Source organism: Streptococcus sp. VTCC 12886, from assembly GCF_049893425.1.
GTDB lineage: Bacteria > Bacillota > Bacilli > Lactobacillales > Streptococcaceae > Streptococcus > Streptococcus suis_AA.
In genome coordinates, this window is record NZ_JBMVJB010000015.1 from 1 (window position 1) to 52,129 (window position 52,129).

General features: G+C 39.8%; 51 protein-coding genes, 1 tRNA gene and 6 pseudogenes. 51 read left to right on the top strand and 7 right to left on the bottom strand.

The features are described from left to right. A pseudogene (locus tag ACPC57_RS05925) lies at positions 1 to 135 on the top strand (IS6 family transposase); the annotation flags it as partial. Positions 136 to 247: 112 nt separating this feature from the next. Here ACPC57_RS05925 and ACPC57_RS05930 read toward each other — a convergent pair. Further along, a complete protein-coding gene (locus ACPC57_RS05930; RefSeq protein ID WP_434066503.1) occupies positions 248 to 685 on the bottom strand; it encodes a universal stress protein in 438 nt (145 codons plus the stop codon). Between the two features lie 8 nt (positions 686 to 693). Continuing rightward, on the bottom strand, positions 694 to 2,301 hold the full coding sequence (locus ACPC57_RS05935; RefSeq protein ID WP_434066519.1) for an Nramp family divalent metal transporter: 1,608 nt from the start codon (positions 2,299 to 2,301) through the stop codon (positions 694 to 696). 430 nt (positions 2,302 to 2,731) lie between these two features. Between ACPC57_RS05935 and ACPC57_RS05940 the strand changes: the two are divergent. The 19 genes and pseudogenes from ACPC57_RS05940 (at position 2,732) to ACPC57_RS06030 (ending at position 15,848) form a co-directional block, all read left to right on the top strand. Further along, positions 2,732 to 3,417: pseudogene (locus ACPC57_RS05940) on the top strand (IS6 family transposase). Positions 3,418 to 3,468: 51 nt separating this feature from the next. Further along, positions 3,469 to 4,602 (top strand): annotated as a pseudogene (locus ACPC57_RS05945) (ABC transporter permease); the annotation flags it as partial. 233 nt (positions 4,603 to 4,835) lie between these two features. Next, the gene (locus ACPC57_RS05950; protein ID WP_217375179.1) at positions 4,836 to 6,071 is read left to right on the top strand and encodes an ammonium transporter; all 1,236 of its coding nucleotides are present in this window, start codon (positions 4,836 to 4,838) and stop codon (positions 6,069 to 6,071) included. 14 nt (positions 6,072 to 6,085) lie between these two features. Then, positions 6,086 to 6,427, top strand: a complete 342-nt coding sequence (locus ACPC57_RS05955) for a P-II family nitrogen regulator (RefSeq protein ID WP_024391727.1) — start codon at positions 6,086 to 6,088, stop codon at positions 6,425 to 6,427. A 558-nt stretch (positions 6,428 to 6,985) separates the two neighbouring features. Further along, entirely contained in the window at positions 6,986 to 7,150 is a 165-nt protein-coding gene (locus ACPC57_RS05960) for a hypothetical protein (RefSeq protein ID WP_434066504.1), read from the top strand. Next, positions 7,147 to 7,464, top strand: coding sequence for a PadR family transcriptional regulator (locus tag ACPC57_RS05965; protein WP_002936711.1), 318 nt, complete (start codon positions 7,147 to 7,149; stop codon positions 7,462 to 7,464). Before ACPC57_RS05960 ends, ACPC57_RS05965 begins: the two co-directional genes overlap by 4 nt. 1 nt (position 7,465) lies before the next feature. After that, entirely contained in the window at positions 7,466 to 8,260 is a 795-nt protein-coding gene (locus ACPC57_RS05970; protein WP_289648370.1) for a hypothetical protein, read from the top strand. Between the two features lie 168 nt (positions 8,261 to 8,428). Beyond that, positions 8,429 to 8,572 carry a hypothetical protein gene (locus ACPC57_RS05975; protein WP_277837657.1) on the top strand — a complete coding sequence of 48 codons (144 nt, stop codon included), beginning with the start codon at positions 8,429 to 8,431 and terminating at the stop codon, positions 8,570 to 8,572. A gap of 42 nt (positions 8,573 to 8,614) precedes the next feature. Continuing rightward, positions 8,615 to 9,082, top strand: coding sequence for a hypothetical protein (locus tag ACPC57_RS05980; RefSeq protein ID WP_434065489.1), 468 nt, complete (start codon positions 8,615 to 8,617; stop codon positions 9,080 to 9,082). A gap of 79 nt (positions 9,083 to 9,161) precedes the next feature. Then, positions 9,162 to 9,398 (top strand): DUF2829 domain-containing protein, encoded by a 237-nt coding sequence (locus ACPC57_RS05985; protein WP_434065490.1) that lies wholly within the window; start codon positions 9,162 to 9,164, stop codon positions 9,396 to 9,398. Next, entirely contained in the window at positions 9,391 to 10,089 is a 699-nt protein-coding gene (locus tag ACPC57_RS05990) for a 3-oxoacyl-ACP reductase (protein WP_434065491.1), read from the top strand. Before ACPC57_RS05985 ends, ACPC57_RS05990 begins: the two co-directional genes overlap by 8 nt. 12 nt (positions 10,090 to 10,101) lie before the next feature. Continuing rightward, positions 10,102 to 10,653 (top strand): GNAT family N-acetyltransferase, encoded by a 552-nt coding sequence (locus ACPC57_RS05995; protein ID WP_434065492.1) that lies wholly within the window; start codon positions 10,102 to 10,104, stop codon positions 10,651 to 10,653. Continuing rightward, on the top strand, positions 10,650 to 11,120 hold the full coding sequence (locus ACPC57_RS06000; protein ID WP_434065493.1) for an ASCH domain-containing protein: 471 nt from the start codon (positions 10,650 to 10,652) through the stop codon (positions 11,118 to 11,120). Before ACPC57_RS05995 ends, ACPC57_RS06000 begins: the two co-directional genes overlap by 4 nt. 177 nt (positions 11,121 to 11,297) lie before the next feature. Continuing rightward, positions 11,298 to 12,680, top strand: coding sequence for a bifunctional UDP-N-acetylglucosamine diphosphorylase/glucosamine-1-phosphate N-acetyltransferase GlmU (glmU, locus tag ACPC57_RS06005; RefSeq protein WP_434066505.1), 1,383 nt, complete (start codon positions 11,298 to 11,300; stop codon positions 12,678 to 12,680). A gap of 8 nt (positions 12,681 to 12,688) precedes the next feature. After that, positions 12,689 to 13,234, top strand: a complete 546-nt coding sequence (locus tag ACPC57_RS06010; RefSeq protein ID WP_434065495.1) for an NUDIX hydrolase — start codon at positions 12,689 to 12,691, stop codon at positions 13,232 to 13,234. 8 nt (positions 13,235 to 13,242) lie between these two features. Continuing rightward, complete coding sequence (gene macP, locus ACPC57_RS06015) at positions 13,243 to 13,563, top strand: cell wall synthase accessory phosphoprotein MacP (protein WP_434065496.1); 321 nt, start codon at positions 13,243 to 13,245, stop codon at positions 13,561 to 13,563. An 8-nt stretch (positions 13,564 to 13,571) separates the two neighbouring features. Continuing rightward, entirely contained in the window at positions 13,572 to 14,261 is a 690-nt protein-coding gene (locus ACPC57_RS06020) for a 5'-methylthioadenosine/adenosylhomocysteine nucleosidase (RefSeq protein WP_274504187.1), read from the top strand. 196 nt (positions 14,262 to 14,457) lie between these two features. After that, positions 14,458 to 15,306, top strand: a complete 849-nt coding sequence (locus ACPC57_RS06025) for a pyridoxamine kinase (protein WP_434066506.1) — start codon at positions 14,458 to 14,460, stop codon at positions 15,304 to 15,306. Further along, positions 15,303 to 15,848 carry an ECF transporter S component gene (locus ACPC57_RS06030; protein WP_434066507.1) on the top strand — a complete coding sequence of 182 codons (546 nt, stop codon included), beginning with the start codon at positions 15,303 to 15,305 and terminating at the stop codon, positions 15,846 to 15,848. Before ACPC57_RS06025 ends, ACPC57_RS06030 begins: the two co-directional genes overlap by 4 nt. Before the next feature lie 53 nt (positions 15,849 to 15,901). On the opposite strand, the gene ACPC57_RS06035 is transcribed toward ACPC57_RS06030, so the two are convergent. Beyond that, positions 15,902 to 16,702: a peptidylprolyl isomerase gene (locus ACPC57_RS06035; protein WP_217374097.1), complete on the bottom strand. Its 801-nt coding sequence runs from the start codon at positions 16,700 to 16,702 to the stop codon at positions 15,902 to 15,904. A gap of 291 nt (positions 16,703 to 16,993) precedes the next feature. Between ACPC57_RS06035 and ACPC57_RS06040 the strand changes: the two genes are divergently transcribed. From ACPC57_RS06040 to ACPC57_RS06105, 14 genes and pseudogenes are all read left to right on the top strand, one after another. After that, positions 16,994 to 17,206, top strand: a complete 213-nt coding sequence (locus tag ACPC57_RS06040) for a DUF2500 domain-containing protein (protein WP_277837964.1) — start codon at positions 16,994 to 16,996, stop codon at positions 17,204 to 17,206. A gap of 74 nt (positions 17,207 to 17,280) precedes the next feature. Further along, a complete protein-coding gene (locus ACPC57_RS06045; protein WP_434066508.1) occupies positions 17,281 to 17,820 on the top strand; it encodes a hypothetical protein in 540 nt (179 codons plus the stop codon). A gap of 105 nt (positions 17,821 to 17,925) precedes the next feature. Then, on the top strand, positions 17,926 to 18,912 hold the full coding sequence (locus tag ACPC57_RS06050; RefSeq protein WP_434066509.1) for a LacI family DNA-binding transcriptional regulator: 987 nt from the start codon (positions 17,926 to 17,928) through the stop codon (positions 18,910 to 18,912). A gap of 166 nt (positions 18,913 to 19,078) precedes the next feature. After that, positions 19,079 to 19,999 (top strand): ABC transporter permease, encoded by a 921-nt coding sequence (locus ACPC57_RS06055; protein WP_434065501.1) that lies wholly within the window; start codon positions 19,079 to 19,081, stop codon positions 19,997 to 19,999. 9 nt (positions 20,000 to 20,008) lie between these two features. Further along, positions 20,009 to 20,896 (top strand): annotated as a pseudogene (locus tag ACPC57_RS06060) (carbohydrate ABC transporter permease). 92 nt (positions 20,897 to 20,988) lie between these two features. After that, positions 20,989 to 22,598 (top strand): annotated as a pseudogene (locus ACPC57_RS06065) (ABC transporter substrate-binding protein). Between the two features lie 18 nt (positions 22,599 to 22,616). Then, positions 22,617 to 23,975, top strand: coding sequence for a glycoside hydrolase family 32 protein (locus tag ACPC57_RS06070; protein WP_434066510.1), 1,359 nt, complete (start codon positions 22,617 to 22,619; stop codon positions 23,973 to 23,975). 117 nt (positions 23,976 to 24,092) lie between these two features. Then, on the top strand, positions 24,093 to 26,468 hold the full coding sequence (locus tag ACPC57_RS06075; protein ID WP_434066511.1) for a DNA translocase FtsK: 2,376 nt from the start codon (positions 24,093 to 24,095) through the stop codon (positions 26,466 to 26,468). Then, positions 26,468 to 26,854 (top strand): SMU1112c/YaeR family gloxylase I-like metalloprotein, encoded by a 387-nt coding sequence (gloA2, locus tag ACPC57_RS06080; RefSeq protein WP_217374089.1) that lies wholly within the window; start codon positions 26,468 to 26,470, stop codon positions 26,852 to 26,854. Before ACPC57_RS06075 ends, gloA2 begins: the two co-directional genes overlap by 1 nt. A gap of 425 nt (positions 26,855 to 27,279) precedes the next feature. Continuing rightward, positions 27,280 to 28,926 carry a peptide ABC transporter substrate-binding protein gene (locus ACPC57_RS06085; protein ID WP_277837646.1) on the top strand — a complete coding sequence of 549 codons (1,647 nt, stop codon included), beginning with the start codon at positions 27,280 to 27,282 and terminating at the stop codon, positions 28,924 to 28,926. Positions 28,927 to 28,996: 70 nt separating this feature from the next. After that, a complete protein-coding gene (locus ACPC57_RS06090; RefSeq protein ID WP_217374087.1) occupies positions 28,997 to 29,911 on the top strand; it encodes an ABC transporter permease in 915 nt (304 codons plus the stop codon). A gap of 10 nt (positions 29,912 to 29,921) precedes the next feature. After that, the gene (locus ACPC57_RS06095; RefSeq protein ID WP_217374086.1) at positions 29,922 to 30,953 is read left to right on the top strand and encodes an ABC transporter permease; all 1,032 of its coding nucleotides are present in this window, start codon (positions 29,922 to 29,924) and stop codon (positions 30,951 to 30,953) included. Between the two features lie 14 nt (positions 30,954 to 30,967). Beyond that, complete coding sequence (locus ACPC57_RS06100) at positions 30,968 to 32,011, top strand: ABC transporter ATP-binding protein (RefSeq protein WP_171989134.1); 1,044 nt, start codon at positions 30,968 to 30,970, stop codon at positions 32,009 to 32,011. Next, complete coding sequence (locus ACPC57_RS06105) at positions 32,008 to 32,943, top strand: ABC transporter ATP-binding protein (RefSeq protein ID WP_274504176.1); 936 nt, start codon at positions 32,008 to 32,010, stop codon at positions 32,941 to 32,943. Before ACPC57_RS06100 ends, ACPC57_RS06105 begins: the two co-directional genes overlap by 4 nt. Positions 32,944 to 32,997: 54 nt before the next feature. Here the strand turns inward: ACPC57_RS06105 and ACPC57_RS06110 are convergent, their stop codons facing one another. Then, a complete protein-coding gene (locus tag ACPC57_RS06110) occupies positions 32,998 to 33,366 on the bottom strand; it encodes a DUF3397 domain-containing protein (protein WP_239604110.1) in 369 nt (122 codons plus the stop codon). A 154-nt stretch (positions 33,367 to 33,520) separates the two neighbouring features. Here ACPC57_RS06110 and rplK point away from each other — a divergent pair, with 154 nt between their 5' ends. The 13 genes from rplK to ACPC57_RS06175 all read left to right on the top strand — a co-directional run bounded on the left by rplK (position 33,521) and on the right by ACPC57_RS06175 (position 43,410). After that, entirely contained in the window at positions 33,521 to 33,946 is a 426-nt protein-coding gene (gene rplK / locus ACPC57_RS06115; RefSeq protein ID WP_024382554.1) for a 50S ribosomal protein L11, read from the top strand. Positions 33,947 to 33,986: 40 nt separating this feature from the next. Then, positions 33,987 to 34,676, top strand: a complete 690-nt coding sequence (rplA, locus tag ACPC57_RS06120; RefSeq protein ID WP_217374084.1) for a 50S ribosomal protein L1 — start codon at positions 33,987 to 33,989, stop codon at positions 34,674 to 34,676. Positions 34,677 to 34,863: 187 nt separating this feature from the next. Further along, positions 34,864 to 35,073, top strand: a complete 210-nt coding sequence (locus ACPC57_RS06125; RefSeq protein WP_434066512.1) for a hypothetical protein — start codon at positions 34,864 to 34,866, stop codon at positions 35,071 to 35,073. An 8-nt stretch (positions 35,074 to 35,081) separates the two neighbouring features. Further along, positions 35,082 to 35,870: a glutathione-dependent disulfide-bond oxidoreductase gene (gene yghU, locus ACPC57_RS06130; protein WP_312251825.1), complete on the top strand. Its 789-nt coding sequence runs from the start codon at positions 35,082 to 35,084 to the stop codon at positions 35,868 to 35,870. Positions 35,871 to 36,029: 159 nt separating this feature from the next. Further along, positions 36,030 to 37,670, top strand: a complete 1,641-nt coding sequence (locus tag ACPC57_RS06135; protein WP_217374082.1) for a putative polysaccharide biosynthesis protein — start codon at positions 36,030 to 36,032, stop codon at positions 37,668 to 37,670. Between the two features lie 177 nt (positions 37,671 to 37,847). Continuing rightward, entirely contained in the window at positions 37,848 to 38,579 is a 732-nt protein-coding gene (gene pyrH, locus ACPC57_RS06140; RefSeq protein WP_217374081.1) for a UMP kinase, read from the top strand. A 63-nt stretch (positions 38,580 to 38,642) separates the two neighbouring features. Beyond that, positions 38,643 to 39,200: a ribosome recycling factor gene (frr, locus tag ACPC57_RS06145; RefSeq protein ID WP_217374080.1), complete on the top strand. Its 558-nt coding sequence runs from the start codon at positions 38,643 to 38,645 to the stop codon at positions 39,198 to 39,200. A 130-nt stretch (positions 39,201 to 39,330) separates the two neighbouring features. Continuing rightward, positions 39,331 to 40,185, top strand: a complete 855-nt coding sequence (gene cvfB, locus ACPC57_RS06150) for an RNA-binding virulence regulatory protein CvfB (RefSeq protein WP_434066513.1) — start codon at positions 39,331 to 39,333, stop codon at positions 40,183 to 40,185. Between the two features lie 9 nt (positions 40,186 to 40,194). Further along, complete coding sequence (locus ACPC57_RS06155; RefSeq protein ID WP_434065507.1) at positions 40,195 to 41,115, top strand: 2-dehydropantoate 2-reductase; 921 nt, start codon at positions 40,195 to 40,197, stop codon at positions 41,113 to 41,115. Between the two features lie 9 nt (positions 41,116 to 41,124). Beyond that, on the top strand, positions 41,125 to 41,403 hold the full coding sequence (locus ACPC57_RS06160) for a hypothetical protein (protein ID WP_434066514.1): 279 nt from the start codon (positions 41,125 to 41,127) through the stop codon (positions 41,401 to 41,403). A 181-nt stretch (positions 41,404 to 41,584) separates the two neighbouring features. Beyond that, the gene (locus tag ACPC57_RS06165; protein WP_130555249.1) at positions 41,585 to 41,800 is read left to right on the top strand and encodes a YozE family protein; all 216 of its coding nucleotides are present in this window, start codon (positions 41,585 to 41,587) and stop codon (positions 41,798 to 41,800) included. A gap of 78 nt (positions 41,801 to 41,878) precedes the next feature. Continuing rightward, entirely contained in the window at positions 41,879 to 42,901 is a 1,023-nt protein-coding gene (locus tag ACPC57_RS06170) for a PhoH family protein (protein WP_130555248.1), read from the top strand. A gap of 68 nt (positions 42,902 to 42,969) precedes the next feature. Then, positions 42,970 to 43,410 carry a GNAT family N-acetyltransferase gene (locus tag ACPC57_RS06175; protein ID WP_434066515.1) on the top strand — a complete coding sequence of 147 codons (441 nt, stop codon included), beginning with the start codon at positions 42,970 to 42,972 and terminating at the stop codon, positions 43,408 to 43,410. An 886-nt stretch (positions 43,411 to 44,296) separates the two neighbouring features. Here ACPC57_RS06175 and feoB read toward each other — a convergent pair. Beyond that, positions 44,297 to 46,447: a ferrous iron transport protein B gene (gene feoB / locus ACPC57_RS06180; protein WP_434066516.1), complete on the bottom strand. Its 2,151-nt coding sequence runs from the start codon at positions 46,445 to 46,447 to the stop codon at positions 44,297 to 44,299. Between the two features lie 8 nt (positions 46,448 to 46,455). Then, a complete protein-coding gene (locus ACPC57_RS06185; RefSeq protein ID WP_289648506.1) occupies positions 46,456 to 46,917 on the bottom strand; it encodes a FeoA family protein in 462 nt (153 codons plus the stop codon). Positions 46,918 to 47,126: 209 nt separating this feature from the next. Between ACPC57_RS06185 and ACPC57_RS06190 the strand changes: the two genes are divergently transcribed. Then, positions 47,127 to 47,199: transfer RNA gene (locus tag ACPC57_RS06190), tRNA-Thr, on the top strand. On the opposite strand, the pseudogene ACPC57_RS06195 reads toward ACPC57_RS06190, so the two are convergent. Next, positions 47,181 to 47,456, bottom strand: a pseudogene (locus ACPC57_RS06195) (tyrosine-type recombinase/integrase); the annotation flags it as partial. The gene ACPC57_RS06190 and the pseudogene ACPC57_RS06195 sit on opposite strands and share 19 nt — an antisense overlap. Before the next feature lie 545 nt (positions 47,457 to 48,001). Between ACPC57_RS06195 and ACPC57_RS06200 the strand changes: the two are divergent. The 3 genes from ACPC57_RS06200 to ACPC57_RS06210 form a co-directional block, all read left to right on the top strand. Beyond that, positions 48,002 to 49,729 (top strand): ABC transporter ATP-binding protein, encoded by a 1,728-nt coding sequence (locus ACPC57_RS06200; protein ID WP_434066517.1) that lies wholly within the window; start codon positions 48,002 to 48,004, stop codon positions 49,727 to 49,729. Further along, entirely contained in the window at positions 49,729 to 51,468 is a 1,740-nt protein-coding gene (locus tag ACPC57_RS06205) for an ABC transporter ATP-binding protein (RefSeq protein ID WP_434066518.1), read from the top strand. The genes ACPC57_RS06200 and ACPC57_RS06205 overlap by 1 nt, the downstream gene beginning before the upstream one ends. 536 nt (positions 51,469 to 52,004) lie before the next feature. Beyond that, the coding region (locus tag ACPC57_RS06210) for a GlsB/YeaQ/YmgE family stress response membrane protein (protein WP_434066520.1) at positions 52,005 to 52,129 on the top strand (125 nt) is incomplete at its 3' end.

Below are 52,129 nucleotides of genomic sequence, written 5' to 3' on the forward strand. Positions count from 1 at the left end.
CTCCGTACAGCCTCTTCCACGATTAAGGGCATGGAGACCATTCGAGGAATATATAAAAAGAACCGAAGAAATGGAACGCTCTTCGGCTTTTCGGTGTCTACTGAAATCAAGGTATTAATGGGAATAACAGCCTAAGATATTTGGAGTTCAGAGAGGGCGCGTTTGATTTTCAAACTTCGCATCAGAACCACAATCTCTATTAAAATTTGTCCAAGATATTGACCCAAATACATATTATTTGCAATATTTACTTAATAACTGTAATTGAGATTGGAGAATTTTTAACCATATAAGTAGCATGCGAACCAAAATATCCTTTAATTCCATGCATTGATCGCGATCCAATGATTAAGATATCTGCAGATGTTGCTGGCAAAATCGTCTTAGTAATTTCCTCGGCCGGATCACCTTCTCCACTGTACAGCTGAATGTTTTTTACACCGCTATTTTCTGCATATTGTTTGTACTTTTTCAAATTAAGTAACAATTGACTTTGTTTCTGGCTCAAGTACTCAGGGTCTAACACTTCATAAACATTCAACTCTTCAATTTCTAAAATTGAGGCAATCAGTAATGCGGCTCCAGTTTTACTCGCTTGCTTTACAGCATATTGAAAGGCTTTTTGAGCTCCTTCTGATTCATCTACCCCAACTAAAATATTTTTAAATTCATCAAATCCTTCCATAGTGCATCTTACCTTTCATTAATTAATTGATTATATTTTTTATTTCCTTTATACAGTTCAATAATTGTCCACGCTAACAGTAGTAATACTGCGACTATAATGACATAAGCAATAGAATCAGCTAGTACAAGTTGGCTTGATGTCACCTTTTCACCAAAAAAACCTTCAATTTGGCCGGGCAATCCAATCAAATTTAAATATGTCAATCCAATTACTGAACCCCATCCTAGTATCCGAATAACTGTCGAATTTTTAAACCGGCTTCCCATTTCCACCTCACTATTAGTCATCATTAATAATGGTACTATCGAAAATGGTAACGCAAAAGCTAAGAAGACTTGTGAATTATTCATTAGTGTATTTAACGCTGTGTGCTCCCGAATCGTTCCTTGCCTGCTTGTAATAATTACACAGATTAACACTGGGACAACTGAAATCAAACGCGTAATTAAACGTCTTAGCCAAATTGGCATTCTCATATGAATGAATCCCTCCATAATTACTTGTCCAGTTAAAGTTCCGGTAATCGTTGAATTTTGTCCAGAAGCTAGTAACGCGACTGCGAATAATGTAGAAAGAAGACCTGATTTTGCAACGGTGATTAAAATTCCGTTACTCAATGTATCCGAATTTGATAAAGCCTCATACAACCCAAAGAATGATGGATCTTTCACTGCTCCTGTTTTAAAAACAGCAACTCCCATTATGAGCAATAAGGAGTTAACAAAAAAAGCGAGAGTCAATTGAATGTTAGAATCCCAAGTTGAAAATCGTACAGCATTGGCGATTTCATCTTCATCCGTACGATTTATATTTCGAGTCTGAGACACAGCCGAATGTAGATATAAATTATGAGGCATAACGGTTGCACCAATAATTCCTAATGCACCAGTTAAAGGCGTTTGACCACCAATTGAATGTGTAGAGGAGAACGTTTCACCAGTCGGAACCAATCCTTTAAGTACATCCCCCCAATTAGGATCAGACAACGCTACTTGATAAACAAACACAAAAAGAATTACAAAAATCAAACAGACAACTATTGCTTCAATTTTTCTAAAACCAACTTTCGTTAACGACAATAATAATAAAACATCAAATACCGTAATAAAGACTGCGACGACAAGCGGAATATTAAAAAGTAAATAAAGAGCAATTGATGCGCCAATTACTTCCGCAATATCTGTTGCCATAATCGCTAATTCCGTTAAAATCCATAAAATGATTCCTAGTTTTTTACTCGTTCTCGCTCGAATTGCTTGAGCTAAATCCATTTGACTAACAATTCCCAATTTAGCAGCCATATATTGTAATAGCATTGCAATTAAACTAGACATTAAAATGACCGACATTAATAAATACTGGAAGTTTTGCCCACCCGTAATCGAAGTAGACCAGTTGCCTGGATCCATATATCCCACAGCAACTAATGCTCCCGGTCCAGAATAGGCGAACAGGGTTTTCCAAAAGCCTTTGCCTTTGGGTACCTCGACAGTTCCGTTAATTTCCTCTAAAGAGGGACCATTCGCATGCTGAATTAATCGAGGTTTGTGCTCTTTACCAAACTGACTTGTTGTATCTTTCAAAATATTTCCACCATCCTTTAAGAATATAATAAAAGTATACACTTATTTTTTATAAAATTAAAGCAAAATATTAGGCAAGCCTAAAAAAAAATAAATATCCGCCTAATTTAATATTATTTGCCTTCATTTCATTTGTGTCGGAATGAATCAATTGTACACGTTAAAAATATATCTATATGATAATTACCATTGTTAATATTCAAGTTTTTTGTTGAAATAGTCGATAAAAAAATAAGGTTGACCAAAATATTTTTAGAGGCGCGAATTGTAAAATTAAGTTATAAAAATAAAAAGGCATTTATGGTACACTCAAATTGTATTTCCGACGAAAGAAAACAAAGGAGATTAACCATAAATGACCTACAAACATCTTACCATAGACGAACTGGTTCTGTTGCAAAGTTTTCCAAAAAATCTATTTTAGTGTAAAATTGAGAAAAAAGACAGAGAGGACAGAGTAATGAATCATTTTAAAGGCAAACAATTCAAAAAAGACGTCATTATTGTCGCTGTTGGTTACTACCTGCGTTACAATCTAAGCTATCGTGAAGTTCAGGAATTGTTATATGATCGTGGAATAAATGTTTGTCATACTACGATTTATCGTTGGGTGCAAGAGTACAGCAAAGTTCTCTATTATATTTGGAAGAAGAAAAATAGACAATCCTTCTATTCATGTCATGGAAAATGGACGAAACCTATATCAAAATTAAGGGACGTTGGCATTATCTTTTTCGTGCAATTGATGCGGACGGCTTAACCTTAGATATCTGGTTACGAAAGAAACGGGATACGCAAGCAGCCTATGCTTTCTTAAAACGACTCCATAAACAGTTTGGTGAGCCGAAAGCAATTGTGACCGATAAAGCACCTTCTCTTGGCTCCACCTTGAGAAAGTTACAGAGTGTGGGTTTATATACTAAGACAGAGCACCGAACTATGAAGTATCTTAACAATTTAATAGAACAAGACCATCGACCTATTAAACGACGGAATAAATTTTATCAAAGTCTCCGTACAGCCTCTTCCACGATTAAGGGCATGGAGACCATTCGAGGAATATATAAAAAGAACCGAAGAAATGGAACGCTCTTCGGCTTTTCGGTGTCTACTGAAATCAAGGTATTAATGGGAATAACAGCCTAAGATATTTGGAGTTCAGAGAGGGCGCGTTTGATGTTCAAACTTCGCAACAGAACCATTTTATCCACTATGTTTTTAGTGACCATGGTTGGAGGACTTAATATTTACATCGGTGGTAAAGATTATATCGCCAACCAGAATCCAAATGATTTTTCGATTGATGTTGTCATGGAACCTACCCCTTCAAAAACACAAGTGGAGGAGTGGGCGGATGCTATCTTGGAAGAGGCGAAGATTCCTGTGGAAAGTAAGGTAGTCTATCCCTACCAACAAGCCTATTTTTCTGAAGTGACCCATCAGCAAGTAAGATTTTTTACAGTTGAAGATGCCGCTAGTATAGATTTCTCATACCTTGGTATTGGGTTTATCCTTGATCAAGCCAGCTATGAAAAAATGACTGGCCAACATCTGGGGTTTGTAGCTAATCAAGTGGCTATTTATAGCAAAGGAGTCCAGTTTCAAGCTGGTCAACCCCTGACCTCTGATGAAAAGGAGATGGAAGTTGCTCAAGTCTTATCTAAAAATGTAACCTTGGGACATCATCCAGACCAGGTGTCTTTCAATGTAAGCCAGTATTTGATCGTTGTGGTTCAAGATTTGACAATATTTGAAAATCAAGCTGAGAATCACTATTATATGGGCTTTGAAAGCAGTTTGTCAGAAGAAGAACAGGTAGATAGCTAAGAGACTTTCTTATCAGGTGTTTTTGAAAGTGAGCTTTGGGAGTCCAATATATTACCGGATGGAACGAACGCCATTAGTCTCGCCTATCGTGCCTACGCAACACGTAACTTCTTTAGTTTTGCTGGTTCACTTTTCTTCATTGGGCTCTTGCTATCGCTCACCTTCCTTATGGCGGTGGTATTGGTCATCTATTTCAAACAGATTTCAGAAGGCTATGAAGACAGAGATCGCTTTATCATCATGACCAAGGTTGGTCTGGATGAGAATCAAGCCAGACAGTCCATCCGTAAGCAGTTGTTGATGGTATTTTTCCTTCCAATCTTGTTGGCTATAGTTCATCTTGGTTTTGCCTATAAGATGTTATCCGCCATCCTTTTCTCAATTGGTGTCGTAAATATGGAATTAATGTTACATGTAACGATAGGAATTTGTTTGGTCTATTTCTTGCTCTACTTGATGGTTTTTGTAATAACAACACGGACTTATAAACAAATTGTTTCCTAAAAACTTGGGGGTTTCCCAATTTTTTTGATATTTCTAACATAACGTGGAACATTTTTAGAATTTTCTGTCAATTTAATATTTACAGATTAAGAAGATAGTGATATTGTATATAGCATAACAAAAAGTTCATTCTATAGTTGTTTAGTGTCATCGTTCTTGCCTTTTATAAAAAAAGAAGACAGTAAGATAAGTGCTAACAATTAAGGGATAGAAAAGGAGATGTGCTTATGAAAATTGAAGGATCAAGTATTGCCTTTATAGTGATTTGTACAGGTTTGGTATTTTTAATGACGCCAGCCCTTGCTTTCTTCTATGGTGGTCTCGAGAGGCGGAAAAATGTCATCTCAACGATGATGATGTCTGTTGTCTCGCTAGCCCTCGCAACGGTGGTGTGGTTCGCTGTTGGTTACTCTCTATCATTTTCAGGGGATGGAAATCTTATTGGTGATCTTGGACATGCGTTTTTCCAAGGCGTCAGTGACTCAGAGAGTACAAGGGGCTTGACGATTCCGGACTCACTTTTCGCAGTTTTTCAGATGATGTTTTCTATCATTACTGTTGGGATTTTAACAGGATCCGTAGCGGGACGGATGCGATTTAAACCTCTCTTAATCTTCATAGTTGGTTGGCTTCTTTTAGTTTACTATCCATTTGCCCATATGGTTTGGGATGGAGGGTTACTTGCTCAGTGGGGTACAATTGACTTTGCTGGTGGTGATGTTGTCCATATTACATCAGGGGTAAGTGGCTTGGTTTTGGCTTTGGTAGTTGGCAAGCGCAGGGACTTTAATCGCCTCGAATACCGTCCACATAATGTACCATTTGTCCTATTGGGGGCTGGCTTACTTTGGTTCGGTTGGTTTGGTTTTAATGCAGGTTCTGCCTTAGCAGCCGATGGTTTGGCTGTTCATGCCTTGGTAACGACACATTTGTCAGCTGCAGCGGCCATGTTCTCATGGATTTTGTTAGAATATTTAAAGAATGGAAAACCATCACTTGTCGGTGCTTCAACAGGATTAGTAGCTGGATTGGTTGCTATCACGCCCGGGGCTGGTTTTGTATCAACGTGGAGTGCAGTTATTATCGGATTATTGGTTAGTCCAGTTTGTTTCTATGCAATTGCTATTGTGAAACATAAACTTGGTTACGATGATGCCTTAGATGCTTTTGGCTGTCATGGTGTCGGTGGTATTTTTGGCGGTATCGTAACAGGACTGTTTACTACTCCTGAATTGGCTCTCGACCCTGACAATATTGGCTTGATTTATGGTAATCCACGCCTGTTCTTGGTAACCATCGCAGCGATTGTCTTTACAATTGTTTGGTCTGCAGGCATGACATTTGTTCTCATAAAGGGAATCTCATTCTTCATGCCACTCCGCGTTTCAGATAGAGAAGAAGTAGTTGGTTTGGATGATACAGAACATGGTGAGACAGCTTATCCAACATTTATGGGCTTAGATTCATAAGAGAGGTGTTTTTGATGAAAAAAATAGAAGCAATTATTCGTACAGAAAAATTAGAAGATCTTAAGGTTGCCATAACTAGTGCAGGAGTTGCTAAGGGAATGACGATTTCACAAGTTCTGGGTTTTGGAAATCAAAAAGGCTTTGCGGAATTTGTTCGTGGTCAAAAGGTGACTCCAACCATGCTTGCTAAGGTAAAAGCAGAGATTGTTGTTGAAGATGCCGCAGTCGAAGAAGTTGTTGATGTCATCACTACTGTAGTCCGAACAGGGGAAGTCGGTGATGGTAAAATATTTATTCAGCCAATCGATGATGTTGTTCGCATCCGGACAGGGGAACGTGGTCGTGATGCAATTTAGAACTTGGATTCACAGCTCAGCACTTTCATTTAAGTAAGCTTTTCAACACTAGTTCTTGTCAAAATACAGTTAGTGTTCTCTCAAAAACCAGTGTAGATCGCTTTCTTATCTAAAAGTTTGTCATTGGTGAATATTGGTTCTTAGAAATAGATATGATGAACTTGGGGCAACCCAAGTTTTTTTTTTTACAGGTTCTAAGATAAGTTGCTACCGCAACTTTCTATCTTCCCCCTTCATTAGTCTCTCAGCTTGTCTTTTCCCACCTTCAACAGTCTCCCAGATTGTTTGGACACAAACTGCGTTTGTTTTATTTCCTACCTTCAACAGTCTCTCCCCAGACTATTGAAGCAATCTATTACTGTGCTGAGATGTTAACGCAAACTTTTAAAAGTGATTTATTTTTGAATATTTTTCACTATATTGCTTTACATACTAGTTATCTTATATTATACTATAGATATAATACTAATAGGTAAAACAAACTAGTGGTAAAAGACAAAGAAAATCACTTTTGTTTTTATCAGACTAGTTGGTATTACAAACTAGATGGGAGGAAGTATGAATCTGGATAAGAAAAGTCGCGAAAATTGGAAACTAGCAGGCATCACGCTTGTGATGGCGATTATAACAGGCTGGGCCATGGATTCTATATTAATCTTAGGCATCATGTTAGCGTCAGGCTTGCTGTTTGGATTTTTTGCAGAGGATGAGGAGGGCTTATGAAAGAAACCCAGATGCTCAAGGGGGTCCTAGATGGCTGTGTATTACAAATTATCAGCCAGAAGGAGATTTATGGTTATGAATTGGTTCAGGAGTTGAGAAATCAGGGCTTTGAAAACATGGTCGGAGGGACGGTTTATCCACTCCTTCAAAAGTTAGAAAAAAATGACCTGATTCTTAGTCAGAATAAGCCCTCGCCAGATGGACCCGACAGGAAGTATTTCTATCTGACAGACCAGGGAAAGGCTTATCTAGAAGATTTTTGGAGCCAGTGGACGGAATTGGTTCAAAAGGTTCAGCGATTGAAAGGAGAATAAGATGAGCAAACAAATGGAATACCGCAAGCAGATTGAAGTGATTGAAAGCCAGTTGATCAAGGAAAACAAGGAATACATGGGTCGGATTAATGGCTACATGATGATTGCTTCTGTCTTTCACAGACAGGAAGAAGCAGTGACTGCCCAACTCTTGTCCATTTACCAAGATGTACTTGAAGCACAAAAAGACGGGCTTTCGGCTGAGGAATTCTTAGGAAAAGACAGCAAGCAGATGGCGGATGATTTGTTGAACTATTTGCCTCCGATTGGAGTCAAGGAAGTTGGTCGCCTGGCAGGGCTTGTCTGGCTGGTCTATGTCGGCAGTGGATTTCTCATGGAATTTGCAGGATCAGGCACAGTCCAATTTAATTGGTTAGCACTGGTGTGTGATAGTTTGCTGGCCTTTCTACTGCCGGCTGGCATCATACTCTTGTTACGGAATTTAATTTACCAAACTTCTAAGCTGAAAATTTGGGCGACCTATATTGGCTTTACACTGGTCTATGTAGCAATTTTGGCCGGTCGTTTCACCCTATTGCCGGATGGTACAGACATCTCTTTGACTGGTTGGACAAGCCTGATTCCAGTCCTCCTCATCGGTCTCGCTCTGCTATTCTTCCAAAAGGAAAAGCTAGTACGCTATGTCTTTCTGCCGACCTATCTTTTGATAGCATTGAGCGGAGTTGTACATATGACTATGACCGTCCCAATTTGGCTCAATCTGGTTTTGCTCATTCTTCCAGCCATGGCCTTTTGGATTGGAACTGCGGTTTTGTTGATGAAAAAGGAGAAGTAAGATGAACAAGTAACAGATAAAATTGAATGCTATTAGCAGCTTACAGGGGAAGTTGACCAAGGAAAACAAGGCATATATGCGCAAGCTCCCTGCTTACTTGATACTGGCGTCAGCCTTTCATGAGCAGGAGGAAAGAACGACCGAACTCTTGCTATCTATCAAGATGTCTTGGAGGCTCAAGCAGATGGTCAGTCAGCAGAGGAATTTTTAGGAAAAGATAGCAAGCAGCTGGCGGATGAACTCTTGTCTGACCTGTCGCCCATTCGTTGGTATTATGTTCTGCGATTGACAGGTTTCTTGGCCTTAATTTAAATTGGTTGGTCTTTCTCGGGAGAATTTGGGGATAAGGGTGACATGATTTTGGAATGGCGGAGCTTGCTGTGTGATTTTCTCCTGGCACTCATTCTACCCAGCTCTGCTTTTTTCATCATAAAGAACCTAGTCTATGAAGGGTCATCAATCAAGTACTATTTTCTGATGGGGCTTGGGGGCTTAGTTTTGTGGGGGCTAGTTGGACTACGTTTTTGGATTAGTCGTCAGTTTTATGAGGGCATTCCCCTGCCCTTGTGGGCTTCAATACTAATACTGTTAGGGCTTGCAGTTGGAATCTGGTACTACCGAAAGAGATCGCCGATTGTTTCTGTTTTTGTACCTGCCTATCTTCTAACTGTTCTGAGTGGTTTTAGTCAGATGACTGCGAGTCAGTTTGGCTATGGACCGCGGGATTGGACAGGTTGGTTGCCTCTTATCTTTATGGTTCTTGCTCTATTCTCAACGCTTGCAGGCACATTTTTCCTATTGAAAAAGGAGAATATGGGGTAGAAATACAATCAGGCAACTCTTTAGAGTAGTCTGATTTTTTGGTATAATGGTTGAAAGATAGAAGAACAAGGAGTTTCAAATGACATTCGAAGAGATTTTACCAGGCTTGAAGGCCAAGAAAAAGTACGTTCGTACAGGCTGGGGTGGAGCGGAGAACTACGTCCAGCTCTTTGACACCATTGAGGTCCACGGGCAAAAGCTGGAGGTGACGCCCTATTTCCTCATCAACGTAACGGGCGAGGGCGAAGGCTTCTCCATGTGGAGCCCGACTCCCTGCGATGTCCTTGCGACCGACTGGGTAGAAGTCCATGACTAAGACAGCCCTCATCACAGGAGTTTCCAGCGGTATTGGACTAGCTCAGGCAGGGATTTTCTTGGAAAATGGCTGGCGTGTGTACGGGATTGATCAGGCCAGCAAGCCTGATTTGGCAGGAGATTTCCACTTTCTACAGTTGGACCTGACAGGCGATTTAAGCCCAGTCTTTTCATGGTGCCAGACAGTCGACGTCCTCTGTAACACCGCAGGCATTCTAGATGAATACCGTCCCCATCTGGATATCGAGGAGGATGAATTAGCTCGCATCTTCGCGGTTAATTTTTTTGCGGTGACTAGACTGACTCGCCCCTATCTGCAGCAAATGGTGGACAGACAGTCTGGCATCATTATCAATATGTGCTCCATTGCCTCCAGTCTAGCAGGAGGAGGGGGCTCAGCCTATACTGCTTCCAAGCACGCTTTAGCAGGCTTTACCAAGCAGTTGGCTTTGGACTATGCCAAGGACAAGGTCCAGGTCTTTGGTATCGCTCCAGGTGCCGTCCAAACAGGCATGACCCAGAAGGACTTTGAGCCGGGTGGTCTGGCGGATTGGGTGGCAGATCAGACACCTATCGGACGCTGGTCCCAGCCCAGCGAAATCGCAGAGCTGACCTTTATGCTCGCCAGTGGCAAACTGTTTTCCATGCAAGGCCAAATTATCACCATTGACGGTGGCTGGAGTTTGAAGTAGGGAGGAAATTCGATGATTCTTGAAACCAATAGATTGATGCTCCGACCTTGGAGTGAAACAGATGCAACTGATTTATTTGTTCAAGCCAGTCATTCGGAAGTTGGTCCTGCAGCGGGTTGGCCTGTTCATCAGAGCGTGGAAGAAAGTCGAGAAATTATCAAGACAGTCCTTAGCCAACCCGAAACCTATGCCCTTGTTCACAAAGAAAAAGGACTGGTGATTGGCAGTATTGGACTGATGATTGGCAAGAAAGGTGGTCTTGAATTGGCTGATTCAGAGGCCGAGATTGGTTATTGGATTGGTCATTCATTTTGGGGAAAGGGATTGGTGCCAGAGGCTAGTCAAGTTTTACTGGATTACGGCTTTTCCCAATTGAATCTAGAGAAAATCTGGTGTCGTGCTTTTGTAGAAAATTGCAAATCATTACGTGTCCAAGAAAAACTGGGTTTTGTTTACCAATACCTCTTGGAAGATGTGCATTTCCCACTCATCGATGAAGTTCGTACCGAACGAGTGAGTTTATTGACGAGAGAGGAATGGTATTCTAGAAAGGAAAACCCATGACACCAACACAACTCTGGCAAGAATTTCTTGCAATCAATCCCCAAGCTGGTTCTGAGCCGGAGCCCTGGGCCTTTGGGGCGGAAGCTGATCGACTGGCCGATTTGGTGGCCAGGGGCATAAAAACTTCGACCAGCTCTGCCCATGCCCTCTATGGAGTAGAGGGAGAAGATGTCCCAACAGCTGGTGGCTATGACATCATTCTGGACGGACAAGGTAAGGCTGTGTGCATTATCCAGACCACCAAGGTCTATGTGACGCCCTTTTCCCAAGTGACGAAAGAACATGCCTATAAGGAGGGCGAGTTCCGTCAGGGAGGTGACTTGTCTGACATAAAAGCGAAAAGTCTGATCCACTGGCGACAGGTTCATGAAGACCTTTTTACTATCTGGCTGGCAGAAGCAGACCTGTCCTTCTCAGAAGATATGCTAGTCGTCTGTGAAGAATTTGAATTGGCTTACCCTAAATAGACAATTCTATTGGAAGCAATCAACCTGTAGTTTGTTTTCTAATACTAGAAATTGTTGAGAAACTGGCTTCATTCCAGTTTCTTTTTTTATTTACGAAAAATCCTTATAAAACTGCCATTTTCCAAAAAAATCAAAATTTGCTATAATAGTGTTATTACGAAGAAAAGAGAATTATTTATGAGCAATAACTATGCAATTATTCTAGCGGCAGGTAAGGGTACTCGCATGAAGTCTGATTTGCCAAAGGTCCTACATAAAGTGGCAGGAATTACCATGTTGGAGCATGTCAAACGTGCAGTTGATGCTATGGAACCTGTTAAAACAGTAACCATTGTCGGCCACAAAGCAGAATTGGTTCAAGCTGTTTTAGAAGGTCAATCAGAGTTTGCTCTTCAATCAGAACAGTTGGGAACAGGCCACGCCGTTATGATGGCTGAGCCAGCTCTTGCAGGTTTGGAAGGTCAGACCCTAGTTATTGCAGGCGATACACCGCTGATAACAGGAGAAAGCTTGAAGAGCCTCATTAATTTCCATGTTAGCCACAAAAATGTTGCAACCATATTGACAGCTCAGGCTGATAACCCATTCGGATATGGTCGGATTATTCACAATGCTGATGGGGAAGTGCAAAAAATTGTTGAGCAAAAAGATGCCAATGATGTTGAAAAAAAAGTGAAAGAAATCAATACAGGGACCTACTTGTTTGATAATAAACGTCTTTTTGAAGCGCTTAAAGATATTAATACGGACAATGCCCAAGGTGAGTACTATCTGACAGATGTTATTTCGATTTTCCGTCAGGCAGGCGAGAAGGTTGGTGCTTATGTCTTGCGTGATTTTGACGAAAGTTTGGGTGTCAATGATCGCGTCGCTCTTGCTACAGCTGAGTCTGTTATGCGCAAACGAATCAATGAAAAACACATGGTCAATGGTGTGACCTTTATCAACCCAGATGCTACATATATTGATATTGATGTTGAGATTGGTGCAGAAGCTGTTATCGAAGCTAATGTTGTCTTGAAAGGTCAAACGGTGATTGGTGAACGTACTGTTTTAACCAATGGTACTCGTGTACGTGATGCGAAAATTGCAGCAGATGTCGTCATCAGCAACTCAGATATTGAAGAATCAGTTATTGAAGAAGGCGTAACGGTCGGACCATATGCCCATATTCGTCCTCAATCAATTCTATGTAAAGATGCACATGTAGGTAATTTTGTTGAAGTTAAGGCAACGACACTTGGCGAACATTCTAAGGTGGGTCATCTAACTTATCTTGGTAATGCAACGATTGGAAAAGGTGTCAATATTGGAGCAGGGACAATTACAGCAAATTATGACGGGCAACATAAATACCAGACAATAATCGGAGATGGTGTATTTGTAGGGTCAAACTCGACAATTGTGGCTCCAATTTCTGTAGGTGACCATGCTCTTTTAGCAGCTGGTTCAACCATTACAAAAAATATTCCCAAAGATGCAATTGGTATTGGTCGTGGTCGCCAAGAAAATAAAGAAGGTTATGCGACACGTTTCCCCTTCCATCCAAGTCAAAAATAGGTATATATATGAATTTTGAAGAAAAAACAGTTCAGCGGACAGAGATTTTTAAGGGACACATTTTTGATGTAGTAGTGGATGATGTCCAACTCCCAGATGGTACGATGAGCAAGCGTGAATTAATATTTCATAGGGGAGCAGTTTGTATTTTAGCTGTTACGCCAGAGGGAAAAATGATTTTGGTCAAACAGTATCGGAAAGCGATTGAACGTGCCATTTATGAGATTCCTGCAGGTAAGTTGGAATTAGGTGAAGAAGATACGCTGGAAGATGCTGCCTTGCGGGAATTAGAAGAAGAGACAGGTTATACCAGTGACAAACTGACATTGTTAGCAGATTTTTACTCAGCTATCGGTTTTTGCAATGAGCGAATTCGCTTGTATTTAGCTGACCATCTGGTCAAAGTTGAAAATCCACGTCCAATGGATGAAGATGAGGTCATCGAATTACATGAGGTAACCTTGGAAGAGGCTTTGAACTTGGTGGCTACTGGCGAGATTTGTGATGCAAAGACCATCATGGCTGTGCAATATTTACAACTCATGAGAAAGTAGGTTAAGGCATGAGGAAGCCCTTGTTAACGGATGATATTTTAGAGAAAGTGAAAAAGAATCAGTATTCAGGTCAATCGAATCAATTTGGACATTATCGTCCAAATCAAGATGTATCAATGGAAGACAATGTATTTGAGCCTTATCTAGACGAAGAGTATCAAGGGTATGAGGAAGGGCAAACAATCCGAATTCCAGTCAAACCTAGTGTGGTAAAAAGTCGTCGCATTGAAACCATCAAAAGAGAAGAATTCCGTAGTAAAGTGAATAAAATCCTCTTGTGGGTCATCATCTTGCTGATTATCTTTATCATTGCAGTATTATTTATTTAGGAGAAGAGATGAAATTTGGAATTATCGCAGCCATGCCACAAGAATTAAAGATTCTTGTAGAGCATCTACAAGATGGAACAGAAACCATCGTTTTGGGTCGAACCTACTATCAGGGACAAATCGGTCAACATGATGTAGTTCTCGTCCAATCAGGTATTGGAAAGGTAATGTCAGCCATGGCTGTTGCTATTTTGGCAGACCATTTTGCAGTTGATGTCATTGTTAATACAGGCTCAGCCGGTGCTGTTGCTGACGGTATAGCTATTGGTGATGTGGTTGTAGCAAATCAATTGGCATACCACGATGTCGATGTGACAGCTTTTGGCTATGCTTACGGACAAATGGCAGGGCAGGAATTGTATTATCCAGCAGATCAAGCCTTGTTAGAACAGCTCAGAACCGTTTTAGCAGAGCAGGAAATCATTAACCATGTGGGTCTGATTGTGACGGGCGATAGTTTTATCGCAGGTCAGGATAGAATTACTACGATCAAAACTCATTTCCCAGAAGTCCTTGCTGTAGAGATGGAAGGAGCAGCTATCGCACAAGCAGCTGTCAATACAGGTAAGCCATTCTTGGTTATCCGTGCCATGAGTGACACAGCTCAGGGAGATGCCAATATCACCTTTGATGAATTTATCATTCAAGCAGGAGAACGTTCTGCCCAGACCCTGATTGCCTTTCTGGAGAAAAATTAAGCAGGTTTTGACAACAATACATTGAAATAGGATGACAGTAGCAAAAAATTGTTACTGTTTTTCTTATGCAGTAATTTTAGCCCGACATTATAAGGTTTCAGTCATCTGTCCCCATACAGTTGTGGATATGTAATGTTGAAAAATGTATGATAATACTTTACAATTTTGTTTATGAAAAATAATTTAGGAGGTTGTTATGGTTCAGCGATTATTGCTTGCAAATGATTTGCCTGGTGTGGGCAAGGTTGCCCTAGCCACTAGCATCCCAATTGCAGCAGCCTGTCAGGTAGAAACGATTCTTTTACCAACGGTACTACTTTCTTCTCATACGGGTGGTTTCCCAGATGTTGTCATTGAAGATATGACTGACTTGAATCGAGCCTATTTTAGACAGTGGAAGAAATTGAATGTAAAAGTAGCGGGAATTCTGTCAGGTTATTGTAGAAATCCTCAGCAAGTTAGACAATTGGCAATGTACGCCAAGCAAACAGAAACACCATTGATTGTAGATCCGATTATGGGTGACAGTGGAAGACTGTATACAGGTTTTACATCATCCTATGTAGAGGCAATGAAAGAATTAACTCAGTCGGCCAAGCTCATTCTTCCGAATTTGACAGAGGCTGCGTTGTTAACTGGTCGGGAATATGTTGGAGAACACTATGATTTTTCGGTGATTGAAGACTTATTGGAGGCCTTGGCAAAGCAAGTGACAGCAGATATTGTACTGACAGGAATTTCCTTTGATGATAGCCAAATAGGTGTAGCCTATTTTCAGCAGGAAACAGGGGAAATTACTACCTATTTTTCTAAAAAATATCCAGCAAATTTCTTTGGAACAGGTGATATCCTATCTACCTTGTTAGCAGTAGCAACCATTGAACAAATCAATCTCAATCAAGCTATCCCTCTTGCTTTAGAATTTATTGACAAAAGCTTAAGACAAACCCTTTCATTGAATCGAGACCTAAAGTTAGGGATTTATTTTGAGCCATTTTTAGCAGAGTTACAAGAAACATTTCAAACATTAAAGGAGAAATTATGAAACAGAATCAATTACGTCAATTAACCGAAGTTAGTTTATATGCAGCCCTTATTTGTGTAGTCGTCTTCTTTATTCGTATTCCATTTGGGAGTCAATTTGTTCACTTAGGCAATGCTTTAGTAGTGGTAGGAGTTTTACTATTTGGAGCTAAAAAAGGAGCTGTGGCAGCGTCACTTGGTCTAGGCATCTTTGATTTACTATCTGGTTATGCTTCAGTCGCTTGGATTACCATTTTAGAATCGCTTATCGTCTGCTTTATTTTGCATTTATTTTATGAGAAATTCCTCAAGAAAAATGACCGCTTAACCAATATTATTTTGGTTGGAATTGTTGCGGCAATTACAAAAATCATCTTGAACCTATTGAAGTATACATTAACGGGAAGTTTTGTCGGAGGTTTAACCTTCTCAGCTTCCTTCCTCGTAGCTTTGGGTAAAATCTTAGGAACCTATGGCACTGCAATTACAACCATCATTGCTGTACCAATCCTCTATCAAGTATTCAAAGGTTTATATAATGGAAAACAAGGAAAGCAATCGTAATAAAAAAAGAAAACTTGAGGAAATTCTCAAGTTTTCTTTTTTTATTAGTCTGACTAGTTAGTGTAGTCTTTAATGATCTCAATTGACTCAATCTTAACATCTGTTTTTGGTTTATCATTGTCATCCGTCTCAACAGAAGCAATCTTGTCGACGACATCCATTCCATCAATCACTTGACCAAATACAGTATGTTTGCCATCTAAGTTTGGATTTCCGCCGTTTTTATAGGCGTCAACAATCTTACCAGGATAGCTGGAACTAGAAAGTTGGCTTGACATGTCTGTGGTATTTTGGTTGATAAAGAATTGGCTACCATTTGTACCGGTACCAGCATTGGCCATCGAAAGCGAGCCACGAATATTGTAAAGGAAGGCTGAAAACTCATCTTTGAAACCATTTCCAGCATCGATGGTCGTATCTTTTCCTGCCCAGATAGATTCACCACCAGTACCATTTCCAAGTGGATCTCCGCCTTGAATCATAAAGTCTTTAATGACGCGATGGAAGATGGTGCCATTGTAGTATCCTTCCTTTGCATGGGTTAAGAAATTTTCAACGGTCAAAGGTGCCTGCTCAGGGAAGAGTTTGATAGTAATATCCCCTTCAGTTGTCTTGATTTTAACGGCAGCCTCATTTTCAGCTATATCAGTTGACAGTTGTGGAAAGGAAGCAGATGGATTGTTGATCGCATAAGCCAAATCCTTTGCATATTGACTTGATGCTGTCGTATCCGTAGTTGTAGATGCTACAGATGTTGAACTTGTGGAGCTGGAGGAATCTGAAGTTGATGAGCTATTTCCGCAGGCAGTTAGAAATAAACTGGATGCAAGTAAAAACAGTATTGCTTTCTTCATAGAAAATACCTTTCTGGTTCTTATAAATTATGCACATTCTACCATGTTTTCCCATTTTTTTCAATTTTTCTCCTAGATGAGATCAATCGTTTCTAAATGAACTAAATATGATATACTATTGTTATAAATGCAATAGGAGGTTACCATATGTTTGGAAATTTATTTGGTCCACAGGGAGAGATTATGTGGGAAATGGCTTTTTTTTATGTCGTTTTTATTTTCATAATTGGGCTAATTTTTTTTCAAATCCTTCGAAATTTTTTGGAGTGGCATCGTAATAACTAATCACCGATTGAGACCTGTCAAGCCTTACTGGTCATAAAGCGAACGGATGTCTTTGGAAATGAAACAGCCCGGACCAATTATTATCTGACATTTGAATGGAATGGTCAAAGAAGGGAGTTTCATGTCAAGGATCATGAATACGGATTGTTAACGGAAGGTGATAAAGGAACATTGATCTTTCAAGGAACTCGCATGCTTTCTTTTGAACGCAAAACCTAGTCACTAATCTAGGTTTTTCCTGTGGAATAGTGTATAATGATGTTACTATTTAGAGATAATAATGTGAGGTAATTATGTCTGTTGAACAACGTATCGCAGAAATGTATAATGACTATGAGGTCAAACCCTATATTTCCCCAGAACGTGATCTTGCGACCTGGCTATTAGAAGCTAAACCGGTGCCAAAGCGTAATATGGTTCGTCTAGAAGAAGGTCTGTTACCAGGGGATATCATTTTATTATGGCGCATTAACTTTGGAACGTTTGAAACAACCACCCCCTATCCAAAGTATTTTGAGTATATCTATGGTATCAATGGTCCAGAACATATGGAACAATTAATCACAGATGGATATGCTTATGTTGAGTCTGCCTTTGATTCATTGGATCACATCACTTCAACTGCTAAGAAAAATATACTCAAAGCAGAAGGATTTAGTGGTTTATCCAAGTTAAAAGTTGCTGACCTTGATGCAGCACTTAAGGAGTATTTGACTGAAGAAAAACTGGCACCATATTTTTCAGTTCGCGGCTACGCCTTGACGGAAAAGGGAAAATCAGCACTAGACAATCACCCCGAAGTAATCGACAAACATCCGAAGAAAAAAATGTGATCAGCAAGGCTGGCCCTTTTTTCTTCTTGACAGAAAACGCTATCAGTGGTATTGTGTTATAAACATTGAAACGTTTCATTTTTTTGTAACTAGGAAGGATGAGTCATGAAGCCAACTAAATCAATTACTATGAAAGATGTCGCCAAATTAGCAGGAGTCAGTGTTGGAACAGTGTCTCGAGTCATCAATCAAGAGCAAGGAATAAAAGAGATAACGTTGAAGAAAGTTCAACAAGCGATAGATGAATTAGGCTACATACCAGATGTTTATGCTCGAGGGATGAAAAAAAATAAGACAGAAACGATTGCCTTAATTGTTCCCAGTGTTTGGCATCCATTTTTTGGAGAATTTGCTTTTCATGTTGAAGTTGAATTAAGTAAGAAAGGCTATAAGCTATTGTTGTGCAATATTTCTGGTCCAAAAAGAGAGTTAGATTATATCATGATGCTTCAGCAAAACAAAGTAGACGGTATTATCGCCATCACCTATAGTCCGATTGAAGATTATTTATCATCAAATATTCCCTTTGTTAGTATTGACCGTACGTATGAAGATAAGGCAATTGCATGTGTAAGTTCCGATAATCAAAAGGGAGCTGAACTTGCTGCTCAAGTACTCATTTCAAAAGGAGGGACACATTTTGGTTTCATTGGTGGTCATAATAAAACAATCAATGAAACCAAGAAACGGCGATTATTTTTTGAGAAAACAATTTTAGAGGCTGGTTTTCCCTGTGAGGTTTTAGATTTAGAGGAACCCTATGATAATTTTTTAGAGGAAGTTGAGGTTTTTTTACGCCAACACCCTGAAATAGATGCTTTATTCACGATAAATGACTTCACAGCGATTGACGCTATCTCAATATTAGAAAAACTTGGGAAAAAGGTTCCTGAAGATGTACAGGTCGTAGGATATGATGGTATTCGTCAAGCCGAAGAGCGTACGCAGTATCTATCGACGATTCGTCAACCTATTGAAGAAATGGCAACAGAAGCTGTTCAATGTCTGTTAGATATTTTAGATAAAAAAGATCGTCCACTCCAAATAACCTTACCAATTTCGTACCTAGAAGGAAAAACGACAAAAAATTAAAAATAGGGGTTGACAGAAAACGGTTACAATGATAACATAAAATCATCAAGTTAGTTGATTTTATGTTATCAAAAAATGAAACGTTTCAAAACAATTGTAATAGAGAGGAGATGGACATCCTCTTTATAAAATCATAATTTTTTGAAACGTTTCAAAAGGAGTTTATATGAAAACATCGAAACTTCAGCAAACGTCAGTTTGGGAAAGAATAAAGCAACAAAAAATTCTCTTACTCATGTTGCTACCAGGTTTGGCCTTGACCTTCATTTTCCGATACATTCCCATGTATGGAGTTCTGATTGCTTTTAAAGATTACAACCCTCTAAGAGGTCTGCTAGGCAGTGAGTGGATTGGTTTTACTGAATTCACAAAATTCCTCTCTTCACCAAATTTCGGTACTTTGCTGGCCAACACCTTGAAGTTGAGTATCTATGGTTTACTTTTAGGATTTTTGCCACCGATTATTTTGGCTATCATGCTGAATCAACTATTGAGTGACAAGGCTAAAAAACGGATTCAGTTGGTGCTTTACGCTCCAAACTTTATCTCAGTCGTGGTTATCGTCGGTATGATTTTCCTATTCTTCTCAGTTGGTGGCCCTGTTAACTCAATCCTCGGTAAGTTCGGCCTTGAAACAAATTTCCTGACCGATCCTGATTTCTTCAGACCACTCTATATCTTAAGTGGTATTTGGCAAGGTATGGGTTGGGCATCTACTCTTTATACGGCAACTCTTGTAAATGTGGATCCGGCCTTGATAGAAGCAGCAAAATTAGATGGAGCAAATATCCTCCAACGTATCTGGCACATAGATTTGCCAGCTCTTAAACCGATGATGGTTATCCAGTTTATACTTGCTGCCGGTGGGATTATGAATGTTGGGTATGAAAAAGCGTTCTTGATGCAAACCTCATTGAACTTGACAAGTTCAGAAATCATTTCAACTTATGTATATAAGATAGGTTTGATTTCAGGCGATTACTCTTATTCAACAGCTGTAGGTTTGTTTAATGCATTGATTAATATCATCTTGCTCATAGCTGTGAATAAATTTGTCCAACGAATTAATGATGGACAAGGGTTATAGGAGGTTTGTATGAATACACAATTGTATACAGAATTTGATAAGTGGATGCTTGTCGTAAATAAAATAATCATTGCCTTCCTAGTATTGATAACTGTTGTTCCTATGGTCTACATTTTAGTTGCATCATTTATGGATCCTCAGGCTTTAATCAGTAAGGGTATTAGTTTTGATCCAAAGGATTGGACAATTGAAGGTTATCAGAGAGTTTTTTCAGATAAATCAATTATTCGTGGTTTTTTGAATTCCCTCTTCTACTCATTTTCATTTGCCTTCATTACTGTGGCAATATCCGTATTGACTGCCTATCCATTATCTAAGAAAGATTTAGTTGGTAAAAAATGGATTAATGCCTTTCTAGTCTTTACCATGTTTTTCGGTGGTGGTTTGGTACCGACATATCTCTTGGTAAAAGATTTGGGAATGTTGAACACAGTCTGGGCGATTATTATCCCTAATGCAGTCAATGTTTGGAATATCATCTTGGCACGGACCTATTTCCAAACCTTACCAGACGAATTAGTTGAAGCAGCAGTCATGGACGGTGCTAATGAATTTTAAATTTTCTTAAAAATAATGTTGCCGTTGGCTAAGCCTATCATGTTTGTACTTTTCCTCTATGCCTTTGTTGGTCAGTGGAATTCATACTTTGATGCTATGATCTACATTAAAGATCCGAACTTGGAACCACTCCAATTAGTTCTACGTAAAATCCTCATTCAAAGTGAGCCTGCTAAGGACATGATTGGAGCGCAAGCGGCCATGAATGAAATGAAGCGTATTGCTGAAATGATCAAGTATGCAACAATTATTATTTCAAGTTTACCATTGATTGTTATGTATCCATTCTTCCAGAAATACTTTGATAAAGGTATTATGGCAGGTTCATTAAAAGGTTAACAAATCATCTTTCAGCTTCACTTTTCTAAAACCGAATGGGGAGCTTAAAAGACCATCTATACTATCTAAACACAAATAGGAGGTTGTTTCAGATGAAACACAAAATTGGAAAAACGGTTGTCACTCTTCTAGCAAGTACAGTTCTTTTAGCTGCATGTGGTTCAAAAAATGTTGCTTCAAGCCCGGATTATGAATTGAAAGATGTTCAATTCCCGCTTGAAAAATCAGTTACGCTTAAGTTCATGACAGCTAGTTCACCTCTAGCTCCAGCTGATCCTAATGATAAGTTGATTTTCCAACGTCTTGAGAAAGAAACGGGCGTTCATATTGACTGGACAAACTATCAATCAGACTTTGCTGAAAAACGGAATCTTGACATTGCATCAGGAGCCCTACCAGATGCTATTCATAATGACGGTGCATCTGATGTCGAATTGATGAACTGGGCTAAACAAGGGGTTATCGTACCAGTTGAAGATTTGATTGATGAGTACATGCCAAACCTCAAGAAAATTTTGGATGAAAATCCAGAGTACCGTTCCATGATTACAGCACCAGACGGTCATATCTACTCATTCCCATGGATTGAAGAATTGGGCGAAGGTAAGGAATCAATCCACACTTTAGCGATATTGCTTGGATTAACAAGGAATGGTTGGACAAGCTTGGTCTTGACATGCCAGAAACAACAGATGACTTGATCAAGGTCTTGGAAGCCTTCAAGACAAAAGATCCAAACGGCAACGGTAAGGCAGATGAAATCCCAATGTCCTTTGTCAACGGTAACGGCGGCGAAGACTTCAAGATTCTCTTTGGTGCCTTCGGTGTCGGTGACAACGATGACCATATCGTCGTAAACAATGACGGTACCGTTGACTTTACAGCGGACAATGAGGATTACAAAGAAGGTGTTGAGTTCATGCGTACCCTTCAGGAAAAAGGTCTTATTGACCCAGAAGCCTTTGAGCAAGACTGGAATACCTACTTGTCAAAAGGAAGTGAAAACCTCTATGGTGTGTACTTCACATGGGACAAGGCCAACATCACTGGTATGAATGAGGTCTATGACATCTTGCCAGTATTGACAGGACCAGATGGCACCAAGCACATTACACGTACCAACGGTATAGGCTTCCAGCGTGACCGCATGGTCATCACATCTGCCAACAAAAACTTGGAATTGACCGCTAAATGGATCGATGCCCAGTATACACCACTTCAGTCTGTCCAAAACAACTGGGGAACTTACGGTGATGAGAAACAGCAAAACATCTTTGAGTTTGACAAGGCCAGCAATATGCTCAAACACTTGCCGCTCAACGGTACTGCACCAGCCGAACTCCGTGAGAAGACAGCGGTTGGTGGACCATTGGCCATCCTTGATGAGTACTACGGTACAGTCACTACCATGCCAGACGATGCGAAATGGCGTTTGGACTTGATGCACGCAACCTATCTTGACTATGTGACCAACGACAATATCTACCCTCGTGTCTTCATGGAGGAAGAAGATTTGGATAAGATTGCACAAGTGGAGGCAGATATGAATGATTTCATCTACCGCAAACGTGCAGAATGGATTGTAAATGGTGGTATTGAAGAAGAATGGGATAGCTACTTGGCCGAACTTAACAATTATGGATTAGAAGAATTGTTAGAAATTAAACAAAAATACTATGACCAATATAAAGCAAATCAGTAATTAAAAAGGGGGCTACCTGTGAAAACAGTTGAAAAAGCCAATCAATTTATTTTAGAAGAAAAAGAAACGATTAATCCATTATTCAAACCTAAAGCTCACTTCACACCAGAAATAGGATGGATTAACGACCCAAATGGATTTGTCTTCTTCCGTGGAGAGTACCATTTGTTCTACCAATTCAACCCTTACGAGAGTGTTTGGGGGCCAATGCACTGGGGTCATGCTAAAAGTGAGGACTTGGTCAACTGGGAACAACTTCCTGTTGCCCTTGCTCCTGACAAGGACTACGATAAGGATGGCTGTTTCTCTGGTTCAGCCATTGTCAAAGACGATGTTCTCTGGCTCATGTACACAGGTCACATTGTCAATGAAGATGGCACAGTTAGCCAAGTCCAGAACATGGCATTCTCGACAGATGGTATTCACTTTGAAAAAATTGAGCAGAATCCAGTCGCAACTGCAGATGGACTGCCAGAAGAAGTGATCGCAAATGATTTCCGAGATCCGAAGATTTTTGAGAAAGATGGTCATTACTACTCAGTTGTTGCAACTAAGCACCAGGATAATGTTGGCTGTATTGTCTTACTCAGTTCTCCCAACCTGACAGAATGGAAATTTGAGTCTATCTTCTTGAAAGGTGAAGCCAACCAAGGCTTTGTTTGGGAATGTCCCGACTACTTTGAAGTGGATGGTCAAGAGTACCTAATTATCTCCCCAATGCGTTACCAAAAAGATGGAAATGACTTTATCAATATCAATTCCAATATCTTTGTGACAGGGCATGTTGATTGGGATAGGAAAGTCTTTGTGGCAGATTCCTTTAAGGAAATTGACCATGGGCATGATTTCTATGCAGCTCAAACAACAGAAAGCCCTGAAGGTGAGCGCGTGATGGTGGCATGGATGCACACTTGGGGACGTAAGTTGGTCACCAATGATTTTGGGCATAAGTGGTACGGGCAGATGACTCTTCCACGCATTCTCAAAAAGAACGAAAATGGATTGCATCAAGTTCTGCCAACAAGTGTTTTGGAAGCTTTCAAAGATATTGAAATCGGACAAAGTATCAAAGGTCCTAGCAAGTTCTCTCTTAAATTGGAAGATAGTTTGGAGTTAAGGCTTGGCTCTGACCAAGATTATCTTCAATTTGGTTATGATAAGGAAAGCCAAGAAGTCTACATCGATCGTGGTCACCTTGATATCCAGCAAACTGGAGAAGAAGAATGGTCAACCATTCGCCGATCAGTTACGGTTGCAGCTGAAGAGTTATTGATTATGATAGATACCAACTGTGTAGAAATTTTTGTCAATAATGGCCAAGAAGTTTTGACCTCAACTTACTATGTTGAAGGTCAGAGAACTTTAAATACTCTATAAATTTGTTTCCTCTAAATTTTTTCACTCCAAGAAAGGTCCTGCTTGCAGGGCTTTTTCTGATGTGAAAAATCTCCTTAATTATGATAAAATAAGGAGATTGAGAAAGTTGAGGTATCTATGCGAAAGACGGGTAAAAAAGGTAAGACAACGAGACGTCCGACAAAGGCAGAGTTGGCCCAACAAGAGCGTGTTAAAAAGATAGTTTTACGTATCATAGGGATCCTATTTTTGGCATTTTCAGCAAGTCGACTAGGCATTTTTGGGGTAACTAGTTACAATATTTTTCGCCTACTGTTTGGAAGTTTGGCCTATCTATTGATGGCAGGTGCATTCTTCTACTTCTTGTTTCCAAATAAGATTCGGAATCGTGAAGGAACCATTTCCGGTTTTTGGCTAATTATTGTGGGACTCTTGCTCGAATTTCATGCCTATTTTGACTGGAATTTTGAGGGAAATGATTTGTTTAATCAGACACTCAAGTTGGCTCTTCGAGATTTGTCCTCATTCAAAGTGTCAGAGTTTTTTGGAGGAGGTTTAGTTGGAAATCTACTCTATTTGCCAGTGTCATTCCTGTTTTCAAATGTAGGCACCTTTTTCATCGGCTTCTTATTGATTGCCTTTGGAATTTTCTTTATGAGTCCATGGTCTGTTTATGATGTAGCGGATGGATTGGTGGTTTTCAAAGATAAATTTTCAGAAAGACAGGAAAAAAGAGCAGAGCTTCGCGCTCAGAAGCGGGTTGAACGAGAAGAAAAACGCCAGCAAGAATTAACTCGTCTTGAGGAGGAGCGCCTCCGGATTGAACATGAAACAGAGACAAACATCGTAGACACTGTATCTGAAAGGACAGTTGATCTTGAAACAGGAGAGATTCTGGAGGAAGCAGTGGAGGAAACCCCTTTTCAGGTACCGATTATTTCAGAATTTGATCATTTGGAACCAGAGGATGATTTTCCAATCATGCTCGCGGAGGACGACGTTTTAGCTACGCTTGATAACCAAGAAAGTAAGGTTGAAGAAGTTGAAGATACGGATATTCAGATTGACTTCAAGCCTAAGCAACGTTTAGCCTATAAATTGCCGACAATTGATTTATTTGCACCTATTAAAGTCAAGGGACAAAGCAATGAAAAGCGAATCGTACGTCAGAATATAAAAGTTTTAGAAGAAACCTTCGCAAGTTTTGGGATCAAAGTAGTTGTTGAACGGGCAGAAATTGGACCTTCTGTAACTCGATATGAGTTGAAACCAGCAGTTGGGGTTCGCGTCAATCGCATTTCTAATTTGGCAGATGATCTGGCTCTTGCCTTAGCAGCTAAAGATGTTCGGATTGAAGCCCCTATTCCCGGGAAGTCTTTAGTCGGTATCGAAGTTCCTAATACAGAAGTGGCAATGGTGCCTTTCCGAGAATTATGGGAACAATCCATGACAGACCCAGCTAAATTGTTAGAAATTCCGCTTGGTAAAGCTGTCAATGGGACGGTGCGTTCGTTTGATTTGACACGGATGCCCCACTTGTTAGTTGCTGGCTCGACAGGATCGGGGAAATCAGTGGCAGTCAATGGAATCATTTCATCTATTTTGATGAAAGCAAGCCCAGACCAAGTGAAGTTCATGATGATTGACCCTAAAATGGTAGAGTTATCGGTTTACAATGATATTCCTCATTTATTAATTCCTGTTGTAACCAATCCACGGAAAGCCGCACGGGCTCTTCAAAAAGTCGTTGACGAAATGGAAAAACGGTACGAACTTTTCAGTCAAGTAGGGGTTAGAAATTTGGAAGGCTACAATGCCAAAGTGGAAGAATTTAACAGACGTTCTGACGAAAAACAAATTCCATTACCACTTATCGTCGTTATCGTAGATGAATTGGCAGATTTGATGATGGTAGCTAGCAAGGAAGTTGAAGACGCAATTATACGTCTTGGTCAAAAAGCCCGTGCTGCGGGTATTCATATGATTTTAGCAACACAACGTCCCTCAGTAGACGTTATCTCTGGTCTAATTAAGGCAAATGTTCCATCTCGTGTTGCTTTTGCTGTAGCATCAGGTACGGATTCACGGACTATTTTAGGTGAGAATGGAGCAGAAAAACTGCTTGGACGGGGGGACATGCTATTCCATCCAATTGGAGAATCTGCACCAATGCGTTTACAAGGGTCCTTTATTTCAGACGATGATGTAGAACGTATCGTTCAATTTGTAAAAGAGCAGGCTGACGCAGAATATGATGACACCTTTGATCCAGGAGAAGTATCTGACAGTGATACAGATTACGGTGCAAACGGTGGATCCAACGAAGGAGATCCACTCTTTAATGAAGCAAGAGCATTAGTCATTGAGACGCAAAAAGCAAGTGCATCGATGATTCAACGTAGGCTATCGGTCGGATTTAATAGGGCGACTCGATTAATGGAAGAACTAGAAGCTGCTGGTGTGATCGGACCTGCAGAAGGCACAAAACCAAGAAAGGTATTAGAAACACAATAATGAAACTTGATACTGTACACCATATTGCTATCATTGGTAGCAATTATGAAAATACAAGGGAATTTTATGTTGAAAAGTTAGGGTTCGAACAACTTGATGAGCACATCCGTCCAGAAAAAAAGGATATTCTTTTTAATGTAAGAAAAGGTAATCTGGTTTTGGAAATTTTCATTAAACCAGATGCCCCAAAGCGACCAGCTATGCCAAATCCAGAGCATACTGGACTCCGTCATCTAGCATTTAAGGTTGAGAATGTAGAAGAGTGTTTAAGCAAGTTTGATATGCTTGGGATTCCGCATGAAAGCGTACGATGGGATGATTTTGACGGAAAAAAGATGGCATTTTTCTTTGATCCAGATGGTCTTCCATTAGAAATCCATGAATAATTTAGTCATTACTTGAAGGAATTTGAGCAAGTTCTAATAAAATTTGAACCATTGATTGGAATAAAAGTAGTTAGTAAACAGCTAATTACTTTTTTTGTCAAATAATTTTATGTTTCAACGTAACAAAAACTAACATAATATGTAAAAGATTTGAAGTATGTTATTTACTGTATAATTTCACAGAATAGATTTTTGAGAAACAGGGGTAAAAGCGAATGTTGTCAAGTGTTAACGAAGACATAATTCGCGATTAGTATAAAAAATAAGTATGTCACAACAGGTGCTAATATATATTACGTATATTAAAAACTGAAAGAAAAGTCAGAAAATTTTATCAAACACTTGCTAGTGAATAAAGATTAGTATATAATCTTAAGCATAACTTAAAAAGTTGTTAAAAAGTTCGTAATCAGGGAGATTATCTTATGAATAAATGGAAAAAACTTGCTACAGCTGGTTTGGCTGTTGCTACACTTTCTGTATTAGCTGCCTGTGGTAATGGAGGTTCAAAATCTTCATCATCAGACACTTCTACAATCAATTGGTATACACCTACTGAAATTCTTACTTTAGATATTTCAAAAAACACAGATCGCTATTCAGCAATGGCAATCGGTAATGCTGGAAGTAACTTGCTTCGTGTAGATGAAAATGGTAAAAACCAACCTGACTTAGCTGAAAAAGTTGAAGTTTCTGAAGATGGTAAAACATTTACAGCTACTCTTCGTGATGGTATTAAATGGTCTGATGGTAGCGACATCACTGCTGAAGATTTTGTTTATACATGGCGTCGTATGGTAGATCCAGCAACTGCGTCTGAGTATGCATATCTTGTATCGGATGCCCATGTATTAAATGCTGATGAAGTTATTTCTGGTGAAAAACCAGTTGAGGAATTGGGTGTAAAAGCGGATGGAAACAAAGTTATCTTTACCTTGTCTACTCCAGCTCCTCAATTCGAAAGCTTGTTAACTTTCTCTAACTTTGTTCCACAAAAAGAATCATTTGTTAAGGAAGCTGGCGAAGATTACGGTACATCTTCAGATAAGATGTTGTACTCTGGTCCATTCGTTGTAGAAGATTGGAATGGTACAAGCGGTAGCTTTAAACTTGTGAAAAACGAAAATTACTGGGATGCGGAAAATGTAAAAACAGAGACCGTAAACGTTCAAACTGTTAAAAAGCCTGATACTGCGGTTCAGATGTATAAACAAGGTGAGCTTGACTTTGCAAACATTTCTCAAACATCTGCAATCTACAATGCTAATAAAAACAATGAAGATGTCATCGAGATTGCTGAAGCTCGTGCAGACTACTTGGTATACAACGAAACTGGTAGTGTAGAAGCTTTGACAAACGAAAAAATTCGTGAAGCTTTGAACCTTGCAACTGACCGTGAAGGACTTGTAAAAGCCGCAGCTGATACTGGTACAAACCCAGCAACTGCATTTGTACCAAAAGGTTTGGCAACATTGACTGATGGTACAGACTTAAATGAGTTTGTGTCACAACCGTATACATTTGACAAGAAGAAAGCTGCGCAATTGTTCAAAGAAGGTTTGGCTGAGTTAGGTGTTGATAGCTTAACATTGACAATTACAGCAGATTCAGATAACCCAATCAAGAAAGCAGCAACTGACTACATCAAAGAACTTTGGGAAACAACTCTTCCAGGCTTAACTGTTGAAGAAAAATTTGTAACCTTTAAACAACGTTTGGAAGATACAAAAAATCAAAACTTTGAAGTTGCATTCGTAAGCTGGGGCGGTGACTATCCAGAAGGTTCAACATTCTACGGTTTGTTCCAATCTGGTTCAGCTTATAACTACGGTAAAGTAAATAGCCCTGAGTTTGACGCTGCTTATGAAAAAGCTTTGACAACTGATGCTTTGGACAAAGATGCAGGGGCAGCAGACTACAAAGCAGCAGAACAAGTTCTTTACGAGGGTTCACACTACAACCCACTTTACAACTTGTCTAACAAAGGATTGCAAAACCCTAACATCAAAGGTCTAGTTCGTAATTCAACAGGTCTTGATGTGGACTTCACACATGCTTACAAAACTAAATAAGTTGTACGAATGATGAACAAATTTGCAAGGATTGGATCTGCCAATTCTTGCTTTTGCTTTGAGGAATAATATGACTAAATATCTATTGAAAAGGATCGCCATTCTGTTGGTGACACTATGGGTTGTTATTACCCTTTCCTTCTTTCTGATGCAAATTATGCCTGGGACTCCTTACAATAGTCCGAGACTTACTGATGAAATGATTGAAATAATGAATAAACAGTATGGTTTGGACAAGCCACTGTGGCAACAATACCTAAAATATCTGAATGATATTTTACATGGAGATCTTGGTACAAGTTACCAATCTGCTAACCAGTCTGTTTCAAAATTGATTACACAACGCCTAGGAGTATCTGTACATCTTGGTTTTCAAGCTCTTGTTGTTGGTATAAGTGGTGGTTTGTTAATCGGGGCTGTTTCCGCTCGTAACAAAAACAATAAAATTGATGGCTTTTTAAGTGTGGTTTCAACTCTGGGAATTTCAGTACCAGCCTTCATCATTGGTTTGCTTTTGTTGGACTATCTTGGTTTTAAATGGGCACTGTTGCCTCTTTCAGGGTGGGGAACATTTGGACAAACAATCTTGCCAACTTTCGCCCTTGCAATCCCAGTTTTTGCACAGGTTACACGTTTCTTCAGAAGTGAAATGATTGAAACCTTGAACACCGACTATATTCAGTTGGCGCGTGCAAAGGGTATGACAAATCGTCAAGTAACCAAACATCATGCTTACCGTAATTCAATGATTCCTGTTCTGACCTTGGTTGGACCAATGGCAGCTAATATTTTGACGGGTTCAGCTTTGATTGAACAGATTTTTTCTATTCCAGGGATAGGTCAACAGTTTGTAACGTCAATTCCTACAAAAGACTATCCAGTGATTATGGGGACTACAATTGTCTATGCAATGATGCTCATGATTGCTATTTTGATTACGGACATTATCATTAGCATTGTGGATCCACGTGTCAGACTGGGATAAGGAGTGAATAATGACAGAACAAAGAAAAACATTTACTTTGGTTGGTGCTGGTAGCTCAGACTCCCAGGAAAAAATTGAAAAACCAGCCTTGTCTTTTATGCAAGATGCATGGAGACGATTAAAGAAAAATAAACTGGCAGTTGTTTCGTTGTGGTTTATTGGATTCTTACTTGTATTTGCAATTGGTTCCACATTTGTAGTTTCAACAAAATCGGCTAATAAGTTTAATAGTGAGCAAGTAGAAATTTACCGTAACCTGCCACCAAAAATTAGTGATAACTTACCATTCTGGAATGGCTCAATTGTTTATTCAGGAAATACTGAAGCAAATGATGCCTATGCAGATCAGAGTGTGCCTGAGGGTGTTAAGTTTATTTTAGGTACGGACAACCTAGGACGAAGCATTGCCAAACGGGTGACTGTTGGTATTCGTATTTCCCTCTTAATTGCAGTGATTGCTACCTTGATTGACTTGATTATTGGTGTGACGTATGGTTTGATATCCGGATTTTTAGGGGGTAAAGTAGATACCATCATGCAACGTATTATTGAGGTCATTTCTTCTATTCCAAACTTAGTTATCGTTACGATGCTTGGTTTGTTATTGGGAAACGGTGTAACATCCATTATTATTTCAATTGCTATCGTTGGTTGGACATCAATGGCTCGTCAGGTGCGAAACCTAACCCTATCCTACAAGGAGCGTGACTTTGTACTTGCCTCTCGTGCGTTAGGTGAGAGCAACCTGAAAATTGCTTTTAAACATGTTTTACCAAATATTTCAGGTATCATTATTGTCCAAATTATGATGACTGTACCTAGTGCAATCATGTATGAATCTGTATTGTCAGCCATCAACTTAGGTGTTAAACCACCAACTGCATCACTTGGCTCATTAATTACAGACGCTCAAGAAAACTTACAATATTATCCTTATCAAGTAATGATTCCTGCGGCTGCTTTAGTACTGATTTCGCTTGCGTTTATCTTATTGGGTGATGGCTTACGCGATGCATTTGATCCGAAATCAAGCGCTGATTAGGAATGGAGGATGTGATGAATAAAGAAACGATTTTACAAGTTGAAAATTTAAATGTTACCTTTCATACCTATGCAGGTGAAGTCAAGGCGATTCGTGATGTCAGTTTTACTTTAAATAAAGGAGAGACTCTGGCTATTGTTGGAGAGTCAGGTTCAGGGAAATCAGTAACAACACGTACGCTAATGGGCTTAAATGCAAAAAATGCACATTTGTCAGGTAAGATTCATTTTAAAGATAAAGACTTGAGTGAGTTGTCAGAGAGTGAGTGGGTAAAAGTTCGTGGAAATGAAATTGCCATGATTTTCCAAGATCCAATGACAAGTTTGGATCCAACAATGACCATTGGAATGCAAATTGCTGAGCCAATTATGTTGCACGAAAAAGTATCGAAATCTGAGGCTTTGAAACGTGCTTTGGAGCTCATGAAGAAGGTTGGTATTCCAAATGCTGAAGAGCACATTAAAGACTATCCACATCAGTGGTCAGGTGGGATGCGTCAACGTGCAGTCATTGCGATTGCACTTGCAGCGAATCCAGAAATTCTAATTGCGGATGAACCAACAACTGCCTTAGACGTGACGATTCAAGCGCAAATTTTAAATTTGATGAAAGAAATACAGTCTCAAACACAGTCTTCTATTATCTTTATTACCCATGATTTGGGTGTGGTAGCTGGTATGGCAGACCGTGTAGCAGTTATGTATGCAGGGAAGATAGTGGAAGTTGGAACGGTTGAGGAAGTATTTTATAATCCGCAACATCCTTACACATGGGGATTATTAAACTCTATGCCGACAACAGAGACTGCTTCTGGAAGTTTGGAATCCATTCCTGGAACTCCCCCAGATTTGTTGAATCCTCCTGTTGGAGATGCTTTTGCAGCCAGAAATGCATATGCTCTCGATATTGATTTTGAAGAGCAACCGCCAATGTTCCAAATTTCAGATAGCCATTATGCAGCAACATGGTTGTTAGATGAGCGAGCTCCTGAAATTACACCACCGTTAGCAATCTTGAAACGTTGGGAAAAATGGAATAGTAAGAAGGAGAAACAATGAGCGAAAGTAGAAAAAAACTCGTTGAACTAAAAAATGTTTCATTGACTTTTAATGCAGGTAAGAAAAACGAAGTTAAAGCCATTGACAATGTTTCCTTTGACATTTATGAAGGAGAGGTCTTTGGTCTCGTTGGTGAATCTGGGTCAGGAAAGACAACAGTTGGCCGTACCATTCTAAAGTTGTATGACTATAATGCTGGCGATATTCTCTTTGATGGCCAGTCTATTTCAAAGCTTTCTGGAAAAGATTTGAAAGAATTTCGAAAAGATGCACAAATGATTTTCCAAGATCCTCAAGCTAGTTTGAATGGTCGTATGAAAATCAGAGATATTGTTGCAGAAGGTTTGGACATTCACGGCTTGACTCCTTCAAAAGAAGAACGGGATGAGCGTGTTCAACATTTATTGGATTTAGTCGGTTTAAATAAGGATCATTTAACGCGTTATCCGCATGAGTTTTCAGGTGGACAACGACAACGGATTGGTATTGCACGTGCCTTAGCAGTTCGTCCAAAATTCATTATCGCTGACGAACCAATCTCAGCTTTAGATGTTTCCATTCAAGCACAAGTTGTTAATTTGATGCAAAAATTGCAGAGAGAACAAGGTCTAACCTACCTCTTTGTTGCACACGATTTGTCAATGGTTAAGTACATCTCTGACCGTATTGGTGTTATGCACTGGGGTAAAATGTTGGAAATTGGAACGTCGGATGCTGTTTACAATGATCCAATTCATCCGTACACGAAGAGTTTGCTTTCTGCTATCCCTGAACCGGATCCAGAATTTGAAAAAGGTCGTGTCCATATGGAATACGATCCAAGTGCTGAATTAGATGGTCAAGAACGTCAGATGCATGAGATTACGCCTGGTCACTTTGTATTGGCTACAGAAGAAGAGGCTGCGGCATACCGCGCTGAACGAAACAAATAAGAAATAAAAAAACCTGAAAATTTCAGGTTTTTTTGTATGTGATAAGTTTCGAACTTAGTTTTTTAAAGTTAGGACAGCAATCACCAAGGCCAAATACATCAGGAATGTCAAGATAAAGCCAGCTCTCCAAAATACTTTGAAAAATCGTTTGTAGTTAAACTGTCTTTTTTGAAGCAAGAAGAAGAGACAAAGACCGATGGCAAGTACTGACAGTGAGAAGGTCAGATGAGGTATTAAGCTACTATAGTAAGCCTTGTCAGAAATAAGATAAAACTCAAAGGCAAATAATGGAAAAGCAATATCCGCAAAATTCCATCCTCTTTTTTGCAATTTAAAAAAATTGACAACAATAATGGAAAGTGCCAAAGTCAGAAAAAGAAATAATATTGCCGCAATCTTTAAAAAAATCATTGATTCAAACATAAGTCTATTCTATAAAAAATGTGAACAAAAGTAAACCTAAAGCTTGCATTTCTTTGAAAATCGTGTATAATGAAAAGGTATGTGTAAAACACATATTTGTGGGAGGTAAAAATCTGTAATTACCGCCAAAACCACAATAGGAGGATTTTATATCATGGCTAAAAAAGTCGAAAAACTTGTAAAACTTCAAATTCCTGCAGGTAAAGCTACTCCAGCTCCACCAGTCGGACCAGCACTTGGTCAAGCAGGTATCAATATCATGGGATTCACTAAAGAGTTCAACGCTCGTACAGCTGACCAAGCTGGTATGATCATCCCAGTCGTTATCTCTGTGTATGAAGATAAATCATTCACTTTCATCACTAAAACACCACCAGCTGCTGTTCTGTTGAAAAAAGCTGCAGGTGTTGAAAAAGGTTCAGGTACACCAAACAAAACTAAAGTTGCAACAGTTACTCGTGCACAAGTACAAGAAATTGCTGAAACTAAAATGCCTGACTTGAACGCTGCATCTGTAGAAGCTGCAATGCGTATGATCGAAGGTACTGCTCGTTCTATGGGATTCACTGTTACTGACTAAGTAGCACCCAAGTTTATCTGATTACAAGGAGACATATAATATGGCTAAAAAAAGCAAAAACTTGCGTGCTGCTCTTGAGAAAATCGACAGCACAAAACTGTACAGCGTAGAAGAAGCTGTTGCTCTTGCAAAAGAAACTAACTTCGCTAAATTTGATGCGTCTGTTGAAGTTGCTTACAACTTGAACATCGACGTTCGTAAAGCTGATCAACAAATCCGTGGTGCAATGGTATTGCCAAATGGTACTGGTAAAACTTCACGTGTTCTTGTTTTCGCACGTGGTGCAAAAGCAGAAGAAGCAAAAGCTGCTGGTGCAGACTTTGTTGGTGAAGATGACCTTGTTGCTAAAATCAACGGTGGTTGGTTGGACTTCGACGTCGTTATCGCAACTCCAGATATGATGGCTGTTGTTGGACGTCTTGGTCGCGTACTTGGTCCACGTAACTTGATGCCAAACCCTAAAACTGGTACAGTAACAATGGATGTTGCTAAAGCAGTTGAAGAGTCTAAAGGTGGTAAAATCACTTACCGTGCTGACAAAGCAGGTATCGTACATGCTCTTATCGGTAAAGTATCATTTGACGCTGACAAACTCGTTGAAAACTTCAAAGCATTCCACGATGTAATGGCTAAAGCTAAACCAGCTACAGCTAAAGGTACTTACATGACTTCAGTAACAATCACAACAACACAAGGTGTTGGTATCAAAGTTGATCCTAACTCACTTTAATCAATAAGAAGATTGTCTTAGGGCAATCTTTTTTTCTTGAGATTTTCTTGACAAGCAATTGATTTCGATTTATACTATATTCAATTTACATAAAGGAGTCATCCAATGAAAATAGCGGAAAAAAGATGAGTTTTATAACTACCTTTCTGCGGCCTACAATCTTTCACAAGGGGTATTTTCGAAAGACTTGCGTGAAAAAATGTTGGAGGTTGTAGGTCAGTTGGATAAGGAGGTGAACCTCTATATCCTTGCTGGGTATCTCAGTCGTTTTGTTAACGCAGAGATAACTGCTCTGACTTGTCGAGCACCTAAGGAATTGGTTCAGTTAGCTCGCTATCTTCAAGAACTTCAAAATCACTATCGTTATGCAAGCATCATTCCAGGTAAGATAGAATAGGGGAAAACATGACAGAATATATAAAACCACTCGTATGGAAGTGGGAAGATGAAAATGACAACCGTTCCGGCAATCGCCCCACAGCAGGTAGTCGCTTTGAACAAAAACTACCAAAAGGAGAAAAACCTTTCCAAGTTTATTCACTGGGAACGCCAAATGGTATTAAAGTAGCTATCATGTTGGAAGAACTGAGGGAATTTGGTGTTTCGGATGCAGATTATGACCTGTTTCTCATTAATATCGGTCAAGGAGACCAATTTGGCTCCGATTTTGTTGCTATCAACCCCAATTCCAAAATTCCAGCCATGGTAGATTATTCTGAAAAAGAACCCGTTCGCGTCTTTGAATCAGCAAATATTCTTCTCTATTTAGCAGAAAAATTTGATGTTCTCTTACCGAAAGAATGGGCTGAACGGACTGAAGTCCTTAACTGGCTCTTCTGGCAAACTGGCGCAGCTCCATTTGTTGGTGGAGGGTTTGGACATTTCTTCCATTATGCTCCGACCGCGCAAGAATATCCGATTAATCGCTATACAATGGAGACCAAGCGTCAGCTGGATTTGTTAGATCAGTTATTAGCGACTAGAGAATATGTGGCAGGTAACACTTATACTATTGCTGATATCGCTATTTGGTCTTGGTATGGTCGCTTGGTGCAAGGAGAACTATATCCAGGTTCAGCAGAATTTTTAGATGTTGCTTCTTATACGCATCTAAAAGCCTGGGTAGAGAAGATTGCTCAGCGTCCTGCTGTACAACGAGGGTTGACAGTGAAGTATCAGTCCATTGATCATTAAACCACTCACCCCACCCATTGGGTGGGTTTTTCTTTTACTTTGGTATCATAAAAGTTTATAATGAAAGGGTTAGACTCTCTTGAATTTTAAAGAAAAGCAGTGGTTAATGTGGATTTTTGAGAGAATTAAATTGATACTCATATGGAAAGATTAGTGAATATGTCTGAAAAAGTTGAAATACAGCAGTCAAAAGAACAGGCTACAATGGCTAAAGGGTTAGCTTGGTTGACTGCAGGTAATATTCTAAGTCGCTTACTGGGGGTAGCTTATGTAATTCCTTGGTATATTTGGCTAGGAGAATACCGAGCAGAAGCAAATGCTCTTTTTAGTATGGGTTATCAAATTTATGCAAATTTTTTATTGATTTCAACAGTAGGTTTACCTGTAGCGATTGCTAAGCAAGTTGCAAAATACAATGTTCTTGGTAAGGAAGATGTTTCTCTCTATCTGGTAAGAGAGTTCTTCAAAATTATGCTGATCTTTGGGGCGGTATTTGCTGGGATCATGTATATCAGTTCACCGTGGTTAGCAGAAGCATCTGGCTCAAGGGAAAAATTGATTCCGGTCATGTATAGTCTCGTACCGCCCTTATTTATTTTCCCGGCTATGAGCATTCTTCGTGGTTTTTTCCAAGGTCGTCATGATATGAAGCCCTATGCGATTAGTCAGCTCGCAGAACAGTTGGTCCGTGTTATTTGGATTTTAGCAGCGACCTTTATTATCATGAAATTAGGTAATGGGAATTACCTTGATGCGGTTGTCCAATCTACTTTTGCTGCCTTTGTTGGTATGATTGCCAGTGTTGCAGTATTAGTCTATGCTTTATGGAAACAAGGTTACTTAGGAAGATTGATTCATGCGAAAAAGCAGAAAATCTCTATCCATACTGGTCAGTTAATCAGAGAAACTGTAAAGGATGCTATTCCGATTATTATTTTAGGTTTAACCATTCAATTGTTGCAATTTATTGATCAGGTTACCTTTATTAATGTGATGGAGCGGATTACAACCTATTCGAATTCAGAATTATTGGAACTGTATTCTTATTTGGCCGCAAATCCGAACAAAATTACTATGATGATTATTGGTATTTCCCAGAGTTTAGGAAGCGTGGCAATTCCATTGATAACAGAAAAATTTGTTCAAAAGAATTTGAAAGCCGCTTCGCATTTAGTTGCTGATAACTTACAACTTCTTTTCATTTTTACAATCCCAGCTATTGTTGGTACTGTTCTATTAGCTCGTCCTTTGTATACGGTATTCTATGGTCCATCAGAAGAAATTGCTATTACCTTGTTTATTTGGAATCTTTTTATGATTCTTCCTTTGGGCTTGTATTCAGTCATTAGCGTTGTTATTCAATCAATCTTTGAAAACAGACATGGAATTTATTATTTCTTGATTGGTATGCTAGTGAAAATTGTTTTACAAGTACCAATGATGTATCTTTTTAAAGTTTATGGCAGCTTTATTTCAACAATTTTTGGTTTAGGTATTATGCTGTATCTCTTTTATAAACGAATTGATAAGATACTAGATATTGATGAACAATTAGTAGTCAAGGATATTGTGACAATTAGTTGGATTTCCGCGGTGATGGGCTTGATTGTCTGGGTTATCGAGTTCCTTCTAGATATCGTTCTTCCAGCAAATGGATATGTTTCTAGCTTTATCCATTTAGTGATTGCTGGTGGTGCCGGTATTATTATTTTCGGTCTACTGACATTAAAGACGCGTCAGTTAGACCGCCTAATCGGTGGTAGAGCACAACCTTTACGTAGAAAGTTACGGCTGGGATAGGGTCTTCGAGAGGGTTAATCTGGCTAGTATTGCGGGATCATTGTACAGTAAAGATAGGCTAGTACGTAATAAAAGCAAAGAAAATTCATGATGGATTTTCTTTTTTCTTGGAGATTTCAGTATAAAAAAAATTGAATTTATGGTAGAATAGTAGGGATAAAAAAGAGGAGTAAGTGAATGAAACCTAAATACGAACGCATTCTAATAAAACTGTCTGGAGAGGCTTTGGCCGGTGAACGTGGTATCGGCATTGACTTGAAAACCGTTCAAGAAATGGCAAAGGAAATCCAGGAAGTTGCAGAATCAGGTATTCAAATTGCCCTTGTAATTGGTGGCGGTAACTTATGGCGTGGAGAACCTGCTGCTGAGGCGGGCATGGATCGAGTTCAGGCTGACTATACTGGTATGCTTGGAACTGTTATGAACGCCCTTGTAATGGCGGATTCCCTTAAACAACTTGGTGTAGATACACGTGTACAAACTGCCATTGCCATGCAGTCGGTTGCTGAGCCTTATATTCGTGGTCGTGCGCTCCGTCATCTGGAAAAAGGTCGTATAGTTATCTTTGGTGCAGGTATTGGTTCTCCATACTTCTCAACCGATACAACAGCTGCCCTTCGATCTGCTGAAATTGAGGCAGATGCAATTTTGATGGCAAAAAATGGTGTGGATGGTGTGTATAACGCTGATCCGAAGAAAGATGCCAATGCTGTTAAATTTAATGAATTAACCCACCGTGAAGTGATTAGTCGTGGTCTTAAAATTATGGATGCGACTGCTTCAACACTTTCAATGGACAATGACATTGATTTGGTTGTCTTTAATATGAATGAACCAGGGAACATCAAGCGCGTTGTCTTTGGTGAACCGATTGGGACAACTGTTTCAAATTATACTGCAGAAAAATAATAGATTGAAATTGAGTTCAGTTTTCATCTATTCAATAGAAAAATAAAAAAAGTAGGAAGTTTTATGTCTAAAGAAATTATTGCTAAAACGCAAGAGCGCATGAACCAATCTCATCAGAGTTTGGCGCGTGAATTTAGCCACATTCGTGCTGGTCGTGCAAATGCTAGCTTGTTGGACCGTATTTCAGTTGAATACTACGGTTCTCCAACACCATTGAACCAGTTGGCTGGTATTACAGTGCCAGAAGCGCGTGTTCTATTGATTACACCATTCGACAAGTCAATATTAAAAGATATTGAGCGTGCTTTGAACGCATCTGACCTTGGTTTGACACCACAATCTGACGGTACTGTTATCCGTTTGGTCATTCCTGCTCTTACTGAGGAAACTCGTAAGAATTTAGCGAAGGATGTGAAAAAAGTGGGCGAGAACTCTAAAGTTGCTATCCGCAATATCCGTCGTGATGCTATGGATGAAGCAAAAAAAGCTGAAAAAGCAAAAGAAATCACGGAAGACGAATTGAAGTCGCTTGAAAAAGATATTCAAAAAGTAACAGATGATGCTATCAAGACAATTGATAAAATGACTGCCGACAAAGAAAAAGAATTGTTGGAAGTTTAATCAACACGTTTTTAGGCTAAAAAATAGATCATCACTGGGCTGTCTAACTTCCAGTGGTGTATCAATAAGAAATCTAATGGAGGGGGGGGTTAGACAGACTCCCCCTTTTTTAATCAGAAAGAAGAAAATCATGAATGATTTATTAGCACAGTATATCGTTGGTTTAGTGACTGACGAAAATGATCAGTTTTATTTTGTCCAAAAAGGAGGAGTTACCTTTGCGCTCTCCAAGGAAGAAGGAGAACATAGTCTAGGTCAATCTGTTAAGGGATTTGCCTATACCGATATGAAACAAAAACTCCGTTTGACAACTAAGGAAGTTGGAGCGAGTCGTACCAGCTTTGGTTGGGGAACTGTCTCAGAGGTACGTAAGGATTTGGGTGTCTTTGTGGATACTGGTCTGCCAGACAAGCAAGTGGTTGTTTCCTTAGACATTTTGCCAGAAATCAAGGAACTCTGGCCGAAGAAAGGTGATCAGTTGTACGTCAAATTAGACGTCGATAAGAAGGACCGCATTTGGGCTCTACCAGCTTTTCAGGAAGATTTTCAGAAAATGGCTGGACCTGCTTATGACAATATGCAAAACCAAACTCTGCGAGTGATTGTCTACCGTTTGAAAATGAATGGTACTTTTGTTTATTTGCCAGACAACAACATGCTTGGTTTTATCCATCCGAGCGAACGCTTTGCGGAACCACGTCTGGGTCAGGTCTTGGAGGCGCGTGTCATCGGCTACCGTGCAGTTGATCGGACCTTGAACTTGTCTCTCAAGCCACGTTCATTTGAGATGCTGGAAAATGATGCTCAGATGATATTGACTTATCTGGAAAGCAATGGAGGTTTCATGACCTTGAACGATAAGTCTGATCCGGAAGACATCAAGGCTACCTTTGGTATTTCCAAAGGGCAATTCAAAAAAGCTCTTGGTGGTTTGATGAAGGCTGGGAAAATAAAGAAGGACTCAGTGGGAACAGAATTGGTATAGGAGGCGTCTATGCTCGTATATATTGCTGGTAGTGGAGCGATGGGGTGTCGGTTTGGTTATCAATTGTCTAAGACAAATCATGAAGTGATTTTGCTGGATAATTGGGAAGAACATATCGAAGCAATTCGAGAAAACGGCTTGAAAGTGACTGGAGATGTAGAGGAAACTGTACACTTACCCATCATGAAACCGACCGAAGCAACGAGAGAAGCAGATTTTATCATTCTTTTGACTAAGGCTGATCAGTTGCCAAAGATGTTGCGGGATATTAAGCCGATTATCGGTCCAACTACCATGGTTTTGAGTCTCCTGAATGGTTTGGGGCATGCGACGACCATGCGTCGGTATGTACCAGATGAAAGTATCATGGTTGGGGTGACTATGTGGTTGGCGGGACTAAAGGGTCCTGGACATGCTCACTTAGAAGGTCCGGGTTCTATCTCCGTTAAGCATATTCTTGGCGATGAGCAATCAGTTGCGGATATTATTGAAATGCTGAATGAAGCTGGACTAAATGTGACCTATGACAATCATGTTGTCAGTGCTATTTGGCAGAAAGCCTGTGTCAATGGTGTGATGAATCCAACTTGTACCATTTTAGACTGTACAATTGGTGAATTATTCGGTACGGAGGCTGGACTGAATCTAGTACAGGGGATTTTCAAAGAATTTATTGCTGTTGCTAAGTCTGAGGCAGATGGAATTGACGAAGAAGCTATTTGGAAATATGTTATTGATGCTTCGAAGAAGGCTTCCAATCACTATCCATCTATGCACCAGGATTTGGTCCAATATGGTCGAAAGACAGAAATTGATTATCTGAATGGAGCGGTTGTTTTTAAGGGCAAACGTACAGGTATTCCAACACCCTATTGCCAAATGATAACGGATATGATTCATGCCAAAGAGAGTATGCTGGGGTTGAGATAGGAGAAAGTCATGCTGATTGAAGCGGAAACGATTGAAGAATATATGGCTGCCTTGCCTGAAAATCGGAAGGAAGCAGTTCAACGACTCCATCAGGTGATTGTGGAACAGTTACCAGCTGGTTTTGAAGTAGGAATCTTGGGAGCTATGATTAACTATTATGTGCCGCTTGCTGCCTACCCTGATGGTTATCACTGCACACCGGGAGAGCCCTTGCCATTCCTTGCCTTGGCATCACAAAAGGCACACATCGCCCTCTACCACATGGGAATCTATATGGACCAGAATTGAATGATTGGTTCGTTGCTGCTTATCAAGCACAGGTACCTACCAAACTGGATATGGGCAAGTCCTGTGTTCGTATGAAAAATCCCAAGAATATTCCTTATAAATTGATTGGGGATTTGGTTAGTAAAATGTCTATGGAGCGCTATATAGAGCTCTACGAAAAAAATCATAGAAAGTAAATCTAGTGAGAAGAAGTTTTTATTCTTGGTTGATGACCCAGCGCAACCCGAAAAGTAATGAACCAGTAGCTATCTTGGCAGATTATGCCTTTGATGAATCTGATTTTCCTAAGCAATCAGATAATTTCGATGAAGTCAGTCGTTTTTTAGAGGAATCGGCCAGCTTTGCCTTTTCCATGGCTGATTTTGATGCGATTTGGGAAGATTATTTGACACATTGATGGATAAAATAGTACAAAATAGCCTTGTTTGGGCTATTTTTGCTATAATAGAGAAAAGCACAGGAAAAGGAGTAACTCTTGCTAGAACATTCAATTGATATTCAACTTAAGCATCCAGATGATTCATTTAGCCTATTTGGTTCGAATGAACGCCATCTGAGATTGATGGAACAGGAACTAGGTGTGGTTATTCATGCCCGTACGGAAAAAGTGCAGGTGATTGGTCTGGAAGAGCATGTAGAACAGGCGCGTATTGTTATCCAGTCTCTCCTTGTCTTGGTGAGTCGTGGTTTGGTTATCAATACGCCAGATGTAGTCACAGCTATTTCCATGGCAAAAAATGATGAGATTGAGAAATTCGTTGCCCTCTATGAAGAAGAGATTATCAAGGACAACTATGGCAAACCCATTCGCGTAAAGACCCTTGGACAGAAACTCTATGTGGACAGCGTAAAGCGTCATGACATCGTGTTTGGAATTGGACCTGCTGGTACAGGTAAGACCTTCTTGGCGGTTACTCTAGCTGTAACAGCCCTCAAGCGGGGACAGGTCAAGCGGATTGTCCTGACCCGTCCTGCGGTAGAAGCAGGCGAAAGTTTAGGCTTTTTGCCAGGGGACTTAAAAGAAAAAGTAGACCCCTATTTGCGTCCTGTCTATGATGCCCTCTACCAGATTTTGGGCAAGGAGCAGACCACGCGCCTAATGGAGCGCGAGATTATCGAGATTGCACCGCTGGCCTATATGCGGGGGCGGACCTTGGAAGATGCCTTTGTCATCTTGGATGAGGCGCAAAATACTACCATTATGCAGATGAAGATGTTCCTGACCCGTCTGGGCTTTAATTCCAAGATGATTGTCAATGGGGATATTAGTCAGATTGACCTGCCACGTAAGGTTAAGTCAGGTTTAATTGATGCGACAGAGAAACTGAGCAAAATTCCGCAGATTGATTTCGTACATTTTTCAGCCAAGGATGTGGTTCGCCATCCAGTTGTTGCCCAGATTATCAATGCCTATGAAGAGGAGGCTCGGGCGGCAGATAGTCGAGCAAGTTTTGATACGATTGGACAGTCTGGTCGGAGCGAAGAGGATGAAGATTAGTCAATATTCAAATCATTATAAACCATTATCAAGAACGAGAGTTAGTAGACGCCGACTTAAATCAAGTCTTGGCATTCTACCAGACCAATCCTCTCTATTTTGAACATTTTCCACCCTTGCCTAGTCTGGAAAGTTTAGCAAATGACCTTGTCGAGTGTCCACCAGGTAAGGAGTTATCAGATAAATATTTTTTAGGATTCTGGGACAAAGAGCGAATAGTTGCCATCCTAGACCTAATTGACGGCTATCCGACTGCAGAGATTGCCTACATCGGACTTTTTATGGTGGATTCAAGATTGGCTGGTCAGGGTCTTGGCTCAAAGATCATAGCAGAGCTCCTGTCTCAGTTAGCAACTCACTTCAAAAAGATGCGTCTAGGTTATGTAGAAAGCAATCCTCAGTCCAGTCATTTTTGGTCCAAAGTTGGATTTTGTCCAACTGGCGAGGTCAAAGAGTTGGCTGGAAAAACAATCGTTATAGCAGAATGTGATTTTGGAGATTGGAAATAGGCGAACCTAGTTCGTTTCGCTCTGATGCAGATAGAACTCTGTTCCTTTTCTATTTCAAGGGAACAGGCTGTCAAGCTCAACTGGAGCTCGACAGTCATCAAATCAAGTCAACAATATCTGATTTTGATTGTCGAAGAGGCTGGGCAGAAAGTCCAGCCTCGCTTCTCAGAGTTCGTGTCAACATCTCAGCGCAGTGGTTGATTGGCTTTAACAGTCTTGGAGACTGTTAAAGGTAGGAGCTAAGATTTGCACAGCAAATCTCAGCAGTTCGTGTTTCACACTCCTAATCTGACCATTACGACTGTTGCGAACAAAGTTCTTCGCTTTATCTCCAACCTCAAACTGTCTCCCAGACAGTTTGAGCTGTGCGGGGGTGGGAGTTTAAAAGGTCTGGGAGACATTTTAAAGTGGGAGATAAAAGCAGATGGCAGTCAGCTCACATAAATTGATCTCTGAGAATAGACTGTTTCAGATCAACAACTAGAAATAAAGTCTTGTTGACGAACTCTTTTTAGACTGGTCGAGTTCTTTCCCACTCCCATTGCTAGTTTTATAAAAATACTGCCAGTATGCCTTCAAAAACGGTTGTGATCAGCGAAAATCGATCTCGTGCTGAAAAACAATTCACAATTTTGTATATGCTAAATAAAAAACTGCCTATTTCATAAAGAAAAAAAGGCAGTTTTTTATCTGTCTGACAGTTAAAAAATGGAATTATTTTAAAGGTGAAGTTTATGAGATTTTAGAATGTTTTGGAACATGTTGATGAGAAATTTCTTGTTTGATAGCACAGTCACAAGAACAATCATTGCAGGTACCTTTACTTTTGACCAAGCTACGGATAGCTAGGACGAACAATACAACAATGAGTGATATCAGGATGAAGTTAGCCATTCATTTGCTCCTTTTGAATGTTTTTTAGAGTGACGATAGGTAAGGCGGAAGCAGGTTTCCGAACGACACTATACGCCATTGCAGATAGTAAAATCAGTGCAATACCGGTCCAAATAGTTGGTCGGTGATGGTAGAGAAAAACAGCTCCTAATTGATAAATGATGAGGCTGACAGCATAGGCTAGTCCTGTTTGGAAACCTACAGCAATCCAGGTCCATTTTGCATTTCCCATCTCACGATGTATGGCTCCAATAGCAGCAAAGCATGGTGCACAGAGCAAGTTAAAAATGAGGAATGAGTAGGCGGATAAAGCGGAATAATCTTGCTGGAGCAATGTCCACAATTCACGATTGCTCTCGGAAGTTTCTCCCAGTTTGTAGAGAATACCAAAACTAGCAATGACTGTCTCTTTAGCTAGGAGGCCAGTAATCGCTGCGATTGTAGCTTTCCAGTTCCCAAAACCAAGTGGTTGGAAGAAAAAGGCAAAACCATGGCCGATTGAAGCCAGGATGCTTTGATTTGTCTCGACTGGTGCCAAAGCCCAGCTGTATGAACTAGCAAACCAAATGATGATATTGGTTACGAAGATAATGGTCCCCGCACGTTTGATAAAGCTTATTGCCTTATCGGAAGAATAACGAAGAACAGTTTGAATTTGCGGAAGATGGTAGGAAGGCAATTCCATGATAAATGGACTCACCAAGCCACCGAGTTGCTTTGTTTTTTTCAATGCCAAACCAGAAAGAATAATGGCTCCCATACCAATGAAATATGCGCTGGGTGCTATCCAAGGGTTGCCAGGGAAAAAAGCGCCAGCAACGAGTGAAATAATTGGAAGTTTGGCTGAACAAGGCATAAAAGTAGCTGTCATAATAGTGATTTTTCTATCTTGTTCATTCTCAATTGTTCGACTAGCCATTACTCCAGGAACACCACATCCTGTAGCAATCAGCATCGGGATAAAGGATTTACCTGATAGGCCAAACCGTCTAAAAATTCGGTCCATGACAAAGGCAATTCGACTCATGTATCCAATATCTTCTAAGATTCCTAGACAGAAGAAGAGTACAAAAATCTGTGGCACAAAGCCGAGTATAGCTCCACAACCAGCTACAATTCCATCAAGTACTAATGATTGTAACCAGCCAGCAATTCCAAAGGTATCAAGAAGATTTTGAATAATTACTGGAACAAATTGGCCAAACAATACATCGTTGACCCAGTCAGTCCCAATAGTTCCTACGGTTTGGATAGCAAGAAAGTAGGTTAGCCACATAACGAGTGCAAAAATAGGAAGTGCGAGAAAGCGGTTGGTTACAATTTGGTCCACTTTATCAGAAATATTAAGGCCGTTTCCAATCTCTTCTTGGACGGAGCTCGAAATGGTTTCAATTAATTGGTATCGCTGATTGACAATTATGGCTTCGATATCATCCGAATAGATTTTCTCCAAAATCATGATAATTTCAGATAAATCTGCTTTTTCAGTTTCTCCGAAATTGAGTTGATGTAAAATGCCTGGATCTTGTTCTAAAGTCTTGATAGCATAAAAGCGTTGTTGCCTTGTAGGGATTGTTTGAGGTAACAATTCAATAACTTGAGCAATAGCTGCTTCAAATTGTTTCTCATATTGCGGAAAATAAGGTGTGTTAGATTGGGTGCTCGTTCTTTCAACTTCGCTGAGCAGTTGAGGAATTCCCATCTTTTTTAATGCACTAATTGATTGAATGGGGCAACCTAGCTGGTGAGATAACTGATCTACTTTAATACTCCGTCCCTGTTGTTTCAAAGTATCGGTCATATTCAGTGCAATAACAGTTGGGATACCCATCTCGAGTAATTGGAGAGTTAGATATAGATTGCGTTCCAGATTCGTTGCATCTACAACATTTAAAATGGCTGCTGGTTGAGCAGTTAGGAGGTAGTCTCTAGCAACCATCTCTTCGGAAGTGTAGGGTGAGAGGGAATAGATTCCGGGAAGATCTTGCAGATCCAAGTGTGGTCGTTTTTTTATGTTTCCTGATTTTCTTTCGACCGTTACACCTGGCCAATTTCCAACTCGTTGGTTGGTTCCTGTCAGTAGGTTGAAAAGGGTGGTCTTCCCGCTGTTCGGATTACCCACTAAGGCTATCTGTTTTTTCATTTATTCACCTAGCTTGCAACTTGAACGAGAATCATTTGTGCTTCCGATTTCCGGAGAGTTAAATGGTAGCCACGAAGTGTTATTTCTAATGGATCGCCTAAAGGAGCAACATTTTTTAGAAGAAGTTGTGTATGTTTCGTTATACCCATATCCATGAGACGACGGCGTAGGGCGCCTGTCGCACAGATTTCAATAACTTTAGCACTGCTACCAATTGGAAGATCTGATAAGGCCAAGGATCGCCCTTGTTCTGATTTTTCTTCTAAAACCAAGCTATTGAGAACAGATTGATCCAAGGCTAAACGACTGGCTTTGACCTGGATAATTGCATTGTCCTTTGTTTTTGAAATGATTCGAATTTCTTGCCCTATCTTTAACCCAAGATGGTTCAAATGTTTGCGAACATCTTCTTGTAATTGAATGTCTTTTACAAGATAAATTAGTCCAATTTGAAGTGTTTGCATGTTCATTAGGCATCCTTTGTGATTTTTATAACAATAGTATAACACAAATACTTAAAAATGTCAGATAATTTTTAGATATATGTTAGCTTTAATGATACTGGAATATATTTTGTTCACGGGCTTACTTCATCGCTTTCTTCATCGTGCTCTCTCTTAATCTTTTTTTATAAAAATCCATTGACATATTTTGGATGTATGATATACTAGTAAAGTACGCTGGTTTAGCTCAGTCGGTAGAGCGCATCCATGGTAAGGATGAGGTCGCCGGTTCAATCCCGGCAACTAGCATAAAATAATCCAAATAACCCTTGATACACAGGGGTTTTTGTTATGCCTGCCCCAAATTTTTCGAATATCTTTTTGAACTTGTCATTACTCATTTCTTTTAATGATTCCAGTTGATGAGCATAGACTTTGAGTGTTATGTTTAAATTTTTATGTCCTAATAATTGGGAAATGGAAATCAATTCGACTCCTTGAGTAATCAAGTATGATGTGTGGGTATGTCTTAGTGAGTGTATGTGGACATTTCGCCCAACTATTTTCTAAAGGCAATTCTTTTAAATAGAGGGTAAATAGGGAATATTTTACCAACAAAACCCCTTGACATATATGTTTATTGTGTTAAAATAGTGGATAGAAAGCTGAAAGGAGTAAGACAAATGAACAAAAAACTTATTGTCAAACAAGCTGTTTTTTATTATATACTCCTTTCTAAGCGGGAAAACAGATTTTAGAAATCATTCATGAGTGTGGTCTCGATGAAGAGTAGAGGTTGAACGTCAGTTCAGCTAGATAAGTTTATTGACTTATTGATTGATGATTTTTGAAAAACAACGGGTCTATTTTTGTGGACTAAAGCAAGCCTAGGAGGAGTGAAATGCTTCCCTGGGCTTTTTTGTGCGCTTAGAAAGGTAATACTCTTCGAAAACCAAAATTATCCGTTGTCAACTTGCCTTGATGAACTCCAGTTCTATCTTCGACTTCGTATTCTAGGCTACTTTTGATTTTCATTGAGTATAAGGTCTATCAATTGTTGCTTATTGAATAAAGTGGCAAATGACAGGCTGGAGATTTGTAAAGGAGATATATGTTTCGATTAATTTTTGATTATATCAAGCGTCATAAGTGGCTCTATTTATTGGTTGCCGTGACCTTGATTATTTATGATGCCACGCTTTTGGTACCGACGCAAATGATTCAACGGATGGTTGATATACTAACAAAAAATGAATTAACGCAAGCAATTTTAGTTCAGGATATGACGCTCTTGTTGCTCGTGACTTTGCTGAACTATGCTATGGCATTTATTTGGCACCTTAAACTATTTCAGGCTTCTGTTAACTTCAAGTTTGATATGCAACAACGGGCATTCAAAAAATTGGTTACCATGCGAACACCATTCTATGAGAAATTTCGCTCAGGAGATGTAATGACCCGTTTTTCAACGGATGTGGATGGCTTGATGGAGATGGTCGGCTACGGTCTCATGATTGTCGTCTATGCAGGCGGTATGCTAGCCTTTATCATCCCAACCATGTTCTTCATTGACTGGAAGATTTCTACGGTTGCTTTGCTTCCGATGCTGTTCATGACACTTTGTATATTTTTTATCGGAAGAAAACAAGATAAGGCGATTGACGCGAATAGGGACGCTGTAGCTCAACTCAATAATGAAGTTTTGGAAGTCATCGAAGGGATTCGAGTGACTCGGGCTTATGGTAAGAAAGAGACTCAAAAAGCTCAATTCCAAGCACGCACCAAACAATTAGCACAAGGTGGTGATCGTATCACCTCACTTCAATCTATATACAATCCACTAGCGACTGTTTGTTTAGGTTTATCAACGATTATAGTACTTGTAATGGGAGCACAGGCCGTGAAGACAGGGCAATTAACACTCGGACAAATCATTGCACTGCAACTCTATGTCAGTTCGCTCTTAGAGCCCTTCTGGACACTGGCAGATTTTATCCTCGTTTATCAAACTGGCAAGACATCTTTCGAAAAATTGCAAGAGCTAATAGAGACTGGTGATGATTTGGAAGTGGATGGGGCTAAGGAAATAGCAGAGCTGGAGAGTATTGCTTTCAAGGATTACAGCTTCCGATATCCACAGGCGGAAAGAGCCAGTCTGCAGGACATTAATTGGACCCTACTAGCTGGACAGACCGTTGGAATCGTCGGAAAAACAGGATCTGGAAAGACGACCTTAGTCCGCCAATTCCTCCGTCAATATCCTATTGGTCAGGGTGATTTCACCATAAATGATCAATCAGTATTGGACTATAAACGCGCTAGCCTTGAAGAAAAAATTGGTTATGTTCCACAAGAACACATTCTCTTTTCTAAGTCTGTCGGAGAAAACATTGCTCTCGGTAAAGTAGATAGTAGTTCTGAAGAGATTGAACAAGCCATTGTTACGGCTGCATTTGATCAAGATTTAAAACGGATGAGTGATGGGCTTAACACTATGATAGGTGAACGTGGGGTGTCTATTTCGGGTGGTCAAAAGCAACGGATTTCTATTGCGCGTGCATTCTTACGGGAGCCAGATTTGCTAATCCTAGATGATTCCTTATCTGCAGTGGATGCTCGGACAGAACGCCAGATTATCCAAAATATTCAAAAAGAACGTGCCGGTAAAACCAATGTCATCGTGACCCATCGTCTATCTGCTGTCAACCATGCTGATTGGGTGTTGGTTCTGGATGAGGGCCGTATCGTTGAAGAAGGGCGTCCCGCTGATTTGCTTGCCCAAAAAGGTTGGTATTATGAACAATACCAGCGACAACAAAGCCAGGAAGGAGGAGAGTAATGACTATTTTAGGATTTTTATTAAAACAAATCAAACGCATCAAATGGATATTTTTTGTAGCAGTAGTTTTCTATTTACTAGCTTCAACCCTGGTTCAGTTGGCTCCTCTGTTGATTCAGCAGGCTATCGATGGGCCTATTACAGATTTGAGCAAGGGTTTGCCATTTGATGAAACTGTTTTTTTGACTCAGTCCGCTCAATATATGGGGATGACAGTCCTAGGAGCCATTGGTTTTTACCTGTCCATGCGCTTGCTCATGCATTGTGCCAATCGGATTGCAGAAAATCTGAGAAATCAAGCCTATGATGTGATGCAGCGGTTGCCTATTTCATATTTTGATGATAAACCAGCAGGGAAGATTGCAACTAGAATTGTTAATGATACAGAGACACTGCGAACTCAATTTTATGGTACTTTAGTTTATGCCTTTAACAATTTCGTTCGACTGGTATTTACATATGCTGTTCTTTTCTACATGAATCGTAGTTTGGGTTGGCTGATGTTGCTGCTGATTCCTCTATATATTGGAATTCAATTTGCATATAAAAAAATGACTGACAAGCCCATGAAGGACTTCTATGATGCCAGGAGTGATGTGAATACTCAGGTAAATGAAACCATGAACGGTGCTAGTTTGATTCAACTCTTTGGACAAGAAGAAAGAAGTATGCAAGAGTTTGAAGCTACTGCTGACAAGATGCGTCGTGCAGACAACAAGATGATATGGGCTCAGTCTCTCGCAACTTGGAATTTGAGTGGCTTCTTACAAAATTTAGTGATTACAGGGATTTTGACAGTAGTTGGTTATCAATTTCTCAAGGGCCATCCTGGAGTCACACCCGGGAGACTCTTTGTTTATGTTAATTACATTGAGGGGATCTTCATCGCATTAGGTGCCTTGGTTCAGCAATTTCCAAATATGCTTCGTTCTTTTGAAACTGGTAAGCGTCTAATGGCTCTTTTAGAAGAAGAGGCGGAACCTGATAGCGAGCATGATTTGGAAGTAAATCAAGGTCAAGTCGTGTTTGAAAATGTGAATTTTAGTTATGAAGAAAACAAACCAGTTTTGAGAGATATTTCCATTCGGGCTGAAAAAGGTGAAACAGTTGCTTTGGTGGGACATACGGGTTCTGGAAAGTCATCCATTATGAACCTCCTCTATCGTTTCTATGATCCACAGGCGGGTCGCGTATTGATTGATGGGAAAAATATTCGTGAATATTCTCGTGAAAGCCTTCGTAGTCACATGGGGATTGTTTTACAAGATCCCTATCTCTTTACAGGAACGATTGCAAGTAATGTTTCCATGAATGAGGAAACAGCAGACAAAACAAGAATTTTGCAAGCCCTGGAAAAAGTTGGAGCAGGGCCGATGCTATCTCGTTTAGAGAAAGGGATTGATGAACCTGTAGTTGAGAAGGGAGCGGCCTTTTCAAGTGGAGAGCGGCAGCTGATTGCCTTTGCTCGGACACTCTACTCTGATCCTAAAATCCTCATTTTGGATGAGGCAACTTCTCATATTGATACGGAGACGGAAGAAATTATCCAACATGCCATGGAAGTGGTGAAAGAAGGCCGAACAACCTTTATCATTGCACACCGACTCTCTACCATTCAAAATGCAGATCAAATCTTTGTCTTGGATCAGGGTCGAATCATTGAGCATGGCAAACACGAAGATTTGATTGCGTTTGGTGGCACTTATTCTCAAATGCATGAGATTCAAGCAAGGGTGTAAGGACTAAAAATCTTTAGTTGGCAAAGACAGCCAGTCGAGGTGGGCATTCAGATCCTCAACCCAAATATGTTTATTCATTCAACTATGAAAGAATTGTCATACAACTCGAAATATCAAAGTGTTTCTACATTATGAAATCCAGTTTGGAACAACTGGATTTTTTTGAACCATTTTTTTATAAAAGTGACAACCTAAAATGAAAAATAGATTGGAATGATAAGTGATTTAATTGTTTTTATCAATCTTATCATTTGATTTATTAAACAATCCGATAAATTTACATTGTTTAATAAAAAAATATATATAGAAAAAAGTCTTTTAAAACAAGGGTTTTAGACTGTTTTTGTAAAAAAATATTAAAATAGTAGGCAGAAAACTTGCATAGTGCCAACTTAAATGATAAAATAACAATACAAAGTTAAACAAAAGTTGTCACTTTTAATTTTAAAACTACTTGAACTATCAAACAAGTGTTGGTTACTCTTAAAAGCGATAAATTGGTTTTTCTACTATTTTTAATTAAAGGAGAATACATTATGGGATTCATTTGGACACTTATCGTAGGTGGAGTAATTGGCGCAATCGCAGGAGCGATTACAAATAAAGGTGGCTCAATGGGCTGGATTGCAAATATTGTAGCCGGTCTCGTCGGTTCATCCAT

Coding starts and splice junctions, on each gene's coding strand:
- ACPC57_RS06090 (WP_217374087.1), top strand. CDS start 28,997: ATGACTAAATATCTATTGAAAAGGATCGCCATTCTGTTGGTGACACTA.
- ACPC57_RS06055 (WP_434065501.1), top strand. CDS start 19,079: ATGAAAACATCGAAACTTCAGCAAACGTCAGTTTGGGAAAGAATAAAG.
- ACPC57_RS06045 (WP_434066508.1), top strand. CDS start 17,281: ATGTCTGTTGAACAACGTATCGCAGAAATGTATAATGACTATGAGGTC.
- ACPC57_RS06100 (WP_171989134.1), top strand. CDS start 30,968: ATGAATAAAGAAACGATTTTACAAGTTGAAAATTTAAATGTTACCTTT.
- ACPC57_RS06020 (WP_274504187.1), top strand. CDS start 13,572: ATGAAATTTGGAATTATCGCAGCCATGCCACAAGAATTAAAGATTCTT.
- ACPC57_RS06000 (WP_434065493.1), top strand. CDS start 10,650: ATGACACCAACACAACTCTGGCAAGAATTTCTTGCAATCAATCCCCAA.
- ACPC57_RS06155 (WP_434065507.1), top strand. CDS start 40,195: ATGCTCGTATATATTGCTGGTAGTGGAGCGATGGGGTGTCGGTTTGGT.
- ACPC57_RS06185 (WP_289648506.1), bottom strand. CDS start 46,917: ATGAACATGCAAACACTTCAAATTGGACTAATTTATCTTGTAAAAGAC.
- ACPC57_RS05960 (WP_434066504.1), top strand. CDS start 6,986: ATGAATCTGGATAAGAAAAGTCGCGAAAATTGGAAACTAGCAGGCATC.
- pyrH (WP_217374081.1), top strand. CDS start 37,848: ATGAAACCTAAATACGAACGCATTCTAATAAAACTGTCTGGAGAGGCT.
- ACPC57_RS05980 (WP_434065489.1), top strand. CDS start 8,615: ATGATTTTGGAATGGCGGAGCTTGCTGTGTGATTTTCTCCTGGCACTC.
- ACPC57_RS05970 (WP_289648370.1), top strand. CDS start 7,466: ATGAGCAAACAAATGGAATACCGCAAGCAGATTGAAGTGATTGAAAGC.
- gloA2 (WP_217374089.1), top strand. CDS start 26,468: ATGAAACTTGATACTGTACACCATATTGCTATCATTGGTAGCAATTAT.
- ACPC57_RS06010 (WP_434065495.1), top strand. CDS start 12,689: ATGAATTTTGAAGAAAAAACAGTTCAGCGGACAGAGATTTTTAAGGGA.
- ACPC57_RS06205 (WP_434066518.1), top strand. CDS start 49,729: ATGACTATTTTAGGATTTTTATTAAAACAAATCAAACGCATCAAATGG.
- frr (WP_217374080.1), top strand. CDS start 38,643: ATGTCTAAAGAAATTATTGCTAAAACGCAAGAGCGCATGAACCAATCT.
- ACPC57_RS06035 (WP_217374097.1), bottom strand. CDS start 16,702: ATGAAGAAAGCAATACTGTTTTTACTTGCATCCAGTTTATTTCTAACT.
- rplA (WP_217374084.1), top strand. CDS start 33,987: ATGGCTAAAAAAAGCAAAAACTTGCGTGCTGCTCTTGAGAAAATCGAC.
- ACPC57_RS06030 (WP_434066507.1), top strand. CDS start 15,303: ATGAAACAGAATCAATTACGTCAATTAACCGAAGTTAGTTTATATGCA.
- ACPC57_RS05995 (WP_434065492.1), top strand. CDS start 10,102: ATGATTCTTGAAACCAATAGATTGATGCTCCGACCTTGGAGTGAAACA.
- ACPC57_RS06075 (WP_434066511.1), top strand. CDS start 24,093: ATGCGAAAGACGGGTAAAAAAGGTAAGACAACGAGACGTCCGACAAAG.
- ACPC57_RS06105 (WP_274504176.1), top strand. CDS start 32,008: ATGAGCGAAAGTAGAAAAAAACTCGTTGAACTAAAAAATGTTTCATTG.
- ACPC57_RS06200 (WP_434066517.1), top strand. CDS start 48,002: ATGTTTCGATTAATTTTTGATTATATCAAGCGTCATAAGTGGCTCTAT.
- ACPC57_RS05965 (WP_002936711.1), top strand. CDS start 7,147: ATGAAAGAAACCCAGATGCTCAAGGGGGTCCTAGATGGCTGTGTATTA.
- yghU (WP_312251825.1), top strand. CDS start 35,082: ATGACAGAATATATAAAACCACTCGTATGGAAGTGGGAAGATGAAAAT.
- ACPC57_RS06050 (WP_434066509.1), top strand. CDS start 17,926: ATGAAGCCAACTAAATCAATTACTATGAAAGATGTCGCCAAATTAGCA.
- glmU (WP_434066505.1), top strand. CDS start 11,298: ATGAGCAATAACTATGCAATTATTCTAGCGGCAGGTAAGGGTACTCGC.
- ACPC57_RS06085 (WP_277837646.1), top strand. CDS start 27,280: ATGAATAAATGGAAAAAACTTGCTACAGCTGGTTTGGCTGTTGCTACA.
- ACPC57_RS06095 (WP_217374086.1), top strand. CDS start 29,922: ATGACAGAACAAAGAAAAACATTTACTTTGGTTGGTGCTGGTAGCTCA.
- ACPC57_RS06135 (WP_217374082.1), top strand. CDS start 36,030: ATGTCTGAAAAAGTTGAAATACAGCAGTCAAAAGAACAGGCTACAATG.
- ACPC57_RS05955 (WP_024391727.1), top strand. CDS start 6,086: ATGAAAAAAATAGAAGCAATTATTCGTACAGAAAAATTAGAAGATCTT.
- ACPC57_RS06025 (WP_434066506.1), top strand. CDS start 14,458: ATGGTTCAGCGATTATTGCTTGCAAATGATTTGCCTGGTGTGGGCAAG.
- ACPC57_RS06160 (WP_434066514.1), top strand. CDS start 41,125: ATGCTGATTGAAGCGGAAACGATTGAAGAATATATGGCTGCCTTGCCT.
- ACPC57_RS05930 (WP_434066503.1), bottom strand. CDS start 685: ATGGAAGGATTTGATGAATTTAAAAATATTTTAGTTGGGGTAGATGAA.
- macP (WP_434065496.1), top strand. CDS start 13,243: ATGAGGAAGCCCTTGTTAACGGATGATATTTTAGAGAAAGTGAAAAAG.
- ACPC57_RS05990 (WP_434065491.1), top strand. CDS start 9,391: ATGACTAAGACAGCCCTCATCACAGGAGTTTCCAGCGGTATTGGACTA.
- rplK (WP_024382554.1), top strand. CDS start 33,521: ATGGCTAAAAAAGTCGAAAAACTTGTAAAACTTCAAATTCCTGCAGGT.
- ACPC57_RS05985 (WP_434065490.1), top strand. CDS start 9,162: ATGACATTCGAAGAGATTTTACCAGGCTTGAAGGCCAAGAAAAAGTAC.
- cvfB (WP_434066513.1), top strand. CDS start 39,331: ATGAATGATTTATTAGCACAGTATATCGTTGGTTTAGTGACTGACGAA.
- ACPC57_RS06110 (WP_239604110.1), bottom strand. CDS start 33,366: ATGTTTGAATCAATGATTTTTTTAAAGATTGCGGCAATATTATTTCTT.
- feoB (WP_434066516.1), bottom strand. CDS start 46,447: ATGAAAAAACAGATAGCCTTAGTGGGTAATCCGAACAGCGGGAAGACC.